Origin of the sequence: Halomonas sp. 25-S5 (genome assembly GCF_029889845.1) — a bacterium.
Lineage (GTDB): Bacteria > Pseudomonadota > Gammaproteobacteria > Pseudomonadales > Halomonadaceae > Halomonas.
In genome coordinates this window covers 1-57,671 of the sequence record NZ_JARANV010000013.1, presented here as the reverse complement: position 1 = coordinate 57,671, position 57,671 = coordinate 1, and the positions used below count along the sequence as shown (strand labels likewise).

Annotated in this window: 42 protein-coding genes (1 of these 42 running past the window's edge); 29 read left to right on the top strand and 13 right to left on the bottom strand. The window is 60.5% G+C overall.

Features of this window, described 5'->3' with window-relative positions; all coding sequences use genetic code 11:
- On the top strand, window positions 1-445 hold the 3' portion of the coding sequence (gene radC / locus OP498_RS10740) for a DNA repair protein RadC (RefSeq protein ID WP_280553484.1). 53 nt of this gene lie to the left of the window's left edge; 445 of the gene's 498 nt are visible here — the last part of the coding sequence; its start codon lies beyond the left edge, outside the window; it ends in the stop codon at window positions 443-445.
- 301 nt (window positions 446-746) lie between these two features.
- Here the strand turns inward: radC and OP498_RS10735 are convergent, their stop codons facing one another.
- From OP498_RS10735 to OP498_RS10710, 6 genes are all read right to left on the bottom strand, one after another.
- Entirely contained in the window at window positions 747-2,063 is a 1,317-nt protein-coding gene (locus OP498_RS10735) for a histidine phosphatase family protein (RefSeq protein WP_280553483.1), read from the bottom strand.
- On the bottom strand, window positions 2,056-3,723 hold the full coding sequence (locus OP498_RS10730; RefSeq protein ID WP_280553482.1) for a methyltransferase: 1,668 nt from the start codon (window positions 3,721-3,723) through the stop codon (window positions 2,056-2,058). Before OP498_RS10730 ends, OP498_RS10735 begins: the two co-directional genes overlap by 8 nt.
- Entirely contained in the window at window positions 3,720-6,071 is a 2,352-nt protein-coding gene (locus tag OP498_RS10725) for a glycosyltransferase (RefSeq protein ID WP_280553481.1), read from the bottom strand. Before OP498_RS10725 ends, OP498_RS10730 begins: the two co-directional genes overlap by 4 nt.
- Window positions 6,068-6,994 (bottom strand): NAD(P)-dependent oxidoreductase, encoded by a 927-nt coding sequence (locus OP498_RS10720; protein ID WP_280553477.1) that lies wholly within the window; start codon window positions 6,992-6,994, stop codon window positions 6,068-6,070. Before OP498_RS10720 ends, OP498_RS10725 begins: the two co-directional genes overlap by 4 nt.
- Before the next feature lie 202 nt (window positions 6,995-7,196).
- A complete protein-coding gene (locus OP498_RS10715; RefSeq protein ID WP_280553476.1) occupies window positions 7,197-8,222 on the bottom strand; it encodes a WYL domain-containing protein in 1,026 nt (341 codons plus the stop codon).
- A gap of 61 nt (window positions 8,223-8,283) precedes the next feature.
- On the bottom strand, window positions 8,284-8,964 hold the full coding sequence (locus OP498_RS10710) for a hypothetical protein (RefSeq protein ID WP_280553475.1): 681 nt from the start codon (window positions 8,962-8,964) through the stop codon (window positions 8,284-8,286).
- 237 nt (window positions 8,965-9,201) lie between these two features.
- On the opposite strand from OP498_RS10710, the gene OP498_RS10705 reads away from it, so the two are divergent.
- The 18 genes from OP498_RS10705 (at window position 9,202) to OP498_RS10620 (ending at window position 39,595) form a co-directional block, all read left to right on the top strand.
- Window positions 9,202-10,854 (top strand): AAA family ATPase, encoded by a 1,653-nt coding sequence (locus tag OP498_RS10705; protein WP_280553473.1) that lies wholly within the window; start codon window positions 9,202-9,204, stop codon window positions 10,852-10,854.
- Between the two features lie 265 nt (window positions 10,855-11,119).
- A complete protein-coding gene (locus OP498_RS10700) occupies window positions 11,120-12,355 on the top strand; it encodes a hypothetical protein (protein WP_280553472.1) in 1,236 nt (411 codons plus the stop codon).
- Between the two features lie 2 nt (window positions 12,356-12,357).
- Entirely contained in the window at window positions 12,358-14,433 is a 2,076-nt protein-coding gene (locus OP498_RS10695; protein ID WP_280553470.1) for a phospholipase D family protein, read from the top strand.
- The gene (locus tag OP498_RS10690; RefSeq protein WP_280553468.1) at window positions 14,420-18,241 is read left to right on the top strand and encodes a helicase-related protein; all 3,822 of its coding nucleotides are present in this window, start codon (window positions 14,420-14,422) and stop codon (window positions 18,239-18,241) included. Before OP498_RS10695 ends, OP498_RS10690 begins: the two co-directional genes overlap by 14 nt.
- Before the next feature lie 856 nt (window positions 18,242-19,097).
- Window positions 19,098-19,373 (top strand): hypothetical protein, encoded by a 276-nt coding sequence (locus OP498_RS10685; protein WP_280553466.1) that lies wholly within the window; start codon window positions 19,098-19,100, stop codon window positions 19,371-19,373.
- A complete protein-coding gene (locus OP498_RS10680; protein WP_280553465.1) occupies window positions 19,370-20,029 on the top strand; it encodes a hypothetical protein in 660 nt (219 codons plus the stop codon). The genes OP498_RS10685 and OP498_RS10680 overlap by 4 nt, the downstream gene beginning before the upstream one ends.
- A 71-nt stretch (window positions 20,030-20,100) precedes the next feature.
- The gene (locus OP498_RS10675; protein WP_348533482.1) at window positions 20,101-21,213 is read left to right on the top strand and encodes an ADP-ribosylglycohydrolase family protein; all 1,113 of its coding nucleotides are present in this window, start codon (window positions 20,101-20,103) and stop codon (window positions 21,211-21,213) included.
- A gap of 84 nt (window positions 21,214-21,297) precedes the next feature.
- Entirely contained in the window at window positions 21,298-21,777 is a 480-nt protein-coding gene (locus tag OP498_RS10670; protein ID WP_280553463.1) for a hypothetical protein, read from the top strand.
- Window positions 21,778-21,928: 151 nt separating this feature from the next.
- A complete protein-coding gene (locus OP498_RS10665) occupies window positions 21,929-22,735 on the top strand; it encodes a metallophosphoesterase (protein ID WP_280553461.1) in 807 nt (268 codons plus the stop codon).
- A gap of 404 nt (window positions 22,736-23,139) precedes the next feature.
- Entirely contained in the window at window positions 23,140-24,372 is a 1,233-nt protein-coding gene (locus tag OP498_RS10660; RefSeq protein ID WP_280553459.1) for a DUF4236 domain-containing protein, read from the top strand.
- A gap of 138 nt (window positions 24,373-24,510) precedes the next feature.
- Window positions 24,511-27,885: a helicase-related protein gene (locus OP498_RS10655; RefSeq protein ID WP_280553457.1), complete on the top strand. Its 3,375-nt coding sequence runs from the start codon at window positions 24,511-24,513 to the stop codon at window positions 27,883-27,885.
- The gene (locus tag OP498_RS10650; RefSeq protein WP_280553456.1) at window positions 27,882-28,550 is read left to right on the top strand and encodes a DUF4391 domain-containing protein; all 669 of its coding nucleotides are present in this window, start codon (window positions 27,882-27,884) and stop codon (window positions 28,548-28,550) included. The genes OP498_RS10655 and OP498_RS10650 overlap by 4 nt, the downstream gene beginning before the upstream one ends.
- Before the next feature lie 34 nt (window positions 28,551-28,584).
- Entirely contained in the window at window positions 28,585-30,522 is a 1,938-nt protein-coding gene (locus OP498_RS10645; RefSeq protein ID WP_280553455.1) for a site-specific DNA-methyltransferase, read from the top strand.
- Window positions 30,523-30,533: 11 nt separating this feature from the next.
- Entirely contained in the window at window positions 30,534-32,192 is a 1,659-nt protein-coding gene (locus OP498_RS10640; RefSeq protein ID WP_280553454.1) for an RNA-binding domain-containing protein, read from the top strand.
- 105 nt (window positions 32,193-32,297) lie between these two features.
- Complete coding sequence (locus tag OP498_RS10635; protein ID WP_280553453.1) at window positions 32,298-35,462, top strand: DEAD/DEAH box helicase family protein; 3,165 nt, start codon at window positions 32,298-32,300, stop codon at window positions 35,460-35,462.
- A gap of 378 nt (window positions 35,463-35,840) precedes the next feature.
- Window positions 35,841-36,800 carry a hypothetical protein gene (locus tag OP498_RS10630; RefSeq protein ID WP_280553452.1) on the top strand — a complete coding sequence of 320 codons (960 nt, stop codon included), beginning with the start codon at window positions 35,841-35,843 and terminating at the stop codon, window positions 36,798-36,800.
- A gap of 66 nt (window positions 36,801-36,866) precedes the next feature.
- The gene (locus OP498_RS10625; RefSeq protein ID WP_280553450.1) at window positions 36,867-39,434 is read left to right on the top strand and encodes a hypothetical protein; all 2,568 of its coding nucleotides are present in this window, start codon (window positions 36,867-36,869) and stop codon (window positions 39,432-39,434) included.
- A complete protein-coding gene (locus OP498_RS10620) occupies window positions 39,431-39,595 on the top strand; it encodes a hypothetical protein (RefSeq protein WP_280553448.1) in 165 nt (54 codons plus the stop codon). The genes OP498_RS10625 and OP498_RS10620 overlap by 4 nt, the downstream gene beginning before the upstream one ends.
- Before the next feature lie 21 nt (window positions 39,596-39,616).
- On the opposite strand, the gene OP498_RS10615 is transcribed toward OP498_RS10620, so the two are convergent.
- Window positions 39,617-40,687 carry a tetratricopeptide repeat protein gene (locus tag OP498_RS10615; RefSeq protein WP_280553446.1) on the bottom strand — a complete coding sequence of 357 codons (1,071 nt, stop codon included), beginning with the start codon at window positions 40,685-40,687 and terminating at the stop codon, window positions 39,617-39,619.
- 291 nt (window positions 40,688-40,978) lie between these two features.
- Between OP498_RS10615 and OP498_RS10610 the strand changes: the two genes are divergently transcribed.
- On the top strand, window positions 40,979-42,448 hold the full coding sequence (locus OP498_RS10610; RefSeq protein WP_280553445.1) for a DUF4041 domain-containing protein: 1,470 nt from the start codon (window positions 40,979-40,981) through the stop codon (window positions 42,446-42,448).
- Window positions 42,449-43,051: 603 nt separating this feature from the next.
- On the opposite strand, the gene OP498_RS10605 is transcribed toward OP498_RS10610, so the two are convergent.
- Window positions 43,052-43,219: a hypothetical protein gene (locus OP498_RS10605; RefSeq protein WP_280553443.1), complete on the bottom strand. Its 168-nt coding sequence runs from the start codon at window positions 43,217-43,219 to the stop codon at window positions 43,052-43,054.
- A gap of 333 nt (window positions 43,220-43,552) precedes the next feature.
- Here OP498_RS10605 and OP498_RS10600 point away from each other — a divergent pair, with 333 nt between their 5' ends.
- The 4 genes from OP498_RS10600 (at window position 43,553) to OP498_RS10585 (ending at window position 46,910) form a co-directional block, all read left to right on the top strand.
- Window positions 43,553-44,386 (top strand): type IV toxin-antitoxin system AbiEi family antitoxin domain-containing protein, encoded by an 834-nt coding sequence (locus OP498_RS10600; protein WP_280553441.1) that lies wholly within the window; start codon window positions 43,553-43,555, stop codon window positions 44,384-44,386.
- Entirely contained in the window at window positions 44,376-45,296 is a 921-nt protein-coding gene (locus tag OP498_RS10595; RefSeq protein WP_280553440.1) for a nucleotidyl transferase AbiEii/AbiGii toxin family protein, read from the top strand. Before OP498_RS10600 ends, OP498_RS10595 begins: the two co-directional genes overlap by 11 nt.
- Before the next feature lie 121 nt (window positions 45,297-45,417).
- A complete protein-coding gene (locus OP498_RS10590; protein WP_280553439.1) occupies window positions 45,418-46,203 on the top strand; it encodes an IS1380 family transposase in 786 nt (261 codons plus the stop codon).
- 380 nt (window positions 46,204-46,583) lie between these two features.
- The gene (locus OP498_RS10585) at window positions 46,584-46,910 is read left to right on the top strand and encodes a rhodanese-like domain-containing protein (protein WP_280553438.1); all 327 of its coding nucleotides are present in this window, start codon (window positions 46,584-46,586) and stop codon (window positions 46,908-46,910) included.
- A gap of 183 nt (window positions 46,911-47,093) precedes the next feature.
- Here OP498_RS10585 and OP498_RS10580 read toward each other — a convergent pair whose 3' ends face one another.
- Complete coding sequence (locus tag OP498_RS10580) at window positions 47,094-47,411, bottom strand: monooxygenase (protein WP_280553436.1); 318 nt, start codon at window positions 47,409-47,411, stop codon at window positions 47,094-47,096.
- A 200-nt stretch (window positions 47,412-47,611) separates the two neighbouring features.
- On the opposite strand from OP498_RS10580, the gene OP498_RS10575 reads away from it, so the two are divergent.
- Together OP498_RS10575 and OP498_RS10570 are read left to right on the top strand one after the other, a co-directional pair.
- Window positions 47,612-48,103: a molybdopterin-dependent oxidoreductase gene (locus OP498_RS10575; RefSeq protein WP_280553434.1), complete on the top strand. Its 492-nt coding sequence runs from the start codon at window positions 47,612-47,614 to the stop codon at window positions 48,101-48,103.
- Complete coding sequence (locus OP498_RS10570; RefSeq protein ID WP_280553432.1) at window positions 48,100-49,326, top strand: GGDEF domain-containing protein; 1,227 nt, start codon at window positions 48,100-48,102, stop codon at window positions 49,324-49,326. The genes OP498_RS10575 and OP498_RS10570 overlap by 4 nt, the downstream gene beginning before the upstream one ends.
- Window positions 49,327-49,402: 76 nt before the next feature.
- Here OP498_RS10570 and OP498_RS10565 read toward each other — a convergent pair whose 3' ends face one another.
- The 4 genes from OP498_RS10565 to OP498_RS10550 form a co-directional block, all read right to left on the bottom strand.
- Window positions 49,403-51,142 carry an isocitrate/isopropylmalate family dehydrogenase gene (locus tag OP498_RS10565; RefSeq protein ID WP_280553430.1) on the bottom strand — a complete coding sequence of 580 codons (1,740 nt, stop codon included), beginning with the start codon at window positions 51,140-51,142 and terminating at the stop codon, window positions 49,403-49,405.
- A 99-nt stretch (window positions 51,143-51,241) separates the two neighbouring features.
- Complete coding sequence (locus OP498_RS10560) at window positions 51,242-52,495, bottom strand: threonine ammonia-lyase (RefSeq protein ID WP_280553429.1); 1,254 nt, start codon at window positions 52,493-52,495, stop codon at window positions 51,242-51,244.
- Window positions 52,496-52,532: 37 nt separating this feature from the next.
- Entirely contained in the window at window positions 52,533-53,111 is a 579-nt protein-coding gene (locus tag OP498_RS10555) for a gamma-glutamylcyclotransferase (protein WP_280547489.1), read from the bottom strand.
- 108 nt (window positions 53,112-53,219) lie between these two features.
- Window positions 53,220-54,140, bottom strand: a complete 921-nt coding sequence (locus OP498_RS10550) for a TauD/TfdA family dioxygenase (RefSeq protein ID WP_280547488.1) — start codon at window positions 54,138-54,140, stop codon at window positions 53,220-53,222.
- Window positions 54,141-54,368: 228 nt separating this feature from the next.
- On the opposite strand from OP498_RS10550, the gene OP498_RS10545 reads away from it, so the two are divergent.
- The 3 genes from OP498_RS10545 to OP498_RS10535 are packed head-to-tail and all read left to right on the top strand — an operon-like array spanning window position 54,369 to window position 57,459.
- Complete coding sequence (locus tag OP498_RS10545) at window positions 54,369-55,379, top strand: ABC transporter substrate-binding protein (RefSeq protein WP_280547487.1); 1,011 nt, start codon at window positions 54,369-54,371, stop codon at window positions 55,377-55,379.
- Window positions 55,379-56,212, top strand: a complete 834-nt coding sequence (locus OP498_RS10540) for an ABC transporter ATP-binding protein (protein ID WP_280547486.1) — start codon at window positions 55,379-55,381, stop codon at window positions 56,210-56,212. The genes OP498_RS10545 and OP498_RS10540 overlap by 1 nt, the downstream gene beginning before the upstream one ends.
- Window positions 56,209-57,459 (top strand): threonine synthase, encoded by a 1,251-nt coding sequence (locus tag OP498_RS10535; RefSeq protein ID WP_280547485.1) that lies wholly within the window; start codon window positions 56,209-56,211, stop codon window positions 57,457-57,459. The genes OP498_RS10540 and OP498_RS10535 overlap by 4 nt, the downstream gene beginning before the upstream one ends.
- Window positions 57,460-57,671 lie beyond the last annotated feature (212 nt).

Sequence of the window (57,671 nt, the reverse complement as noted above, 5' to 3'; positions counted from 1 at the left end):
CGCGCCGATCACCGAGGCGGAGCTGGTCAGCATCGCCCAGGCCTTTGCCAGACGGCGGCTGGCCAGAGGTCGCAAGCTCACCCGGCCGGACCTGGTCTTCGACTACCTGCAGGTGCTCTTCCAGGGTTATGAGCACGAGGTGTTCAGTGCCCTGTTCCTCGACACCCAGCATCGCCTCATCCACTTCGAGACGCTGTTCCGGGGGACCATTGACTCGGCCAGTGTCTATCCTCGCGAAGTGGTCAAGCGTGCCTTGGCGCACAACGCCGCGGCAGTGATCCTGGTGCACAACCACCCCTCGGGCGACCCCGAGCCCAGTGACGCCGACCGGCGCATCACCCAGCGTCTGAAAGAAGCACTGGGGCTAGTGGAGATCCGCGTCATCGATCACATCGTGGTCGGGGCCGAAGGGTGCTCATCCTTTGCTGAGCTGGGGTATCTGTGATTCCATGTCGCAGCATATACCGGTGCTGCCCCAAAGGGGCAGCACCGGCTTCGTTGATACCACTTTCATTTTTTTGCTCACCGCGACTTACCGTGAAGCGCAGGCCTTCAATAGCAAGCAAATCGCTAAACGAACATAAAGACGGAGAGAACATCTGACTGCCCGGCGGGGCGCCATCATTTCATGTGAATTCTTTTTGTACTTCTCAGAGGCTCTGTAAAACCCGTGGCATCATCCATGAAGCCCCCGAAGGAGCGATATTTAATGGAGTTCTACCCCGCTTGCGGATCAATCGCAGCGATCAAGGAAACCGGCATGCAACCTCCTCCATGACGCCATAGCCGCCTGAGCTGGTGCGTCGGAAGCGTTCGACCATCTCCGCGCGGAGGTCACCGGCCTGATCCTCGAAGACGCGCCAGACCTCTGCCTCCTCTTCGGGAGATACTGCAAAGCCTAGTTCGCGAGCATACTGGCGCATCCGCTCTAGGGTGGTGAGTGCGTACTTCGAGTTCGCCAAAGGCTTGAGAAGTCTAACCTCGCGTCGACGAACCGACTCGATCGCAAGTGGGTGCACCAGCGACGACCAGGTGCCGTCTGCTCGATGCTCAACGCCCACAGCTGATAAACCGATGTCGAAGCATGCCAGCAGCTTAGATAACGTATCCGACTCGGTATTGTGTGGAATGTCGATTACCCGGCCGGCGAGCTCGAAGGCGTCCGCGAACGGACCCGAGCATGCTATTCGTGCCCCGCGAGACAGCAACGAGTCGATGACAAGGCTTCGATCGTGCTCTGTCGCTGCCCATACATCGATATCTCGTGGCGGACGACCGGTCAGCAACGACTTGAATGCCCCACCAGCTAGAAAGAAGTGTGCTCCCGTGTCCAACCCAACCGTCCCGGCGATTTCGCGCCGAGCACATTCAATTACGTCACCGTCGGCGAGGCTACATAGCGGACCGGTTAGTACAGCCTCGCGGTCTTGGTAGATGGTGTGAACACCATCTTCCTCTGCCCAGAAGAAAGCACCTTCAAGGAACTCAGGCCATTCTTCTAGACCCAGGGGTTCACCGAGGAGCCGAGCAGCAGTTGCGGTCACAAGCGAGTCGTGTGTCACGAAGATATGTACGCCGGGGCGGTTGGTCGCTGTGCCGAGCATCGTCTGCACCAGGAAACGAGCTGCCTCGTCGGGTCGCGCCATTCCCGAGAGCGCTGTAGCCTCCTTCACGAGGTGGCGCATCACACCCTCATGACCAAGCTCCTCCCAATTCATCCAGGCGCGCGAACCATCGAGGACGTACACGCCCGGGTCACCGAGAAGCCGGTCCGGGGTGATGACCAGCTCGGCACCTGCGCCCCCCGCGATTGCCTCGGCAGTCTGGAGGCAGCGAGGCAAGGGGCTAGAGTGAAGCGACCGCAGTCGGCCAAGCAGGCATGCGCCTAACTCGCGCGCAAGGCCGTGCCCGATATCCGTGATGGGGATGTTGTAGCCCACGTCGCCGGGAGGTATCTGGTCGCGAACCGAGTGCCTGAGGAGCATAGCGACGGGGCGATCGATTGGTATGCGCTCGAGATGGCGCCACATCGAAGGCGGGATCAACGACTGCACTTCAGTCATGACGACACCCCACAATAAGGGTAGGGAGAGCCGCCAGCCTTTGCACTGCGGTGCACTCAAACCCCGCCTGCGCAAGCAGTCGACGGAACTGTGCTGCCGACCGCTCACGACCTCCGGTTGCCATAAGCAGATGTAGGTCGCACAGACTTCCGGCCACCCCCTCCTCAGAGAGCAGCATCTCGACGATATAGAGCCGCCCTCCCGGAGGTAGTACGGCATGTGCGTGCTTCAGAATCTGGATTGCCTCGGCATCGTCCCAGTCGTGGAGCACTCGCGACAAAATAACCGCGTCCGCGTCGAGGCCCCATGGTTCGAACAGGTTCCCACGCCGCCACTCCAAACCAGGGATCAACGTTTGTGCCATTGCCACGACTTCCGGTCGCTCCAGAACCGTTACCTGAGTCAATGGATGTGCAGCGAGAACCAACTGGGCAAGGGTTCCAAAGCCTCCACCCGCATCAACGACGCGCTCGTTTCCCCGTAGCTGAAGAGCACGACTAATCTCGGCATAGTCATGGCGCGCGTAGCTCCGCAACATGCGGTGGTGGCCAACGCAGCGCATCTCATCATGCGCAACCTCGTCGAACACGTCAGGAGCGTTCCAAGTGGAGTTACGACGTAAAGCCTCCGGGAGTTGGCCCCACATCTCGGAGAACGGCCCTGCGTACTCGATCGCTGCATCGGCTAGCGTGAGCGGATGATCGGCCCGAAGAAACTCACCACGTTGAGTAAGCGCCCAATGGTTGGCGTTTCGCGCAACGATTCCCATCTCACCCAGAGCTCGCAGCAGACGTCCTGCACCATCGTTTCGTAGCCGGCACAGGTCGGTGACCTCCGACTCGGTCGCCGGCAACGCCTCGATTACACCGAGTTCAACGGCGGCGCCGATGGTCTGGGTGCGCCAGAAGCCCACCATGTATGCGGAGAGCTCAGCGAACTCCGACCTCCGCGGAGGACGCAGCGTGACCATCGTTGCCCCGCTTTCATCGATGATTTCAAGCGCCCCATCGAAGCACTCAACACGCGCTTGCCCGTTGTAGAACGGCTCGACGGCCTGGAAGCGTCTCATGTAGCCCGGTCGGCCCTGGAGGTCGACGTGCATCCAGCCCTCGTCATCTCGAGCTCGGGCGAACCCCTTGTGGAACACGTCAAGGTCGACGAACCAACGCCCGTGAACCAGCTTTCCGTCAAGATCGATATGCGTCGAGTGCCCATCGCCCGCTTGAACGACCGCCAGCCCGTCACGATAGTCACCGGCATAGCGCCACCGTTCCGGGTAGACGACATTACCCGCGGGGGTAATGTGGTAGTAAGCGCCATCGTCGTCGCGCACGGCGCACCGGCCTTGGAGGAAATTACCGGACCAGGCGTGTCGTCCGGGATAGGCATCCTGGCCATCAGGCGTGATGTGGCACCAGCCATCTGAGGCGATGACCGATGCGAGCCCTTCATAGAACCCGAAAGTTCTGACGAAGCGCCGGTCATAAGCGGGAGAGCCATCGTCTTGTATATGCCAGGCCTGCCCACCACGGTGTACAGGGGCCAGCCCTGGCGGGTGGAATTTATGCACCTCGTCGAAGCATTCTTCGTAGGCGACTTGACCATCTTCGTGGATATGGTGCGTACCACAGGGCGAGACATGGAGAGACCGCCAACTCATACTTCACCCCCGGGGGGCTTACGCATGTTGCAGCCAAGACAGAGTGAGCGGTTTCGATAAGTCGACACGAGTTCGCGGTAGGCGTCACCGTTCCAGATAGCCATTAAATTCTGCTCATGAAGGTTGCCGAATTCTCCGAGGGTTCGGCGCTGTGCATCAGGGGCACAGCAGGGGTCGAAGCGACCCTGCGCACTCACCCACGCCTCCTGCCCGAGAAAGGGGCAAGGGCCGCCGGGTGCGAGATCTTCCGTCGCTGTAGCGTCTAGCAAAAAGATGTTTTCTAGAAGGATGTGCTTCCCGCTCGGGAGGGCTCTCTCGGCAGCTGCCTCGCGCGCGGCGAGGACTGCACGATTCCAGCGCTCGATTGCCTCGGTGCTACGCCGCATCGACTGATCCCGGATCTCGTCGAAGTGCGTCCAGAGGTGATGCCCCTTCACACGATCGACGCCAAGATCGACCGCCAGTCGCACCATGTCGGCGAGTTCTTCGACGTTCGCCTCGAGGAAGGTCAGCTGGAAGGTGACACGACAACGGTTGCCACCGGCCTCAGCGTGCGCATCCCGCACCGCGATGAACTCACGGACGTTTTCGACGACTTTTTCCCAGCGGCTCCCCAGCATGATGGCCTCGTGGGTCGCCTTGGTCGCGCCGTTCCAGGAAATTTTCACGTCCGAAGAGACCGGCACGATCCGCTCTGCCCAAGCCCAGGCGCCGAGTCTGGGAAATGTGCCGTTGGTGGTCAGGTTCAACTTGACGTCAAAGCGATGGCAGAGCTCGAGGATGCCTTCGAAGTGCTGATACAAGAGAGGCTCACCCATGGTCGAGGGGATGATCTCGCGGAGCCCATGCGGGGCCGCCTCGGCGACCACGCGCTCAATCATCTCGAATGGCATCAGCCGTCGAGGCCGACCCTCTTGCTTGCGGCGCTTCTGAAGTGGGCTGTGTGGAGAATGTTCCTCGCACATGATGCACCGCATATTGCAGGTATCAGGGTTGGCGTCGAAGGTGATGCGCCACGGTCCAGGCTGCCGGGGGACGCGCGCGGAAGCATGCCGCTCAAGCTCACGCGCGTAGATCGCCTCGACGTCCCTGACGTGCTGCTCGACCGACGGGATGTCGCCCGAGTTAGAGTAGAGGTAACCGCGCGCTCCGAGTCGCTCGGCGAGCCCGGGTGTATCGACCAGACGCTGCATCTGCTCGGCAAGAGCGGTGGCCGAGCGGTGTTCAAAAAGCAGGCCGTTGACCTCGTGGTGGACATACTCCGCCATCCCGCCAACGTCGGCTGTCACGACAGGTACACGTGCCTGTTGGGCCTCGTGGATGACGAGCGGCGAGTTCTCGACCCATACGGACGGGACAACAATAGCGTCGCAATGATCGAAGACATCCCGAACGATCGCCTGGTTGCGGTACTCGGAGAGCCACTCGACCCGACTTGCCACGTCTGGGGGAAGCGATTCCGCGATGCGCTTGAGCGACTCCGAATCCTGTCCACGGGGCCGCCCCCAGATACGAAGGCGCGCATTGCCCCCTATTGAACCGAAGGCTCGAAGAAGGTCGTGTATGCCCTTCGCCGGTATATGGGTGCCGATGTAGCCGAACGTGAAAGGCTCCCCTTCGACGCGGCGTCGTCCAGCCATCCGCTCTTGCGCAAAACCGTAGTCGAGATAGACCAGCTTGCGCCCGGGCAGCCCGAAGTCGTCTCGGAATCGATCGTGGAGGTATCGGGAGGGTGCAATGAAAGTGTCCACGAGTTCGGTCACCTCACGGACGTGACCCATGCGCCGAGCGACCCAGCCGGTCCAGTAGTCGATGTCGGCGTCCAACTCATCCGGCGCTCCGCTGAAGTAACGGGCGTAGCATCGCTTGGCGCACTTTCGGTCTTCCTGTCCATCGCAAGACGCCCAGAGGTTGTCCGGATCTTCAGGGAACATTTGCATGAACTGACCACGAGGGCACATGAGCCAGTAGTCGTGGAGCGTGAAGACGATGGGAACCTCACGAAGCGCCGCCTCACGCAGGAGCGAGGTGGAGAGGTGGTTCAGGTGACCGACATGCACGATATCGGGATTCACGCGATCCAACACCTCAGCGAAGCGCTGATCGACTCCGGTCGCGCGGTACCGATCCTTGAAGCGGGGATTGTTGACCAAGTGCAAGGTGATGCGATTATCGTCCGCATCTGGCTCCGTACGAAGCCGGAAATCGGGTGCGAAGGCGTCCTCTTCACGCGTAAAGACATGGACCTCGTGACGCTCCGCGAGTCCATGACACAGTGTTTGGCTGTAGACCTCGGAGCCTGCGTTGTACCGCATCGGGTAGCCATGAATGACCTTGAGGATTTTCATAACTCCACCTCTGGCAAGTCGACTCTCTGGGACGCCTCACTAAAAGCGTTGACCAATCTGGCGACTCCATCCTCGAGCCGGACGCGCGGTTGCCAACCAAGTTGTGCCTTCGCCCTAGCTGGATTGCCGAAAAAGCGCGCAACGTCGAAGTCCCGGGGGTCTGCCAGTCGGACCCTGGAGTTGGATTGAGCAAACCGTACCGCGAGACTTGCGAGTTCGCCGAGCGTAGTCGGCCTACCACTGACGAAGTGAATGGGAAGAGGCGCGGGCTCGTCAGCTAAGAGCAACTCAGTCAGGGCGACAATGCCACGGGTGACGTCATCGATGTGCGTGAAGTCGAACGTATGGTTGAGCCCGTCGACGCGCAGATCCTGCCCCATCGCGGCCGCGCGGGCGAAGGCGGGGACGACTCGATCGTTATAATCCTCCGTGGAGCCAAATACGTTTGAAAGGCGAATGGTACAAGCTCGTAATCCGGCGCGCCGTGCCTCCCTGACTTGCGCTTCGCCTTCGAGCTTAGAACGCCCGTAGATGTTGACGGGACGCAGTGGACAATGCTCATTCGCCGGAAGTCTATCCGGCTGCCCGTAGACCTCGCGGCTGCTAGCAAAGATCAGCCACGGTTTGTGGGTGGATTTCTGAGCAGCATCAAGCACGTTCCGTAGCCCACCAACGTTTGTTGCCCAGCAGAGCTCAGGGTCCCGTTCGCCCCAGATAACACGGGATACTGCAGCGAGATGAATAATGCCATCCACGCCCGCGAGAGCATCCTGGATACCATTACGGTCCTGGATATCCCCCCACGCGTCACCGAGAGCGCGGAGGTCAAAGGGGACCACTTCACTCCCTCTGATTGACAGTGCCGAAGTGAGTGCAGTACCGAGAAGCCCGGACGACCCGGTAACCAATATTCTGTGGTTCATATTTGTCCTCTGCTGGTGCCCCACTCTAGAAATGGTCCTTAGCACTGAAGTGCCCCTCCTCTAGAAGCGCGCAGGCTTTGGTGCATCGATGATAAGTAGGGGGGACTTCAGATGATCATTCTGGATGCCTTAAAGGCCTGAATAATCGCATAGACCGGCTCCCATAAATGCTGGGCAAGATCAACCCCCATCGAGCTTCGTGTCACTCCCTGTAGCAAACGTCAGTGTCTCTTGCGACGATCGCCTGAGCTGAATTGAAAATCTCTCGCCGCCAGGCAGGGGGCTCCAGCACATCGACCTTCGCCCCCATGCCCATCAGCCACCACAGGGTCTGCTGATCGTCGGGCACCTCGGCCTCCAGGCGTTGCCAATCGCTGTCGGTGAGTGGCGTGAGCTGTTGCTCTTCGGCCAGTGGCGTTTCGCTGAGTAGCCATGCCACCTGGGGCGCGACATTGGCTATCAGGGTCACGGGTGTCTTGCTCTGCAGGTAGCCGAAGGCACCGGCCGCGATGTAGTCATCCAGATCGAAGTCCACGGCGTCATGCCAATCAGTGTCGCTGGAGCGCGCTTCCTCGATTCGGTGCAGGGCGAACTGGCGCACATCCTCGTAGTCGTTCACCGTGGCCAGCAGGTAGGTCACGCTGTGACGGCTGACTAGACCCTGCGGGTGCAGGGTGAACCGCTTCTCCTCCTTGGCGCTGCGCGACAGATAGGTGACATCGATGGCACGCTGGCTCAGCAGTGCCTCGGAAACCGTCTGCCACGTCTCCGCGCTGAGCGGTGCCGGAATCAACGCCTTGCCGTTGGGAATGGCGCGTACCCGACGGGCCCACTGGCTCAAGCCATTCTGTTCCAGGTCATCCAGCAGTTGGCGGGCATCAAGGAACTGTGGGGCTAGCTGATCGACCACCACCGGTGGCAACAGCCCCTTCAGGTACTCCTCGGCCAGCACGAGGGTGAGAGCGCTAGGGATGTCCAGGGCCGGCAGGCTGCAATGGAAGTCGCGATCGAAATACCAGCGGTAGGGTTTCTGGGTGTCGTCGCACACCAGTGGAAAGTGCAGGGCGATTTTGTCGCGAAGGTCACGCTGTAGGGAGCGGGAGTCGATGTGGAAGCCGCGCTCGCGGAGCTTCTCCTGCAATACCGGGGTGGCAATGCGCCCGGGTTGGCGGGGAATCAGTTGCAGCATCGTCAGGTAGCGGAACAGGGTGTCGCGAAGCTCGGCCATGGGACGTCCTTGTCTAAGGTTCGAGGGTCCGTCAACCATACCTGATAAGTCGGCCTTCAGTTCACTGCCGTGTCACTAGAAAGGCCGCTACGTGACCGGGAAGGGACGGCGTGCCCAGATACTGCATCGCGATCTCCAAGGCCCTCTCTCGCCATCGGCGGAAGAGCGTGTCGTCGGCGGGGTAGGGTGCCCAGGTGGCCGGGACCATGTCCAGGTTCCTCTCCCTCTCCAGCCCGGGGAAATGGTCGAGCCAGTTATACACCGCGTGCAAAGGCCGGCCGATGCAGGCTGGGAAGAGCACGGCGTCTTCGGGCAGCGGAAGACCCAGCAGCAAGAGCAACGCATTGACCTCGTGATCGCAGGCCAGGTGCCAGCGATGCCTCTCCCTCTCGCGAGGCGTGTGCAGATGCCCCGCAACACAGTGCCAGACCAGGTGCGCCTGCAGAAACCGGCGAGTCTGGGTATCGAGCCCAGCACTCCAGGTGGCATTGAACAAGAGGTGGCGTCCATCGGTGGTCGCGGTGGGCAGGTGGGCATCGCAGATCGGTACCAGCGACAAGTGAGAAGCCAGCCAGGCGGTGACGGGCTGTTCGGAGGCCCATGAGACGCGGTCGGCTTCCCAGAGGGCGGTTTGCTCCTCCCTGAGTGTCGCGTGCCTCTCGGCAGCCTGAGCACAGACCTGCCATCCGTTCCCCTGAAAGCTCTCTCGCCCACTGCCCATGCTGACCTCCGGTGTTGCCATGAATGCACGGAGAGTCTGGCATCAGTCAGCGACATCTCGTGTCGCAAATAGCTGGGCATGTCCTCGCTAGCCCTGGCTCGTGATTTTTGGCACCGTGGAAGCTGGCAAACGGATGATGATTCTTCGTGAGTTATTGGTCAGAGTCGCTGTACGGCTTTCTGTAGTGACAACAGGCATTTACTCACGCGTTACCGTGATACGGACATTGCTGGCCATGCCGGCGGACAGGGAGGTTGCTTGGCAGAGATCTATCCACGGCTCAGTGAAGCCGAGCTCGATGCATTGCCTTCGCGTGCCGAAGCCAGGGTGTACTGCCGGCTTCGCGACCTGGATTTCCCCGGTCTCGAGGTGATGCACGGTCTCGCGACCCAGACGCGCAACGACAAGGGCACTTGGGTGGGGGAAGTCGACTTCCTGCTGTTTCATCCACAGTACGGCATCCAGATCTGGGAAGTGAAAGGCGGGGGGGTCTGGCTCGACGGGAAGGGGCAGTGGTGGACGCAAGGCAACCACGGCACCCACAAGCTTTCTACCACCCCTCTGGACCAGCTCAAGAAACAGACCGGCAGTCTGCTGCAGGCCATGGACAAGGTTATCCCCGGTATCAAGCTACCCATCGCCCCTGTCCTGGTGTTTCCCGATACCCGGGAGTGGCAGGGCGAGCTGCCGGCCCTGGCCCTCAATCGCGAGCACATCCTGCTCAAGGGCGACCTGGAAGGTCTGACCGACCATGCCCTGATCCAGCGCTTCGCCAACACAGCGCTGGCCGGCCCCCGAGCCTCCAATGCGCTGCCGCTGAATAAGCAGCAGGTCACCCTGATCCAGCACCACCTTTTGCGCCCTGCCTGCGCGCTGGTTAGCACCGGCGCAGAGCAGGCGAGCGATGTGGAAGAGGCCCTGTTTCGACTCAGCCATGAGCAGCAATGGGTGCTGCGGCTTCTGGAACATATCCCGCGGATGGCGATACATGGCGGCGCCGGGACCGGCAAGAGCATCCTGGCGAGGTTGAGGGCCGAGGCGCTTGCGCGGGAAGGAAAGCGCGTCCTGCTGCTCTGCTTCAACATTGCCCTTGCCGCTGAGCACCGCAATGCCCTGGCGGCAGGAGATTCTACCGCTATCGAGGTGGCCACCTTCCACGAGCTCTGCCAGGACCGTGTCGAGGCCGCAGGGCTTGCCTGGGCAGTACCGGCCGATCCCCGATTCTTGAGCGAGTTCTACAACGAAACCGCCCCTAACCTGCTGGCCGAGGCTCTGCAGCAGCGACCGGAAAGCGTCGACGCCCTGGTGGTGGACGAGGCTCAGGATTACGACCCCTACTGGTGGCTGGTGATCAGCGACTTGCTGGGTGATGACGCTCAGATCACCCTCTTCGCCGATCCGGCTCAGAACCTTTTCGGGCGTGACTACCAGCTGCCAGTGGAGGTGTTCGGAGGCATGGTGCCGTACCCCTTCACCCTGTACCGCAACTACCGCAACGCCTACGAGATCGCCACTTGGCTCAAGGAACGCCATACCGATGCTGCCGAACCCGGCGAGCACCTGCCCAGCAGCCAGGGCGGCGTGGAGATCCGCCGATGGAAGACGGCCGAACAGCAGCAAGAGCTGCTGCAGGAAAGCCTCGACAACCTCGAAGCCGAGGGCTTTACCCCCGATCGGCTATTGCTCCTGACGCCTTTCAAGGTAGAAAACAGCCAGGCACTCCAGGCGATCCGCCACAGTCTCCCTCGCTACAGCGACCGCATGTTCAATGTCGCGGCCGTGAAGGGCTTGCAAGCGAGTGTGGTGCTGTTGGTCGATATCGGCGCCAGTGAATGGGCGGGCAATGCCAAGGTGGAGTACGTGGGGGCGTCCAGGGCCACAACGAGACTCCTTATCTTCGCGAAGTCATGATGCGACATAAATTGTCGCACACCTGAATTAGTCTGTTTTCTGTGATGAGAGACAGATAGCTCCAGAATAGTAGAGAGAATGAGAAATTCGTGTGCCAAGCAATGTGAATCTGCTGATGATATTGCAACCCAGCGGTCTAGCGATGAGGATAGCCCTAATTTAAACTTGTTTGGCGATGGATGTGTACGATCGGACCAATAATATTCATGTTTATGCTAATGGCTGGAAGCTTCTGCATATCTAGCTAACAGGGAATTTGAAGATAGTGTTTTTATCTCTTTTAGATGACCGGGCACGACCCAAGGGCTCCCGTGACCCGCTTGGTTTTGAAATGGTGTGGACACATTTTGGCCGCAGGGTTGTGGGCAACCTGACCACCATCACCTCCTCATGGCGAATCTTCTCGGTTGGCTTGCTCGGCTTTTACTGGTGCAACCAATTGTGCCGTGATGTGAACCCGGTGGACCGGCAGCAGATATTGCAGCAGCACTTTCTGCGCTACGAACAACTGGCTGCCTACCTACGTAGCAGCGCTGATGACCACGAGATCATGGGTATTACTCGTGTGCGCAAGCGCTTGGCAGAAGCAGGAAAGACGATCTCCATCGGAACCGACCAACGAAGCCTAATCCTCAGTGACCAGGTGAGTTATGGCATCTGGGGACTGTACTCCACCGCTCTGCGAGAGACCGGCCTAGTGCATGGCGATTTACGTGAGTTGACCGATACCGGCTTGGCGATTGTGCGACAGATCGAGGACGACCTTAATCGCAATAAGGACGGGCTGGGAATCAGCTGGTACTGGGCCTTTCTGCGCGGAGAGCGCAAGGCAGTTCCCGTCGCTGACCTCGAGCGCGAAGGCAAGAAATTTGTCGGTGCCATCAGCGCATCGAATGTGCAGGATGAGCTAATCGCGGCACTTTTGCGCGGATCTGGCGATCACCATTGCCAGATTGCCCTGTATGAAGCCTTCCGTGCGTTGCCAAAGCCTGTGTTGGAAACAGCCAAATTGGGTGCCTTGGTCGATACCGTCTGCACGCACACTGAATCCCCGGAGCTCAGCCAGGCTCTGTCTGATGTCAGACAGATCGAGCGCCTTCTAGTGACTGCCAACGTGCTGTTCAATTACTTGCGCCGACAGGACGGCGAGCGGCTGGAGGCCATGGCCATTGCTGTCGACCGGATCTACAGCTTCGAGTATCTGCCTCCCGGGCCAGAGCTTTCCCAGGTTCCTTATGGCGCTGACCTGGAAGCACTGCGGACCCGTTTGCGCAGTGGTGACACTTTGGCCGCCTTGCGCTGCCTGCTGGACATGAACAAAAAAATCATGGCCGGGCGTGGGGGTGCTTCCTGGGTAGAGGAGGGCTCAGATGGTAGGTTAAGGGTTCGGGTCAAGGCCGAAACAGCTCATCTACCGCCGGTCGACGAGCTGCAATCCCACTGGGATTACGACTATTTCCTTAGCTCGTACGCTGGTATCGCGGCCATGGAGCGGCGCTGAGTATGGAACTGAGCACCATTTCCGACGGCTTTCGGGCACAGATCGGCGAGGGCGAAAGAGTAGTTGCGGCTGTCTTCACCACCTACCGCTTCGAGCCGGAGTTCTTCGAACAGGAAATCATTCCTCTGATGTTGGATCAGGGGCTAGCTTTTTCCTCGGACCAGAGGATCAAATCCATCCAGGTGCGCGAAGCGCTGTCCGAGGCCGGTCTGCCGGTGGAAGTGTTCTACGACCTTGACCTGTTTCGTCAACAGGGCACTGTGTCGCCGTCGATGGAGTACCTGCATCATGGCATTCGCGGCGAACGCAGTGCCTTTCACGCCAAGCTAGTGTTGCTGCTGTTGGAGAACGTAGACAGCGGCGAACAGTGCCTGTGCGTGGGTGCGTCTTCGGCCAACCTGAGCATTGCCGGCTGGTGGGAAAATATCGAGTGTCAACACTGGGAGCGGGTAGTCAATGGAGAGCCAAGCCTCCGCTTCCTGAATCAGCTGCGCGCCGACGTCGGCTGGCTAGCAGCGAGACGAAAAGCACCGTTGGGCGATCCGGACAATGCATTGCCGCGCATCCAGTCGTTCCTTAAGCGCTGCCGAAGCTCCAAAAGTGCGTCGCCAATTTCCTACTACGGACTGACAAGCCTCGCTCTGGCCCAGCAGCGCCGGCCCGCGTTCATGCGTTTTCTACGCGATGCCCTGGCCGAGCAGTCACCTTATTACAAGAACTGGACCCTGGAGATCATCTCCCCGTATTTTGCAGAGAATACTGGCTTTGATGGTCACGAACACTTTTTCAACGATCTGGGCGTGCAGGAAATTCACATCTTCCTACCGGAGAACGACCAGGGAGAAGCCCTGTGCAACCGCGAATACTACGAACACCTCTCACAAATCGACGGGATACAGTGGGCCAGATGGTCGCCGGAGATGGTTGGGAGACTGGGATTGCAGACCCCGGTGAACCGCACCACCCACGCAAAGATCTACCATCTCTATAACGGCGTCCAATCATGGGTGTTCGTCGGCTCGGTCAACTTCACCCACCGCGCTACCAGCGACAATCAGGAGGCCGGTTTCTTTACCCAACTGCCCACCCAGACTAGCTTTCTGAAGCCGATCAGCACCGTGCCGGACAAGTGGTGCCCGGAAGATAAGCTGCCAGCCGCCGATGAAGGGCAGGATGATGAAACCAGTTTACCCGACCTTTTCTTGACCTACGACTGGAAGCTGCGCCTGCTCACGGCGTCGCTTGGTGACCGTCATGAAGAGCCGGAGCTGGTGTTCGACATCCTCTCATCCGAAGGCACCGTACAGGTGGCGGATATCCAAGTGAGCCACGATACCAATCCGGCTGCCTGTGATGTCGAGTTTATCGAGGCGCTGCTCAAGAACAGTGGATTCGTTCGGGTCTCCGGCCACTGGCTGCCGAGGGGAGAAGCCATTCCTGCCTTCGAGGTGATGGTTCAGCAGGTCAACTGGACCCATAAGCCGCTGGACCTGCCGCACCTGTCGCCGCAGGAGATCATGCAGATCTATGCCGGGTTGAGTTCTATGTGGCGTAACAAGGTGATCGAATTTCTCAAGGAGCGACAGCTGCGGGAGATGGGCTTGCTGAGCGAAGGCGTGGGCAGTCAGCCACACGAGGGAAGCGGACGGGAGTTCTTTGCCGAATACGCTGAGTTGTTCCATGCTTTTCACAACCTGCGCGGCCTCATGGACGATGCCTCGTCCAAGGAGCGCCTTGGGCGTGTCGACTATTACCTTAGTGGTCAGGGCATGGACAGCCTGCCCACTCTGCTGGAAAGCCTGTACGAAGACGGCCGGGAGCTGGATCAGGTGACTATCTACCTGACACTGCTTTGCCTGCTCCAGATTTACCAACGTCCGGAATACCAGGGCCGGGCCCAGGTCGATCATTACCTGCAGGAATGCCTGCAGAAAGTCGCGGCCATTGAGAGCGCCGGTGAACTACGTTTGATCGACAACGATGCCGAGCGCAGCCACCGCTTCTTCGAGTGGTATCGTGCGCAGTTCTTCCGCGTCTACCGTCAAATTTCGGATAGGAATGATCATGCAGCCGATTGATCTGGCCGCAGCCCGGAAGCTGCTAGATTTCAGCGGCGGTGATCCGCCGCTGGAACCGCTGGGAAAATTGCAGCTGGAGGGCGCGGTGGCTCTGCAGAACATGCTCACCGACCCTGAGGTGGGCATGGGCTACCTGGCCGATGAAGTTGGTATGGGCAAGACCTATATCACTCTCGGCGTGGTCGCCATGATGCGCTACTTCAATCCCGGCTACCGCGTGCTCTATATCTGCCCCAGCCGCAACGTGCAGGAAAAATGGTATGCGCGCGAGCTGCCGAACTTCATCAAGACCAATGTTTTGACGCGCAATTTCAGGATTCGCACGCCTCAGGGAGAATCCGGCACGCCGTCGATTTCCTGTGCTAACGTCGATGACCTGATACACGCTGCGACCACCGGATACTATGGTGACATCTTCGTTCGCATGTCCAGCTTTAGCATGGCGATGGGCGAGGATGAAGAAGGCCTTGAAACCCACCTACGTGAGCTGAAGGAACATGTGCCGAGCTCGGTGATCGGCAAGGTTCCTCGGCACAAGGAGAACATCAAGAAGGCCTATGCCAGGGCCCTCAACTACTTGCTGCCGACCTTCGACCTAGTAGTTATCGACGAGGCACACAACCTTAAGCACCCGTTTGAAAGCAGCGCACGCAACCTGGCCTTGTCGCGCATCCTTGGTTTTAATCAGCAAGAGGGCGATAACTACCGAAAGCGGGTGAAGTCGGCCCTGCTGCTTTCGGCCACGCCGTTCGACCTGAACCCGAAGCACCTTTATAACCAGTTAAATCTGGTCGGCAAGGCTCACCTACTTCCGGAAGAATCGCAGTGGGAGAACAAGGCTTGCTTCAAGGAGGCCATGGCACGCTTTATGGTACGGCGCCTGAACCAGTTGCAGATCCAGCAGCAGCCGTATACGCGAAATATGTACCGGCGGGAATGGCGCAAGGGTGAACGCACCGAGATCGACTTTGAGTCAGACGAGCACAAGCTGATCACCGCCCTCGTTCAGAAACATATCGGCGATCTGCTAGACAAAAAGGGTGGTAACCCCTCTTTCCAGATGGGTTTGCTGGCCTCCTTCGAAAGTTACGCCCAGACCACCCGCTCAGGGCCAGTAGAGTTCGATGGGGAGAAAATGCCAGACAGCCTCAGCGATGCCAGGGATCGGCACCTGATCGCTGCCATCCGCGACAGCTACGTGACCGAGGAAGGTTTTGGCCAGTCCCTGCCGCACCCGAAGATGGACCAGGTCTCCCGGCAGGCAGCCGCGCTGGCGTTGGCCCAGGGCCGTAAGCAGCTGATTTTCGTGCGCCGGGTCAAGAGCGTAACCGAGCTCAAGCAGAAGCTCGATGATGAATACGATGCCTGGATGCGTCGGCATATCGACAATGCCCTTGCGGGGTTGACTGATCAGTTGCGTTTTTTCGACCGCGTCTGGAGTGTCTATTATGAGGCCCGCAACCATAGAGACGATGACATCTCGGGCGGCGAGGCCACAGCCACAGAAGGGGAGGAGGAAGAGCAGCTACCACCCAAGAACGACACCATCTTCAATTGGTTCTTTCGCGGTGAGATGGCTATCGAGCTGGATCAGGCGCTTTCTGATGAGTCGATTCACTGGGTCACGCCGGAAGCAATGAAGAAATCACTGATCTCCAGGAGCAGCGCCAATATTCTGCTTTTCGAGTTCAACTGGGCCGCATGGGTAGCGGAGAACCTGTTCACCACGAGTCTACCGGACCTGATCAGGCAAATGGGTGAACAACGAGTGGACGAGGCCCTAGCCTCGGTAGCGCCGGTTCCGAAAGACGATAGCCTGTCACAATACCTCGCCATACAGCAGGCATTCCTGCAGGAAGTAGCTCGGCAGTACCCGAATATGCCCGGCCTGGACGAACTGCCGGACTATCTGAAGCGCCTGATTCGGGCAGGAAATTTTCGTCCCGGCGAACAAAGGGAAATGCGCCAGAAGCTGTTCGTGCGAACCTTTTTCACCCATCTGCAGGAGACCGATCTGGCGCAGTTTTTTTTCAGAAGCACCGAGGCTCTGGCAATGGCCCTGAAGCGTGGTGATCGAAACCTCTACGAGCGCATTCAACGGGTCGAGATTCACCGCCAGTTGGTGGCCCAATGCTTCCGCAGTGGCCACCCCTTCATCGATCTTTATCTCTCCCGTTTGAGCCTAGGCGAAGCTGAACTGAATGAGGAAAGACGCCAGGAGTGGCTGCGGTCGATATGCAGGATGCTGGACAGCCAGCGATTGCAGGGTGGCTTCAGCTCGGCGAAGGAGTTGGCACTGCTCAATGACAATATTGATCTGATAATCAAGAACAACCTGCCCGGGGTCTATGCAAAAACGCAGGACGAATTGCGCTTGTGGCTGAATCATCAGCTGCCTTCTAGCGCGCCGTTCATCGGTGCAAATGGCGAGACTTCGGCCAACCGCTCCGTGCAGGCGCGCAAGTTCCGCATGCCAGGCTATCCCCTGATGCTGGTTTCTACCGATGTTTTCCAGGAAGGTGAGGATCTGCATACCTTCTGCGACAGCGTGATTCATTACGGACTGTCCTCTTCGCCGGTCAGCATCGAGCAAAAAACCGGGCGCGTGGATCGTGTGGGAGCCATGGCTCATCGCAGGCTGCAGGGTCTGAAGGATGAGGACAACGTCGTCGATGATGACTTCCTCCAGGTCAGCTTTCCCTTTGTGAGGCAAAGCATTGAAGCAATCCAGGTGAGGGCCCTATGCGGTAACTTGAATAAGTTCCTGGCTTCGCTACACGAAATTGGTGTGGCGGGCAAGTCAATGGACGAGTTCGTGGATGCGTCGACGGAACTGTTCAATCGAAATGAGATACCGGAGCAATTGCTTGATTTTCTTGTTTCACCCTATGCCCCCATAGTCCCAAGCTTGTCCAACCCTGAGCTTGCAAAACGGATCGATCATGACTCCCAGCAATGTGCCGAGGGCGTCCGGCACGTTGAGGAAATGGTCAGATCGGCGGTTGGCAGCAGTCTGGATAGCCGAGTCTCGGTCTCAGTGAACCTTCCTGGGCTTGAACAACAGCGCTTCAGCATCCGCTTGGATGCAGCACGTTCTAGTGGCGAAATGCTTTTGCGGATCACCGATGATGGCACGATCGAGGAAATTCGCCTGGCCGATCTGACAAAGGCATCAGTACTGGAACGACAGGCCTTGCTCTATCGGGACACCCTGTATCGAACCTATGCGATTTGGGTGAACGGCGGCTTGAAACTGCGGCGGGATGCAGAAATGCTGGTTGGCAGCTCCGAACTGACCTGTGAATCCGACATTGTCGGCCTGCTCCGCCGCTTTGTGTTCCCGGCCAATGATAATGAGCAACAGCTATCACTTGATGATTTCATTCCAGAGGTTGACGAGGCGGAGGTGAACGCCTACTTGAGCGAACGCTTCCAGTGGAACGGTACCTTTGCGATTAAGTGGCGTGCTGCATCCATGGAGATGATCTTCAAGTTCGACGAAGATCAGCGGCGCAAACATCGGATTCGGGTGAGTTATCGAGGAGGTTGCTGTTATTTTGAGGCCATGGTTGCCGATTTGAGCGTGGTCAAAGGTTTCTCGCGCGACAAACTGCTGCGTAGCACCTGGCTGCGGAATCGGAATGTGGATCTGGTTGGGTTTATGGTCCGTCCTGATGGCTGCCTGATCGCACGTGCCATGCACCCGGCGCTTAGCATGGACTTCGAGGAATTTATCTTCACTGCCTTCGTACTGGCGGTGGAAGCAGACAAAATGGAGTATCTCATCAATGAGGATGATGAATTTTGAATAAACATAAGTATATCATAATTATATTAAAGACATATGCCGAATTTCGGATAGAAGTATTCACATCAGTAACGTCGAACTGATATATCAGTGAAGTGCTGGGACTTGATTATTTGGCTGCGGACCTTTCTCCCATTGTTAAGTGGAGCATCAGCGATTGCTGGACTCTGACCCCCTTTGGGTCGAGTTGGGATTCCAATGTAGTGCTTCGACCAGCCCTTCAATTCTGATATGCCCATGACTGGGATCAGCTGCAACATACCCAGATAACGAAACAGCATCTCGCGGTATTCCATTCCAGATCTCCGCCTGGTGCGGCTATCCCAGCATGCAGAACGTAAAACCCGTGGTTTGATTCCAGTTTTCCTTGGCCGGCCAAGGTGAGGTGGCGTTAATGCGACACGCGTTGTCGCAGCACGAGGCCACACTCTTCCCTATCGCCGGCAAATGCCACAGGCAGGAGGGCCAAGGGTGAGAGAACGTTTCACGATCGATCATCTCGTGTATGAAGTACGCGTCAACGAGGCTAACGAAATCATGTCCGCCATCGTAGGTAGGGCGAACTCGGCCTACCAGGCTTCCGCCTATGACCCTTTCTCTTCGTGGACGACTGTGGGGCGAGCCGCAAGTTAGCGAGGACATTGGTGTGACCAGCTACCCGCAGAGGGTCTACCATGCCGTGCTGGAGCGCGTGATGAACTGGGTGGGAATCGCCCTATGCCTTCAGCTTCACTTTCCTGAGTGATCGACGCCGCTGGATCTATGAACGCGTTGCCCGGCGACTGGCCGAGCGATTCGATTACGATCTTGAGATCACCGGCCGGGCATTTCGGTTTTACAAGCTCAAGGAGGGATCATGAACGAGTCTTCCGATCTGATAGCGCGCCTAACACAGATTCTCTTCCAGCATGACCCCATGGGCACTTGCTGCCGCGAGAATGATGCCTTCGACGAGTACGATCGCATCGCCAGAGACCTGGCCGAGCGCCTCGATGACGGAGACACACCCGATGTCGCGCTGCCCGCAGTGTTGCGCAAGGGATTCGGCGACGAGCTCGTTCAGCGAGCCGACCTGACCGGTGTGATTGAGGCCCTGGAGCATATCGGCCGCCGCACAGGAGGTTCCCCATGACCGATATCTCAAAGGAAGTGCAGCAATGCGCCGCCACGGTGTCCGCAGACGTATTGCTTAGACGGATGGACTATCGCGCGATCGGCCCTAACGCACGCCAAAGGCTGTCGCGCGTGCTCGCCGATCCGCAGCTGGGGCTGGCCAAATCAGAATATGACTTCCACTTTGCCAGCCTGGCTTTCAGCGAGGCCCTCTGTCGGGCCATGGCGATGGGGCCAGCCGACTATCTCGCGGCCTTGGACGCCATCGAGAAACCCCTGAAAGAAGCCCGGCATGCCTACAAGCCCTGGCTGTTCGTCGACACCGGCTTCAAGCGCGCAGATCGCCCGGGAACGGCGATCTTCGTCCTGGCCATCATGGAATCGAAACGCCGGATCCGCCTGCCGCCGGACACCTTTCGGCTTCCCTGGGAGCAGCAACTGCAGCGTGCCCAGCAGGCGGTGCGACGGCACATGGCCGAGAGTGGGGGGGAGTTGCCACTCTGGGGACATATCCAACGCTACCTGTTTTGTTACGCTGAAGACCGCAAGCTGGAACTCTCGACGAGCGGTGAGGTGTTGGGAAACGCCTCGGGCATGGGCATCTCACAGGCCAGCATCACGCTGAAGGGCAAGCCGGTGTCCTTCCTGACCGCTGAAGATGATGAGGCGACATGAGGCGTCGCATGGGACCGTCATGCTGAGGGTTCACGTCTTCGTGCTGCCCCCAATCGACAAGGAGCCAGGCCATTCCTGATATCCCAACTCTGCAGGAACGTTTCACCGGTTGTCTGCTCGGGGGCGCCGTGGGGGACGCGCTGGGCGCCCCGGTAGAGTTCATGAGCCGCCAGAAGATCGTCGAGCGCTTCGGAACGGAAGGTATCGGCGAATATGCGCCGGCCTTCGGGGAGCTCGGGCGGATCACCGACGACACTCAGATGACGCTGTTCACGGCCGAGGGGCTGCTGCGCGCCAATGTGCGCGGCAGCTTACGCGGCATGTGCCATCCGCCTTCTGTTATCGCCCATGCCTACCTGCGCTGGCTGGTGACGCAAGGGGGCAAGCCGACCCCGGAGATCCGCGAAGGGGTACTAGATCACAGTCTGGAGGAGGCGCCGGGGTGGCTGATCCAGCATCGCGACCTGCACCATCGTCGTGCCCCGGGGAATACCTGCCTCTCGGCGCTGCAAGCCATGTCGAGCCTGGGGGACAAGGCCATCAACAACAGCAAGGGCTGCGGCGGGGTGATGCGGGTCGCCCCGGTGGGTCTGTACCTCTGGCCCATAAGAGACGTCGGACGCGCCTTCGAACTGGCGTGCGAAGCGGCCGCCATCACCCATGGCCACCCATCGGGAATCCTGCCTGCCGGTGTCCTGGCGGAAGTGATCCTGCAATTGCTCCACGGTAACACTTTGCCCATCGCGCTCGAGCTTGCCAAGGAGGAACTGCAGAACCATGACGACCATCTGGAAACGCTGCAGTTTCTGATCACCGCCATCGAGCTGGCCGATTCGAACCTTTCCCCCGAGCAGTCCATATCCTTTCTTGGCGAAGGCTGGGTGGCTGAGGAAGCACTGGCCATCGCCGTCTACTGTGCCCTTGTCGCCAAGGATTTCCGCCACGGCGTCATGCTGGCCGTCAATCACGATGGCGACTCGGATTCGACCGGGGCGATCGCCGGCAACCTCCTCGGCGTGATGCACGGGGTCGATGCCATCCCGGCCTCCTGGCTGGAGCCGCTGGAACTGCGCAAAGTGATCACCGAGGTCGCCCTGGATCTGTTGGCCGTGAACGAATGGGACGTGGACGAGATGGGGGGCAAGGACAACGACTGGGTGTGGGATAAATACCCGGGATTCTGAGCGTAGCAGCCCGTTGGCAGCAACACGTCAGTTGTTGCGCTCGGTCATTGAGACCGTCGACCACTATTCAAGGGAGAACTTTCATTGAAACAACCCAAGCGTCTTCAGGACGTATTCACCTGGCTTCCTCCTCAGCAAAGGGTAGGGCGTTTCGGATTTCCTCTCGCTCACGGACCCAGCGAGGAAAAAAGACCGGTCTTCTGGCTCGAATTGTCGGGGGGAAGAAAAGAAGGTGAACTCTATTTCATCAATGACTCGCAGGACACTCTTGACTATGTCAAGGTCGAGGCTGCTGGATTCATGACGGCTGACGATGACACGATTACGCTCGAAGCTGACGGGATTACCTATCACGATGTTCTTCCCCATGAAGCCGTGAAGATAGAAGAATTTGATGGTGTTTACGATCTTGACATAGTCTTCCAGGTTGGCCTGGAAGTGAAGGGGGAGACATATGGAAAGATGCGTATCCGTACACCACCAGGGAAAGGCTTCATCCCTCGGCAAGAGCTGCTCTGGGATAACGGCCAATCCGGGAAAAATGTCGTGGTGGATCGTAATTAATGTTTCACCTTAAAGTTTCATCCGCAGGCTCTATATGCTAATGCAGGAAGTTTATCTATTACGAGATTAATAGAGGAGAATGAAGCGGCGCTGATTTTAGTTGCTTCGTCACCCGAAAAGTAAGTCCCCATATTCGGCATAGGAGGCCTGCATGTATGATCTCATCGGCGATATTCACGGCTACGCCACACCGCTAAAGCGATTGCTTGAAACTCTCGGCTATAAGGAATCGCAAGGGCTGTGGTCGCATCCCGAGCGCCAGGTGATCTTTCTCGGGGACTTCGTCGATCGTGGCCCCGAGCAGGTCGAGACCGTGCGTATCGCCCGGAAAATGGTCGAGGCCGGTACAGCACTGGCGGTGATGGGCAACCACGAGTTCAATGCCGTGGCCTGGGCCAGTGAGAACCCCGAGCGTCCCGGGGAACCCTTGCGCCCCCACAGCGATAAGAATCGCAATCAGCACCAGGCCTATCTGGATCAGGTGGGGGAGGGCAGCGAGCTCCACCGCGAGCATATCGCCTGGTTCAAGACCCTACCGCTCTATCTCGACATGGAGGGACTACGTGTCGTGCACGCCTGCTGGGATCCCAAGTCTCTCGATGTGGTGAGTACTTTTGTCGATGACCACCAGTGCATCCTGCCGGATGCCTGGCCGGAACTGACCCGCAAGAGCTCTGATGCTTACGATGCCCTGGAAACTCTGATCAAGGGCCTGGAGATCCCCCTGCCCGCCGGCAATGAGTTTCTCGACAAGGATGGTATTCCAAGGCACAACATCCGGGCTCAGTGGTGGGAGCTGGAAGGTATCAGCTACCATGGCCTGGCCATGGTGCCAGCTGACGTCATCCACCAGATTCCCCACGACCCGATCCCCGAGGATCTGAGGCCCCCGGGCTATGAGGCCGACAAGCTTCTCTTCGTCGGCCACTACTGGCTCGAGGGCAGGCCAAGCCCCTGACCCCGCACATCGCCTGCCTCGACTACAGCATCGCCGGCCGGGAGTTCGAACCCGGGGAAACACCCAAACTCTGTGCCTACCGCTGGGATGGAGAGAGCGAGCTGGATATCGACAGGTTCGTGTGGGTGGAGGGCCATGAGTAGGCAGCGTCAAGCATAACGGAACTGGACTCATGGTAGCGGATGCCCTTGTAAATCTTCCCGCGTCATTTCTAGTTGGCGAGAGGCGCCGCCCCCTGCGTTTGATCGATCAGCGGCCAATGTTTTCAGCCGACTGGATCAGACGCCTCGCATTTTCCTGCAGAGATGGCAATTCATGTCCCTGGCGCACATGGATACCTGCCTCCCCCCTTTTGAAGCCGCTACACTGCTGTACTGTCTGCATCTACCGACAAGGAGGTCGCCGTGAGCTTTCGCTTCCAGCGCCGTATAACGCTTGCCCCGGGAATTCGGCTCAATCTGAGCAAGCGGGGCCTGGGTCTCTCGGTCGGCCCGCGGGGTGCCAGCCTCAGCATGGGGCCGAGTGGCGTGCACGGCCATGCGGGGATTCCCGGCACCGGCTTGGCCTATCGGCAGAAGCTGAATACCAAGGCACGTCCTGCCAGCGCGCGCTCAGGTACTGTCAGCGGTCGCTCCAGACCTGCCGCCGCTCTTGAGGCGCTATTGGCACAAGGTGAATCGCTCTCTGTGCGACTCAAGATTGATGCAGAGGGTGGCATTCACTACATCCATGGCGACAACACGCCGATGAGCGATGACGAGGCTCGCGTGCTACGACGCCATGCCAGGGAGTCGCTGCGTGAGCAGCTGGAGCGTCACTGTGAACGTCTCAACGCGGATCTTGATCGTCTGGGTCAGTTGCACGAGGAAACCCCGCATCCGCGCAAGAACGGATATACCACGCAGGAATTCACCCAAGCTCCGCCCCCACATCCGCAACAACAGCAGCCTGATTGGTGGCACTTTCTGTGGCCGCCGGCCAAGCGCCACCTGGAGGAGGAGAACCGTCGAAGCCTGGCGGCGTTCAATGAAGCCTACCGCGGATGGGAATCGCGCAAGTCCGAGCATGATGCCATGGAATTTACTCGCCACCAGCGTGAGAGCGAGGAGGTTTGGCATGACCTCGACGCCATGGAGCAGACCCTGCGTGAGCGTCTGGAGGAGATCGACTGGCCCCGCGAAACCGTCATCGACTTCGACCTCGGCAGCGATATCAGCACCATTGCCGTCGACATTGACTTGCCCGGCGAGGAGGAAATGCCTGACCGCTACTGGACCATGCCGGCCAAGCAGGTAAAGCTCACCCTGCGCGAGCTCAGCGACACCCGGCAGCGCAAACTCTACCGCGATCATGTTCACGGCATCGCCTTCCGCGTACTGGGGGCAATCTTCGCCCGCCTGCCCGCCGTGCAGGAGGCGCGCGTCTCCGGCTATCGACAGGTCAATGACCCTGCCACCGGTGGCGAGCGCGATCAGTACCTATACAGCGTGAAAGTCACCCGCGAGCAGTGGGGAAAGATCCACTTCGACCAGCTGGATCAGGTTGACCCCGTGGCTGCCATGGAGGCCTTCACGCTGCGCCGCCACATGACCAAGACCGGCATCTTCCGCGACATCGAGCCGTTCAAGCTGGTGTGAAGGGTGGTAAGCGTTGCGTCGATGACCAAGCCGCTGCGCTTCATGATGCTAACCCCGTGATATAAGCTTGAGGTCATTGCTTAACCAGGACGACGAGACCGCCACAGAGGCGGCCAGGGAACTGCAGGGAGCCGCATAATGGAGATCATCGACAACGTCAGCCGGCTGCTCGGCGACGATTTGAAGGACACCCTGCGCTCCGGTGCTCGGCTCAAGATTGCCGCCTCCTGCTTCTCGATCTACGCCTACGAGGCGCTCAAGGAACAGCTGGAGGCGCTGGACTCGGTCGAGTTCATCTTCACTTCGCCAACCTTCGTGCCGGACCAGGCCAGCGACAAGTTCCGCAAGGAGCACCGGGAGTTCCACATCCCCAAGGCGGAGCGCGAGCGCAGCGTTCACGGTAGCGAGTTCGAGATCCAGCTCAAGAACAAGCTGACCCAGCGGGCCATCGCCCGCGAGTGCGCCGACTGGATGCGCCGCAAGGCCCGCTTCCGCTCCAACCGTGGCCAGGCCGCCATGCAGCCTTTCGCTGGCGTTGCAGCCTCAGGTGGCGACACCGTCTACATGCCCCTGCAGGGCTTCACGGCGGTGGATCTGGGCTACCAGCAGGGTAACGCGGTCTCCAACTTCGTCACCCGCTTCAGCGAGCCCGGCCACACCTCTCAGTTCATGGCCCTCTTCGACCAGCTGTGGCAGGACGAGGAGAAGCTCGAGGACGTCACCGAACGGTTGCGCGAGCATATCGCCTCGGTCTACCGCGAGAACCCGCCGGAGCGGATCTACTTCCTGATGCTCTACCACATCTTCCACGAGTTCCTGGAAGACATCAGCGAGGACGTGCTGCCCAACGACCGCACCGGCTACCAGGACAGCGTTATCTGGCAGAAGCTGTTCAACTTCCAGCGCGACGCGGCCACCGGCGTCATCAACAAGCTGGAGACCTACAACGGCTGCATCCTGGCCGACAGCGTGGGGCTCGGGAAGACCTTCACCGCCTTGGCGGTCATCAAGTACTACGAGTTGCGAAACCGCTCCGTTTTGGTGTTGTGCCCGAAGAAGCTCGCCGACAACTGGCTGACCTACAACCGCAACCTGACCACCAACGTCCTGGCCCAGGACCGCCTGAACTACGACGTGCTGTGCCATACCGACCTGCAGCGTACCCGAGGGGAGTCCTTCGGCATGCCGCTGGATCGCGTCAACTGGGGCAATTACGACCTGGTAGTGATCGACGAATCCCACAACTTCCGCAACAACGACGTCTACAAGGATCGCGAGACCCGTTACCAAAGGCTGATGAACCAGGTCATCCGTGCCGGGGTGAAGACCAAGGTGCTGATGCTCTCGGCCACGCCGGTCAACAACCGCTTCAACGACCTCAAGAACCAGCTGGCCTTGGCCTATGAAGGCGAAGCCGAGAACTTGACTCGCCACCTCAGCGGCGCCCAGGACATCGAGGGCACCTTCCGACGTGCCCAGGCCACCTTCAACGAGTGGTCGGCCCTCCCGCCGGAGAAGCGCACCACGGGGGCCATCCTGCAGGCGCTGGACTTCGACTTCTTCGAGCTGCTGGATAGCGTCACCATCGCCCGCTCACGCCGGCATATCGAAACCTTCTACGACACCAGCGATATCGGCAGCTTCCCGGAGCGCCGCAAGCCGCTCTCGTTTCACTGCCCGCTTACTCACCGAACCGATGTCATCGGCTTCAACGAGATCTTCCAGCAACTCTCCCAGCTCAAGCTCTCGGTCTACGCCCCGATCAGCTACATCCTGCCCAGCCGCCTCAAGAAGTACGAGGAGATGTACGACACCGAGGTGTCCAGCGGGGGCGGTAGCTTCAAGCAGGTGGACCGGGAGAAGAGCCTGCAGGCGCTGATGACGACCAACCTGCTCAAGCGCCTGGAGAGCTCTGTTGCCTCGTTTCGGCTGACCCTGGAGGGTCTGAGAAACAGCCATACCGTCATCCTGGAGAAGATCGAGGCCTTCAAGAAGTCCGGCCGTTCGGAGAACTTCGCGGATATCACCGCGTCCTTCGAAGACGCCGACCCCGACGACGACAGCATTCCCATGCCGGGCGATACCACGGTGGGCAAGAAGGTCCAGATCAGCCTGGAGGACATGGACCTGCCGTCCTGGGAGCATGACCTGAGCACCGACCTGGTGTGGATTGAACTGCTGCTGGAGGAAATGGCCAAGGTTACCCCGGCCGACGATGCCAAGCTGCAGCACCTCAAGACGCAGATCGCCAGCAAGCTGGCCTCGCCGATCAATCCGGGCAACCGCAAGGTGATGATCTTCACCGCCTTCGCAGACACCGCCAAGTACCTCTACGACAACCTGGCGCCTGGCCTGCTGGAGAGCCATGGCGTGCACACCGGCCTGGTGACCGGCAGTGCTGCCCCGAAATCGACCATTGGCGCCATGCCGGGCAGCCGCCAGCACTACGACTTCCAGGGCCTGCTGACGCTGTTCGCCCCACAGGCCAAGAGCAAGGACATGGTGTACCCTGGAGAGGCCCGCGAGCTGGACATCCTGATCGGCACCGACTGCATCTCGGAAGGCCAGAACCTGCAGGACTGCGACACCCTGATCAACTACGACATCCACTGGAACCCGGTGCGCATCATCCAGCGCTTCGGGCGCATCGACCGCATCGGCTCGCCCAACACCAGCATCCAGCTGGTCAACTACTGGCCGGACATCAGCCTGGACGAGTACATCAATCTCAAGGAGCGCGTCGAGAACCGCATGGTGATCGCCGATGTCACCGCTACCGGCGACGATAACGTGCTCAACGCCCAGTCCAACGACGTCGCCTACCGCCGCGAGCAGCTGCGGCGGATGCAGGACGAAGTGGTGGAGATGGAAGACCTCAAGTCCGGCGTGTCGATCACCGATCTGGGCCTGAATGAATTCCGCATGGACCTGCTGGGCTACATGAAGGAGAACGGCGACCTGAGCCGCATCCCGAACGGCCTGCATACCGTCGTGCCGGCCCGCCCCGAGAAGGGCCTGCAGCCCGGGGTCATCTTCACACTGCGCAACCTCAATCAGCGGGTAGGCCACCAAGGCAGAGGCTTGCAGCAGCAGAACCGTTTGCACCCCTTCTATCTGGTCTACATCAGCCACACCGGCGAGGTGATCAGCGACTACACCGAGGTCAAGCGCCTGCTCGACCTGGCCCGCACCGCCTGCAAGGGGCTGAGCGCCCCCGTCGAAGCCGTCTATCGTGCCTTCAACGAGGAAACTCAAGACGGCCGGGAAATGCACGACTATTCGGCGTTACTGGATCAGGCCATCCGCTCGATGATCGAGGTGAAGGAGGACAAGGACATCGATAGCCTGTTCAGCGGTGGCGAGACCACGGCGCTGGTCGATACCATTGAAGGGCTCGACGACTTCGAGCTGATCACCTTCATCGTCATTCGTGAGGCGGGCTCGGCCATAGACACAGGCACGGGTACGGAGCGCCATGCGGCCAGCAGGGAAAGCGAGAATAAAGCACCATGACGGCACCGCTCTACCAGTACCCCGCCAAGACGCTGCTCGGCCGTGTGGTGGCCAAGCAGCGCATACTGGCGCATGTGCGGGCCACCGCCAAGCTCAGGGAGCGCCTGCGGGACGACGTCGCCCAGATCACCTGGCATGCCAAGCTAGCTCATAGCACGCTCAACCTGCCAGGCACCGACGAGGTGCCGGAGCTGCAGGTCTTCGTGATCACCCTCAAGGGCGAGGACTTGCACCGAGACGTGCTGCGGGCCATCGACCGCGCCATTCCCTTTCCGACCCTGTTCGAGCTACACGGCACCCACAGCATCCGTGTCACCGCCGCCTACAAGCGGCCCAGCCAGGCCGACCCCAGCAAATGGGTGCTGGATGACCACTACGCCAGCAGCGACTGGCTGCCAGCCGAGTCGCCCCGGCAACCGCTGCCAACGGCCATCGACCTGAAACAGCTCTACCAGCAGCTGCTGCGCAGCCTGCTTCCAGCGCCGGCTCGACAGGGCGAAGCCTTACCGGATCAGCTGGAGCGCTTGAGGGCCTTGGAAGCTCTCAAGAAGGACGCTGCCACCCTCGAAAAGCGCCTGCGCAACACGAAACAGTTCAACCGCAAGGTCGAGATCAACGCCGAGCTGCGCTCGATCCGCGAGAAAATTGCCGACTATGACACCTGATCACGACCGCAGAGGTCCGGAGATAAATAAGGCCATGGAAAAACTGAAAATGCACAGCCCTGATCTGAGCCAAAACAATATCGCTAAGATTCGAGAGCTTTTTCCCGGTTGTGTGACAGAGGTTCGAGATGAAGCCACGGGAAAAGTACGCTTGGCGGTGGATTTTGATCAGCTGCGGCAGGAACTGAGCGATTCAATTGTTGAGGGGCCGAAGGAGCGGTATCGGTTGGATTGGCCGGGTAAGAGAGCAGCACTAGCTCTGGCAAATGCCCCGGTCGCAATGACACTAAGGCCCTCAATACAACAAAGTGTTGCGTTCGAATCAACACGAAACTTGCTTCTCGAGGGTGACAATCTTGAGTCATTAAAATTGCTTCAAGAGACTTACCTTGGGTCAATAGATTTTATCTATATTGATCCTCCTTATAATACCGGAAACGATTTTGTTTATGAGGACGATTTTGGCGAGAGTCCCGATAGCTATCTTGTCAAGTCGAACCAAGTGGCGGGTTCAGGAGAGCGACTTGTTGCCAATTTGAATAGTAATGGTCGCTTCCACTCGGACTGGCTGGATATGATTTATTCTCGTGCTAGAGTTGCTCGTAATCTTTTGGTAGATGATGGGGTTATTGTTACGTCAATTGATGAGAATGAAATATCAAATCTCCGTAAGGTGTTTGATGAAGTCTTCGGAGAAAATAATTTTCTTTTTCAGATCACCGTCCTCTGTAACCCGAAAGGGCGATCTCAGGACAAGTATGTTGCCAACTGCCATGAGTATCTGGTCGGATACTCTAAGCAACAGCTACCAAAAGGTGCGGTAAATGCCCCAAAATCTGATGAAGAAGTTGCAGCAAACTACAAGCTGAAAGACGAGCGGGGACGGTATCGTGAACTTGAGCTTCGAAATACTCATAGAGAGTTTGGTAAGCACAACCGTCGAAACCTATACTACCCATTTCACGTAAGTGACAATGGCCTGGCTTCACTTGATCCTGGACAAGACCGTCAGCCGGTGTATCCAGACTGGGATGATGGGTTTGAGGGGTGTTGGACTTGGGGGGCGGATAAAGCGAGAGCTCAGTTAGACGAAGTGGTCGCAAGAAAAGTAAAAGGCGCATGGAAGATTTTTCGTAAGAATTATGCCGAAGGTGAAAACGGAGAAGCGACTAAGCAGGTTAAATCCATTTGGTTAGACAAGATTTTCCATACTGAGAAAGGACAATCAGCATTCAACGATTTATTTGAAACCCGTGAAAAGATTTTTCAGTCTCCTAAGTCTGTTGATACACTAAGAGAGTTGATCCGAATGGCAACTCGCAGGGACTCGCTCGTTCTTGATTTCTTTTCCGGGTCGGGCACAACTGGGCATGCAGTATTAGCTCAAAATGCTGAAGATGGTGGTAACCGTAAGTTCATTCTATCTCAAATTGCCGAACCTACGCCGGCTGTCTCCGAAGCTCATAAGGCTGGTTTCTCAACAATTGTCGAAATCACAAAAGAGCGTATCCGCCGCGCCGGGCAAAAGATTCTCAATGGTAACTGCCATCCCGATTGGAACCGCGATGTCGGCTTCCGTGTGCTCAAGGTCGATACCTCGAATATGAAGGAAATCTATTATCGACCCGATGAGCTATCCCAGGGTGATCTGCTTGAAGCGATAGATAACGTTAAGCCCGACCGCACCTCCGAGGATCTTTTGTTCCAGGTGCTGGTTGATTGGGGAGTCGATCTCACACTGCCTATTCACAGCGAAATCCTACAGGGTAAGACGGTGTTCTTCGTCGACGACAATGCACTGATGGCTTGCTTTGATACGGATATCAGCGAGGAACTGGTCAAGGAGCTGGCCAGGCATGAGCCGCTGCGTGTGGTGTTCCGCGATAATGGGTTTGTTTCGGACGCCGTGAAGATCAATGTCGAGCAGATCTTCCGTCAGCTGTCCCCCAGCACCGAAGTCAGAAGCCTCTGAGGAGTCGTGGCATGGACCAGCCAGCCCTGAATGCGTTGCTTGAGGCCCTGATCAGCACCTGGGAAAACGAGATAGTGGAGTTCAAGCAGGCCGGCAACGATTACGACACCAACAAGATTGGTGAGTACTTTTCGGCCCTCAGCAACGAAGCCAATCTGCGCGGGCAGGAGCGTGCCTGGCTGGTCTTTGGTGTTAGCAACAAAACCCGTGGCGTGGTGGGCACCAACTACCGGGAAGAGCCGGAGCGTATGCATGGTCTGAAGCAGCAGGTGGCGCAAGGCACCGAGCCCAGCGTCACCTTCCGCGACATCCATGAATTGCAGCATGCAGACGGACGGGTGTTGCTGTTTGAGATTCCCGCAGCGCCGCGGGGCATCCCCATTGCTTGGAAGGGGCACTATCACGCCCGTGCCGGTGAAAGCCTGGGCTCCCTGGGCCTGGACAAGCTGGACGAGATTCGTCAGCAGACCCTGGCGCAGGACTGGAGCGCGCAGCTGGTGCCGGCTGCCAGCCTGGCCGACCTAGACGAGGCGGCGCTGGCTAGGGCACGGGAAGCCTTTGCCCAGAAGTATGCCAACCGCTTCAGTGCCGATGAAGTCATGGGCTGGCCATTGACGACCTTCCTGGACCGGGCACGACTCACCCAGAGCGGCCGGATCACCCGCACTGCGTTGTTGCTGCTAGGTAAGCCCGAGTCGGTCTGGCACCTGTCACCCCACCCGGCACAGTTGACCTGGAAGCTGGAGGGAGCCGAACGGGCCTACCAGCACTTTGCACCGCCGTTTCTGTTGACCACAACTCAGCTGTATCAGCGCATTCGCAACATCCAGCTGCGCTTATTACCTCAGGATGAGCTGCTGCCCATTGAGGTCTCCAAGTACGATCAGAAGATTGTGTTGGAGGCCCTGCATAACTGCATTGCCCACCAAGACTACACTCGCAATGGCCGCGTAGTGGTGATAGAGCAGCCCGACCGCCTGGTATTTGAAAACGAGGGCAATTTTTTCGATGGTGCACCAAGTGACTATCTGGAAGGCAATCGCATACCACGCCGCTACCGAAACCCCTTCCTGGCCCAGGCCATGGCCGAGCTGAACATGATCGACACCATGGGTTACGGCATTCACGATATGTACGCCCGCCAGGCGAAGCGGTACTTCCCCATGCCGGACTACGACCTGGCAGAGTCCGGGGCGGTTAGGCTGACCATCTACGGCAGCGTGGTTGACCCGGCCTATAGCCGGCTGTTGATCCAGAAAACCGACCTGCCGCTGGCGGATGTGCTGGCCCTGGACCGGGTGCAGAAAAAGCTGCCGATTCCAGATGAGGCGGTGAGCCGCTTGAAGCGCGCGGGGCTGATTGAGGGACGTAAGCCTCGGTTCCATGTGTCAGCCAGTGTGGCCAAGGCAACCGGAAACATGGCGGACTACATCCGTACCCGCGCCCAAGACGATGAGTTTTACGCCAAGCTGATCACCGACTATCTGCAACAGTCAGGTCAGGCCAGCCGTGCCGACATCGACAAATTGCTGGTCGACAAGCTTAGCGATGCACTGACCCCGGATCAGAAGCAGCGCAAGATCGGCAACCTGTTGACCAAACTGAGGCGACGCGGACGCATTCTTAATGCGGGCTCTCGAGGCAAGCCTGAATGGAAGCTTGCAGAATGAATAGAGTGCCACAAGCAGTCAGGTCCTATAAGAATCAAACACATACTACTTTCTGCAAGCAGGTCATTCCGTGCATATGCAGAAAGAATGCAGAAAGAGATTGCCATGAAGCTGAAGTTTAAAACTCAAGCCTACCAGACCCATGCCGTAGAGTCCGTGGTGGACTGCTTTGCCGGTCAACCTCTGCTCGATGGCCTGACCTACAGGATCGATCCTGGCCAGCGTTCACAGGCCAGAGCCTTTGACGAAGAGGGCTTCAAGAACGCTGACCTGGCACTCAGCGAAGCCCAGGTGCTGGAGAACATCCAGGCCGTCCAGCGCCGCCAGAACCTGCCGGTTGCAACGTCGCTAACCGAGTTCACTACCTACGACAACAAGGGTAACCGGGTGCCTGTCAAGGCGGCCTACAAGAAGGACGCTCTGGCGGCTACGCGCATCCACCTGGACGTGGAGATGGAGACCGGCACCGGCAAGACCTACTGCTACATCAAGACTATCTTCGAGATGAACAAGCGCTATGGCTGGAGCAAGTTCATCATCATGGTGCCCTCCATCGCCATCCGTGAAGGGGTGTTTAAGTCCCTGCAGATTACGGCGGAGCACTTTACCGAAAGCTACGGCAAGAAGGCGCGATTTTTTATCTACAACTCCAAGCGGCTGCATGAGCTGGAGAGCTTTTCGTCCGATGCTGGCATCAACGTGATGGTGATGAATATCCAGGCGTTCAATGCCCGTGGAGCGGATAACCGGCGTATCTATGACGAGCTGGATGACTTCCAGTCGCGCAAGCCGATTGATGTGATTGCCGCCAACCGGCCGATTCTGATTCTCGATGAACCGCAGAAGATGGAGGGCAAAGCCACTATGGAGGCCTTGCCGCGGTTCAAACCGCTGATGATTCTGCGCTACTCGGCCACCCACCGTACCCAGCACAACCGGATTCACCGCCTGGATGCACTGGATGCATACAACCAAAAGCTGGTCAAAAAGATCTCCGTGCGCGGAATCCAGACGCGTGGCCTGGCTGGCACCAATGCCTACCTGTATCTGGAAGGTATCGATATTTCCAAGAAGGCTCCGGTCGCCCGCATCGAGCTGGAAGTAAGACTAAAGACTGGTGAGATAAAACGCCAACTGCGCCGCTTGCAGTTTCGGAATGATTTGTTTTCCGAGTCAGGTGAGCTGGACCAGTATCGTGACGGCTTCACCATCAGCCAGATCGACGCCACCTCCGACACCGTAGAGTTTACCAACGGGTTGGTACTGAAAGCTGGTGAAGCCAACGGTAACGTGTCCGAGCGTGATGTTCGCCGCATCCAGATCCGCGAGACCATCAAAGCCCACCTAGACCGCGAGAAGCAGTTGTTTGGTCAGGGTATCAAGGTGCTGTCGCTTTTCTTTATCGACGAGGTGGCAAAGTATCGCGATTACGATCAGCCTGATGAGAAAGGTGAGTATGCGCGTATTTTTGAGCAGGAATATCAGCTACTGAAAGACGAATACTTGTCCGAGTTGGCCATCGATAATGAGGCCTACAGGAAGTATCTGGATAGTATTGACTCGGCAACCACGCACAGCGGTTACTTCTCCATCGACAAAAAGACCGGGCGGGACATTGATGGTAATATCAGACAGGAAAAGGATGCCGAGACTGGGCACCGTGTTCCTGTGTCTCAAGACGTTGATGCTTACGATCTGATTTTGAAGGACAAAGAGAGCCTGTTGGCGCTTCACAGGGCTTCAGATGATGCAGAAACCAGTGCGAAACGGAAGGTGAGGTTCATCTTCTCCCACTCGGCCCTGCGTGAGGGCTGGGATAATCCAAATGTCTTCGTCATGTGCATGCTCAAGCACAGTGACAACACCATCTCACGCCGCCAGGAGGTGGGGCGCGGGTTACGCTTGTCGGTGGACCAGCACGGCGACCGCATGGATAACCCTGCCGTGGTGCACAACATCAACGTACTCACTGTGATTGCGAGTGAGAGCTACAAGAATTTTGTTGCCGGCTTGCAGCAGGAGATCAGTGAAGCACTGAGCGCACGACCACGACAGGCGACCGAAGCCTACTTCACCGGCAAGCAGCTGACGACCGAGCAAGGCCCGGTAGACGTGACCGCTGCCATGGCCAAGCAGATATACCGCTACTTGGTGAAGAACGACTATACCGACGATGCGGATCATATCGCTGACCTTTATCATCAGGCCAAAAAAGAAGGCAGTCTGGCCGCACTGCCGACCGAGCTGCAACCCTATGCTGATCAAGTTTTCGATTTGATAGACAGCGTATATAGTGAGGCTCAGATGCCAAAGCCGGAAGATGGCCGCAAGCCGAAAACTAACCCCCTAAACGCCAATTTCGATAAGAAGGAGTTTCAGGCGCTGTGGCAACGAATCAATCGTAAATCGGTATACCGCGTCGAGTTTGACTCCGACGAGCTGGTAAGTAAATGCATTGCAGAACTCGACGATAGCCTGCGAGTAACCCCGTTGCAGTACACCGTCCAGAAAGGCATTCAGCAGGATGGCCTGACCGATGAACAACTGCGTAAAGGGGATGGCTTCAAGGTAGAAGAGACCAAAACCGAGTGGGGTGACTCTATTCACTCGCTAGTCCGGTATGACCTATTGGGCAAGGTGGCCGAGAGTGTCAAGCTGACCCGCCAGACTACCGCCAGGATTCTGCAGGGGATACAGCCGGCTGTGTTCAATCAGTTCCGGCAGAACCCGGAGCACTTCATTGCCGAGGCATCACGGCTGATCACTGAGCAGAAAGCCGCCATGGTTATCGAGCGCCTGGCCTACGATGAAGTAGACGAGCGTTACGACGTAGATGTCTTCACTGCCAACCAGGCCGGTCAGGACTTTTCTCGCGCTACGCAGAAGCTGCAAAATCACGTCTACGACTATGCCATTACCGATTCCGATGTCGAGCGACGCTTTGTCCAGGAGCTGGATGTCAGCAGTGAAGTGGTAGTCTATGCTAAACTGCCGCGAGGCTTCCTGATTCCTACCCCAGTGGGCGATTACAACCCGGACTGGGCAATTTCCTTCCGGGCTGGTAGCGTGAGGCACATCTACTTCGTCGCCGAAACCAAAGGTACCATGTCGTCCATGAAACTGCGCGAGATCGAGAAAACCAAGATCGAGTGTGCGCGCAAGTTTTTCGATAAGATCAGTCGGCAGGTCATAGAGGACAAGGTAAAGTATGACGTAGTGACGGACTACGCCAAGCTGCTGGATGTGGTCGGGAAAAGTGTATATTCCTGAATCATCAGGCTTGTGGGTAACTTCGGATAACATAAAAATATATAACTGGTTTTGAAAAATTGGCTTGATTTTTCCCTGGCAGTCGGTTAACCCGCCTGCTAGGTTTTATTAGCTACTCAAGGCGGCCTGAAAGTCGTTGCTGAAGCCGAAAAAGAATTATCAGCGGTAACCCACTTATACTTCGTGCCACCCTCGCCGCGGACACGTGCTATCTGGCTATAGAGCGACAATTACTCTGGCCGACCGGTCAACGTAGTTGACGTCGCATAATCTGGCGCCGCTCCCAACCCGCCCCCGGCTTCGCCGGCGTCTGCGTCATTGCCCAGGCCTGGTGGTGGTGTACCCTGACGCCATCGTTCACGCCTCGATGAGACGCCAATGTATCCGACCACCTACCGCCACTACCCCAGCTTCACCCGCCGCTACGTGCGCTCGGTGATGAAGATGATGGGCCTGCCGAAGAAGCCCAAGGTCGAGGCCGAGATCTTCGACGAGATGTTGCACGACGAGCAGGTGGTGCATTCCATAAACGGCGAGATCCTGATGCTCGAGTGGCACCACGGCCGCGAGGGCAGGGTGGTGGTGCCGGAGCCGTCGCTGTCGGAGTGGCTGCAGACGGTGCAGCTCAGCAAGGTTCAGGGCGACGCCTGGTCGTGGCCCTGGGAGTTCAGCACGCTGTCGTTCCCGGCCAGGCAGACGTTCCATGGCCATCAGGTCGACGGTGCCCTGGTCGCCTGGGTGGATTCGACCGAGTTGCCCGGCCGCTACGAAACCTTCCTGAAGGCACACGGCAATCCGCATGGCGTGGACATGAAAGGCATCGGCGATCCCTGGCTGATCGTCGCCATCCACAACCCACTTGACGACAAGCCGAGCCTCAATCCCACCATGCTGCGCGGCGCCTTCAAGCCCAGCCAGATCACCGACTTCATCAATCGCGAGGCCATCGAGCATGCCGGCGGTCGGTCGACAAGGCTGGCGGACGAGGAGGGCATGATCCTGCGCGAGGTGGTGCGGTATGTGCTGTCGCTTGGCATGTACCTGTCTGCCTATCCTGAGGCGCTGTCGAGCGGCGTGCCGGACTGGATGAAGAACAAGCATCCGGACGGCAGGAAGGACGTGCCCTTCGCCCACATCGGTATCGACCGCGAGGACCGGGAGTTACGGGTGGCCATGACCGCGCCGCACTCGGTGTCGCCCTACTGGCGGCAGCTACGTGACGCCCGCTTCTACCGCGGCAAGTGGGCCAACCACCGCCCCGGCAGCCGTTACGTGCTGGTCAGCGGCTACGAGGTGGGGACGGAGAAGACGGTGGGTGTGGAGCAGATAAAAGGCTGAACAGTCTGCATCAAAGCACTTCCTTCGCCATACTCAAGGTCATCACTGTCTCAGCCCGGAGGGCGCATGAAGGATCGTCAGCCCACTCATCATGAGGTTTCCCTGTCGCCGACTGACCTTCTGGCTGGACTCGGCGGTGCCAATCGCGAGCTGATTGCCACCTGCCTGGCGCTCTTCGACGACAGTCGGTGGAAGCGTCGTCTCGAAACGCTCCACGAGCAGGCGATCGAGCGCATGGAGGGGCTAGCCAAGCGTTTGGGCCATCAGGTCGAGCAATGGCTAGAGGGCTCCGACCGTCACGACTTGCCTCGACTGCCGGCACCCGAGGTCGAGGAGGCTGGCCGGGAGCTTGGCGAGAGGCAACACTACTGGCTGGACTCAAATTACAGCGATGACTTGCTGCGCCTGCTGCTGTGGGCACGCCTCAGAGTTGCTCTGGGCCTTTCTCCAAGGCTGACCACCTCGTTCCGGGGCTGCGGCTTTCTGGCTGACGACATGGCCGCTCGGCTGATCCATGTGCTGGATCCTCCCGGGCTGGTCAACTCTGGGCGCCGCTGGCTCCATCAGCGCGGCTGGTTTGCCAAGGGCCAACACGCCACTACCCTGGATGATGTGGTGATGCCGATCCTGGACGAACTGCTTGAGCAGGCGCTGATGGAGGAGGCGTCGCCGCCGACTCAAGATCAGCGGCACGAGATACTGAGACAGGCGATCGCATCGCTCAATGAGCTGAGTGGCGAGAACCATGACCGTCTTCTCGATGATACCCAGGCCAATCGCCGCAACGACGCGGCATTTCGAAATGCTCTGCTTCTAGTCGGATCTCTGAGTGGTTTCGGTATCAGCGTCAGTGCAGCGGGTTTCTCTGCCTACATCCTGGCCGCCCAGGCCTCGGCCTTCATTCCCTTGGTCAGCGGTCCTGGCCTTGTCTCCTTTGTCTCGGTCATGTCCAACCCTATCACCGTTCTCGGGGTGGCGGGAGGCGGCAGCTGGTGGTTCTTTCGTTCGGCGAACGAGAAGGTTAGGGTCGCGGTGGCCGCCAGGGTCATGGCCATGCTGACCCTGCAGGGCAAGCTCTGCGGCGGCTCAGGCATGGAGAGCGCCAGGCGCTGTTTCTCTCAGGCAGCTGGCCTGCCGGTCGGCGAAGGTGTCAGTGCCAAGGAACTGAAGCGATATCGCGATGAGTGGCAATGGCTCTCCAGGCTTCCCACTCGCTCCGCGGATGTACCGCCTGACGACGTGCTCGATGCCATGGCCCAGCCCATCCGGCAGCATGCCGAGGAGGCCTCACCGCTCGGCTCCCGCCTGTCTGGCGAGACTCAGCAGAGTGGCGAGAAGCAGGCCGCGGCTGCCATGGCGACCCTGACTGCCGGCGATGTGCTCTACTCGGTTGCTGCCGTCGATCCGACCGTCATTGCTGCTGCCGATTTTTCCCGGGCCGCCGATATCGGTGTCGGCCTTAGCATTGCAGAGATGGCAGAGCAGATCCTCGATGGTAGCGACAGGGCGATACTCGGTGGCGTCAGCCAGCTCAAGGGGTATGTGGCCGAGAAGGCCGTCGCGGCTCAGTTGTCCGCGGCGGGCCATACTGTCAGCTTCCCTGATGCGGCCAATGAGCCAGGTTGGGATCTGCTGGTGGATGGCCAGGAGTTCCAGGTCAAGTTCCATACCACCCTTGGCGGTCTGCGGGAGCACTTCCAGCGTTACGACTACCCGGTCATTGCCAATACCGAACTGGTCGACCAGATCCCTCCAGAGTGGGCCGACAAGGTTTTCTTCGTCGATGGGCTGAGCAATGAGCTGGTGGAGCAGGTAACCCGAGACTCTTTGAGCACGGGCGTCGAGATTCTCAACCCCAGCGTCATCAGCTTTGCTGGTTCGATCAGTGCGGTCAGGGGCCTGGTTGCCTACCGTCGTGGGCAACTGACCGGAAAACAGGCCATCGAGCAGATCATGCTGGATGGGATGGTGCGCATGGGGCTGGCGGGCAGCGGTTCCGTGGTGGGGGCCGGCGTCGGCATGATGATGTTCGGCCCCGCGGGTGCCTGGGTGTTCGGGGCTGGTGCACCGGTAATGTCCCAGATGCTGACGACCAGAGTGAGCGAGCTGCTGCGCCAGAAGGTCAAGAGCCAGGCACATCGGGAATGGGAGTCACAGGCGCATCAAGAGCTTTCTGCCCTGCAGGCCAAGCTGCTGGAATCGCTGACTCGCAAGCAGCGCCAGCTGGATGAGAAGCTCGAAGCAGTGCCCAATAACTTGGCCGGAGACTACCTCCGCTGGCGGCTCCAGGATGACCGCGACTTTGCCCAGGAGTGTCAGGGGCGCTTGCAAGCGTTAGACCTGGCAGATCGCCCGCTGCCGGAACAGCGACTGACCGACACACTACGAGAGATGGCCATGTGCGGCGTGCATCCTGCAATTTACCAGCCTGAGCTGCACGCCGTGGTCGCCCGTATCAAGCATCGCCCAGAGCTTGCCAACCTGCTCGATGGCCAACATAGGGAATATGCCGCTGGCAAGGCGCGAGACATGGCCGGCAATCTCTGGGGGCAGGCCTCCGAGCGGGTCAAGGAGTCTGGGGCGAAAGAGAAGATGAGCGGGCTGATAAAGGGATTGACCGACAGGATGCGATGATCATACTTAGATCGCATATCAACTGGGGGTGTATAGGAGTGGACATCATCGACGACGACTTCATGGTCTGTACCGATTGTCTGATGATCATCGTTAACGATGACGCCACCGGTCTGGACTACTCCATGGACGAGGAGGAGGCCGCCGAGCGGGAGCACTGATCGCCCGGCCATCCTGCGGGATCATTTGCCGGCCATCTTCCTGGCCGCGTCGTACTCGGCATCCAGGCCGGACTGTGAGTCCATGGAGGGATCGATGAATTTCAGGCCCACGTGCATCATCGACAGGAGCTGTAGACCCGAGAAATCGCCGTCGAGGGATTCCAGCGAGTAGCGCTTATCCGGGCCGTTGATGGAGAGGCCGCTTTCACCGAGCTTGGCGATCTCGAACACGGTCTTGGCGACCTCTTGCCGATCCATCTTGGCGAACGTCTCGAAGGCACCCGTCATGTACATCACGGCGTCCATGCGCAGTCCGCCATCGGCCTTGGACTTCATTGTCTCCTGCGAGAGACGGCTCCGAGCCTTCTTGACCTCAGTGGCGATGGGCGAGGACGGCTCCAGCTCGATGATGCGCTTGTAGATGCCGTCGGCCTGTTCCGCGTTCTGGGGTCCCATCTCCTCGAGACTCAGCGCCAGGCCATACAGGGTGGCGACATCCTGGGGATTGGCCGCCAGGGCGCGCTCGAAGAAGGGCTTGGCCTCTTCGTGCTTGCCGCGCTTGGCAAGCAGGCCCGCCAGATTGCGGTTGATCCACAGGTCGTCGGGGAGCTGTTTCGCCGCATCACGCAGCACGACCTCGGCCTTGTCCAGCTGCCCGAGCTTGATGAAGGAGAAGCCCAGCGCCGCATGCGCATGAGCATAGTCCGGAGCTTGCTCGACGCACGCCTGCAGGGGCGCGACCGACTCCTCGACCCGGTCCATCTCGGACAGGCAGACGCCGTAGTTGTAGAGGATCTCGGGATCGTCGGTCATCTCCGCCATGACCTCGAGTGCCGGCAGCGCATCCTCGAGAAAGCGGTGCTCGAGAAGGCCCAGGATGTACTGCTTGGGCTCGACGCCTTCCTGCGGCACGGCGACCCCAAGGACATGCCCATCCTGGATGACGATCGCGGCCGAGTAGCCCTTTGCTGCGTACTGGGTGGTGAGGGTGAGCAGCACAGCATCCTCGAACCCCGGGTCATCCCGTGGCGGCAGCCCGTCCAGCTTGATGTCGTCGAGGCTGTGTTTGAAGATCTCAGGGGCTTGCGGCATTGCTTCACCTTCGGGGCGCTGGAGGTCAAAGCGCCAATGGTACCAAGTATTGATCCGGTTGTTGGAGGTAGCCGGGGCTTTTCCTTCGCCGTTCGCGGTGTTGCCCGCAAATTCTCTGACATCGGTCTGATGTCGGTGATCTCCTGCAAGCTTCTGACGACCCCTGTGGCAGACTGACCCGACACATAAATAACAAGCGGTTGTGCAGGGGGTAATATGTCTGAAGGAGCTATCGTTCTACTGGTGTTCGCGGGTCTGACGCTGTCCGGATGGGTGACAGCGGTGGTCTTCATGCGGAAGGCCAAGCGCCATCAGCAGGAAGCGGAACGAATTCGCAGGTCGGTGGAGCACCTCTGGCAGTACGAATCCGTGCATGATGCTTCCGAACACGCCAAGGCACTGGTTCACCGGGCTGAGGAAGCAGCCCTGAAGACGTCCCGCGACACTGAGCGCACCCTCTCGTTAGCAAAGCAGGCAGCCGAGGACATGGTGGCTGAAGCCGAACAGGAGAAGCTGGGAATCCTGGGCGAGGGGCGCGCCAAGGGTAGAGAAGCCCGCGAGAAGGCTGAGGCTGTGGTTGCACGCGCAGATGAACAGGCTCGCCAGATCGTCGATGATGCCCGCCGGCAGGCGGAGGAGACGGCCGGCAATGCGCTCAAGGCCGTGGAGGATGCCAAGCTCTACGAGCAGACGGCCAAGGCCATGCAGAACATCATCGAGGGCTACCACGACGATTACATCGTGCCCAACACCAGTCTGCTCGATGATCTGGCCGAGGACTTCTCCCACAAGGATGCCGGCGAAAAGCTCAAGCAGGCACGGAAGCACAGCCGCGACATGGCCAAGAACGGACGAGCCGGCGATTGCGACTATGTCGAGCGGGTTCGGCGAGAGCACGCCGTTCACTTCGCCGTCGATGCCTTCAACGGCAAGGTCGACTCCATCCTCTCAAAGGTCAAACATGACAACTACGGCAAGCTGCGCCAGGCGATTCTCGATGCGTTCGCTGTGGTCAACCACAACGGCAAACCGTTCAAGTATGCTCGCATCACTGATCTTTACCTGCAGGCCCGGCTGGATGAGTTGAAATGGGCGGTGGCCGCCATGGAGCTGCGACGGATCGAGCAGGAGGAGCAGCGCGAGATTCGCGAGCAAATGCGAGAGGAAGAGAAGGCCCGTCGCGACATCGAGAAGGCTCTCAAGCAGGCCGAGAAGGAAGAGCGCCTGCTGGCCAAGGCCATGGAGGAGGCTCGCAAGCAGTTGGAAGGAGCCAACGACGAGGAACGGGCCCAGTTCCAGGCGCGCCTGGCCGAGCTTGAACAGCAGTTGGAAGAAGCCGAGTCGCGTGGCGAGCGAGCACTTTCCATGGCGCAGCAGACCAAGCGAGGCCATGTCTACATTATCTCCAACATCGGCTCGTTCGGTGAGAACGTCTTCAAGATCGGCATGACTCGCCGCCTGGAACCGCTCGACCGCGTGAAGGAGCTGGGGGATGCCAGCGTACCCTTCTCCTTCGATGTCCACGCCATGATCTATTCCGAGGATGCACCTGCTCTTGAGCGTGAGCTGCATCGCCAGTTCATCGAGCATCAGGTTAACCGCATCAACCCCAGGAAGGAGTTCTTCCAGGTGCCTCTGGCCGAAGTTCGGGAGGCCATCGAGGAGGAGGGCCTCGAGGTCCACTGGACCATGGCTGCAGAAGCATGGGAGTACCGGGAGTCCAAGGCGGTGGCTGAACGCCTACTTCAGGCAGTGTCATGACTGGTGATGAATAGATGGTGCCCCCGCCGTCTCGTTCCTCGCCCGCGGGCCGGGCTGCTCCGGGCTTCGGCCCTTCGGGCTGGCTTCGCCACCCTGCGCATCTCTGGCGCTCTTGCGCTCCGCGCGCTGGTGGCACCGCCTGTTCGTTCCTCACACGCTCCGCCTCTGCGGGGCGGGCGAGGCACGAGCCGGCCCCTCGCCCCTCCGGCGTGCCGGCTGACGCCCGCACGGCCATGAGCCCTTCACCTACCGGAAAGACGTGCTGGACGGCTCCTGTTTCACAAGGACAGCCATTTCCACGAACCCTTGCCGCAGTACTGGCAAAAACGCTTAACCACGCGCCGGGGGTGTTCGACGGAGGCTTACGTTGGTTGCTGGTTGGTTGCTGATTGCGAGGAATTGGTGTGGTTAGTGTAAGTAGTGGAAATTCTCAAATGTATGATTTTAAAAGATAACCGCATGGCAGGCGCGGTCCTCAATATTAGCAAAATTGCACTCATAATCCCTTGGTCGCTGGTTCGAGTCCAGCTGGGCCCACCAATATCAGTCATTTACACAACTGTCTTACTGTTCCGGTGTACCTTGCGGGAATTTTGCGTGAGGTCAGGACACGCTCAGTCTGCGCAATACCACCAGTTCCGGCTTGTTACCTTCTCGTTCGCAGACACTGTCCGCCGCTTCGATCAGGCGGGTCAGTTCCGCCGCTGAATAGTGCGTGGTGATCCGCCCGGAGCGGTGCCCGAGCAGATGCTGCCGGTCTTCAAAGCTCACGCCGGCCGCCCGGAGAAGGCGGCCGAACGTAAGCTTTAGATCGTGCACTCGCACTTGCGGCAGGCCTGCATCACACCGTGCCCGCTACCAGCCGCTATTGAGCATCCTTGCAACCGGTTTGTCGCGATACGCATGTAGTGCTGATCACATCCGCCACCAGCGTGCCGGCCGGTCATCGGCCCGGCAGCTTTTAAGCATCGAACCGGCGGGGCGTGGAGCTTCGCCGGTTTTGTGCTTTGGTTTATGTATAATTTAATATGTATAGCAAAGCTATTCTTTTTGCCATAAATTTAAACTGGCCTTTAGGTTTTAAAAAATGCTATTTTGTATAGCATGAGTGAACTGAAAGGTGGAAAGCTAAACCAGCTGGTGCGCCTGTTGCCCGAGGGGCTGCTGGTCGATGCGGCGTGGCTCGAGGCGCATGGCTATTCGCGGGCGCTGCGGAGCCAGTATGTCTCCAGTGGCTGGCTGGACAGTCCCGTGCGCGGTGTCTATTGGCGGCCGCGCGGCGTTTTTCGCTGGGAGCAGGTTGTCATCTCCTTGCAGGTGTTGCTCGGCTATCCCGTCTCGGTCGGCGGGCGGACTGCCCTGGAGATGCGGGGCTATTCCCACTATCTCTATCAGGCGCAGCAGGCTGTCCATCTCTATACCGACCGCAAGTTGCCCTCCTGGCTTGCGAAGCTGCGGGATATGCCGGTCTTTGTCGTGCATAACCGGTCCCGCTTCCTGCCGGCGCTGCCCGGTTACAGCGACAAGCTCTCTCTGGAAACGGCTGAGTCTGGCGCGTCGCCCCGTCTGCCGGGGGCGCTGGATATCGATGCTTGGGGGCCGTGGGGCTGGCCGCTGGTGCGCTCTGCCCCCGAGCGGTCGATTCTCGAGCTGATCGATGAGCTGCCGAATGGTACTTCCTTCGACATGGTGGACAAGTTCATGGAAGGGCTTGTGACGCTCCGGCCGCGTAAGATGCAGGCCTTGCTCGAGGAGGCGCAGAGCGTCAAGGTGAAGCGGCTGTTCTTCTTCTTTGCCGATCGGCACCGGCCTCAGTGGCTGGACATGATCGAGCGCAACAAGATCGATCTCGGCAAGGGAAAGCGGATGATCGCCAGGGGCGGCAAGCTGGACAAGACCTATCAAATCACCGTCCCGGAGGACATGGATGCCCTTTGATCCGACATTCAGGCAGCAGGTGCAGCTGCTCGTCTCGGTCCTCCCCCTGGTCGCCGAAGAAAGCTGCTTTGCCCTGAAGGGCGGGACGGCCATCAATCTCTTTGTTCGTGATCTGCCGCGCCTATCCGTGGATATCGATCTGACCTACCTGCGGGTGGCGGAAAGGGCGCAATCGCTGGAAGCGATCGACAGCGCCCTGAAGCGGATCGGTGAACGCATCACCGGCACGTTCCCGGACATGACCGTGCAGGGATCGGCCCCCGGCGGGAAGGGCGCGATCAACAAGCTCGTGGCGCGCACCAAGCATCGGCTGCAAATCAAGGTCGAGGTGACGCCGGTCCTGCGGGGCTGCGTCTATGAGCCGGCCGTGATGCCCGTATCGGAAACGACCGAGGACGAGTTCGGCTTTGCGAAGATACAGGTCCTGTCCTTTGCCGATCTGTATGCCGGCAAGATCCTGGCGGCGCTGGACCGGCAGCATCCCCGCGACCTGTTCGACGTTTATCTGCTCCTGGAGGAAGAGGGCTTGAGCGATGCGCTGCGCACGGCGCTTATCGTTTATCTGATCAGCCACGATCATTCGCCCCATTCCCTGTTAGCGCCGCCTGCAAAGGATATCCGCACCATATACGAAACCGACTTTGCCGGCATGACGGAGCGGCCCGTAGCGCTTGAAACGCTGCTGGATGCCAGGGACCGGCTGGTCAGCACGGTCCTGTCCGGCATGCCGGAAGAGCACAAATCGTTCCTGATCTCTTACTATGAAGGCAATCCCGCATGGGAAGTGCTGGGTATAGAAGGTCTCGAGCGGATGCCGGCCGTGCGGTGGCGTGAGCTTAACCTGGACAGGGCAGGGCCCGGCACACGGGAGTCTATTATCAAGGCGCTGGAGGAGGTCTTGTCCGCTTGAGGCTGGGCAGGGTGTTGGTGCTGCGCATCCCCTGACGGGGACCGGGCTCTCGTGAACCGAACCCCGGCGGGGCGGGTTTCAGCCGTGCGGCGTCGATCCCTTGCGCATGACAGGGGTAGCTATGAGCAAATACGACAAGCTGGGTGCTTATCTGGAGTCGTTGAACGGCTCTGAGTGGCATGCCAGCTTCAGGCAGCTGGAATTCATCCTCGCCTTGCTGGTCCGGAGGCTGCGCCAGGCGTGGCCTGAGGTAAAGATCGTATTCCGCGGTGACAGCGGCTTCTGCCGCCCGCGGATCCTCAACTGGTGCGACCGCCACGGCGTCGATTACATCATCGGCCTCGCCGGCAACAAGCGCCTGGCCAAGCTGGCCCTGGACATCGACTACGCGTCGGCCATCCGCTTCGAGAGGACCTGGGAGAAGCAGCGCGTCTTCGGCTTCATCGAGTACGCCGCCGAGAGCAGGAGGAAGCGCCGACGAAAGGTGATCGTCGAATCCGAGACCAGCGTGCGTGGCGTCAACACCCGCTACGTGGTCACCAATCTGCGCGGCTGCAGCGCCGAGTGGCTCTACGACCACCGCTACTGCGCCCGGGGCGAGATGGAGAATCGCATCAAGGAGCAGCAGTACCTGTTCTCCGACCGCACCAGCTGCCACGAATGGTGGCCCAATCAATACCGCCTGCTGCTGTCGGGGCTGGCCTACCTGCTGCTGGAGCGACTGCGCCGGGTCTACCTCAAGCGCACCACCTACGCCCAAGCCCAGTTCAACACCATCCGCCTGAAGCTGCTGAAGATCGGTGCCGTCATCACCCGCAACACGCGCACGATCCGGCTGATGCTGAGCAGCCAGTACCCGGAGCAGGACCTCTTCCTGACGCTGGCCAGCAAGCTGGTTCCAGGATAGCGACGTGGTGTGCTGTCCCCGGCACAGAAAACACATGGGGGTAGGGGGAGCTGCGTCCTGAGCCCAGAATATGGATCAATATGTAGCCAATTTCAGGCCCTGAGAGCCATCATGTCCACCGAGCCCGACATATGGGTGCTTCTGACCAGCCAGGTGCAATATCCGGGCTAGATGGAGTCGCAGGAGTACCCAAGGGATGCCGAGCACCCGAAGACATCCCGCCCGCATGGCAGCTGGTCCCGCTCCCTGGGTGCGATATCTTGGCCTGAATCGACGTCTCCTTGTTGTGGAAAACCCTTGTAAAATAGTGGGTTGGCTTCTATGTTGAGGGGTGAAAGGCAGACGCGAACGCCGAATCCGCTACCGCAGAGGAGGTGGATATGAAAGCGATCACGCGCGACGAGCTCAAGATCATGAACGAGATCGAGCATGAGGATTTCGTGCTCCTCAATGTGCTGCCACGGGACGCCTTCAACAAGCAGCACATTCGTACCTCGATCAACATGCCCGTGAAGGATGAGAACTTCGTCGACAAGGTGGCTGATGTCGTCGGCAGCAAGGAGCGCAAGGTCGTGGTCTACTGCGCCAATTTTGATTGCGACGCGTCTCCCAAGGCGGCCAGGAAACTGGAGGAAGCCGGCTTCACGCAGGTGTACGACTATGAAGGCGGCACTCAGGACTGGTTCGCACAGCGCGGCGCGGCCTGATCGACCGGGATGACGACACCCGCCACGGGCGGCCCGCGAGAGCCGCCCGTTTCGTCTGGCAGCAACGTTGCCGGGAACCCTTTCCCTGCTGTGCCTCCTGCTGAGCGGCTATGCGGTATATGGCGCACCATGACGCCTACGGCTCGGCGGTGCCCGGCTGATGCGCGGCTGAGCCTTCCCGAATCAGCCCTCGGCGCGCGACAGCGGCCCGCCGTTGATCCTCGAGAGCGCGGCGTTGGTCTCGAGAATCTGCGCCTCGGTGCCGGTCACCCCCATGCCCTCCAGCCGGGCGGTGTGCATCCGGCGGTAGGCCTCGGCGTCCTGCCGGGTGGCGAACAGGTAGACGCCGCCGGCCAGCTGGCGCTCGGCGTCCTCGGTCCAGATCTTCCACAGCAGGCCGGGTTCCTCGTTGATGGATTCGGCCAGCGGGGCGAGGGCCTCGGTCATCTCGTCGCCGAAGGGGCCGGGGAAGGGGAAGTGCACCTGCAGTATCACGGCCATGGGGCCTCTTTATCGGGTTGATAGTCACCCCGGCCCCGCCGAGGCCTGGTGACGGCAACGTTGGTGGGTTAGTGTCGCAAAATATGGACACCGGGCGGGGCATTGGCGATAGTCGCGCCAACCCGGATCGCGTTTCTGACCAGGCGAGCCGCCGGAGACTGCTGCCATCCTACATCGTCCATCCCGTCAAGTGAGCTCTCATGCGTGTTCCTTCCTCTTTTCGCGCCTGCCTCCTGGCAGGTTTTTGTTGCCTGCTGGCGATGATTGCCGGTTATGCCATGGCCGACGATACCCCATCGGTGCTGACCTTGACCGAGGGCAGCGAGTCCCGCGAGTTGACCCTCGAACAGATCGAGACGCCGGGCCTTCATGCCGTGGAGATGCGCCACCCGGAAGGGCCCGAAGGCCGTTTTTCAGGGGTCTGGCTGGATGACTTCCTCGCCGCCCAGGGTCTCGATGAGGCGCGCCGCGTCAGGTTCATCGCCCTCGATGGCTACACGACCTTCCTCACCCCGGCGCAGCGACGGGAGAAGCGCTACCTGCTGGTCACGCGCCTCGACGGCGAGCCCGTCGACGAGGCGGCGCTGGGGCCCTTGATGCTGGTGGTGCCCGAGGACGCCAAGGCCGCGCGGGAGGGCAGCGTACCGATGACGCGCTGGATCTGGGCGATCCGCGAGATCAGCGCGAGATGAGGGCGGCATCCTCCCGCGGCCTGGGGTTGCGCCTGGTGCTGGTGTTCAGCCTGATCGCCACGCTCTGTGCCCTGGCGATCGCCTACTACGTCTCCCAGGCGCGCCAGCAGGTGGGGGCCGACTACACGGCGCTGGTCACCGACGTGGTCAGGGCCCAACAGGATCCCGCCGCCCTGCGCATGACCCTGGACAGCCTGATCGACCGCCAAGACCGTATCCACCTGGAGCAGATTCAGGCGCTGCTGTGGCGCATTCCCCGCCGTATCGAGGGCATCCGGTTGCAGCTGCGGCGCAGCGAGCTGGCGCCCGCCAGCTACGGGGAGCTGGTCGATGAGCTGGACCATGTGGCGTCACGGCTGCCCGCTCTGGAGGCCGCCGTTGACGTTGCCGCCGAGGAGGGGATCGACGCGCGGGGCGGCGAGGCCATCCTGGTCCTGGGCATGGAAATCGAGGAGGGGCTGGCCTGGGCCTACAGCGAGCTGAACGAGCTGCTCCACCGGGCCTCGGCCGAACAGCGCCTGCTGATGGAGCGCCTGGCGCTGGCCGTGGCGGTACTGCTGCTCCTGCTGCTTCTGGCGATCGCCGCGGTGATGCGCATGCTGTTCCAGCTGCATCGTCAGCGCGAGACCATGCGCCTGCAGAGCCGGACCGACGAGCTGACCGCCCTCGGCAACCGCCGCTGGCTGCGTGAGGCGGCCGGGGAGGCGTTCGACCGGCGCCGCCGCCACGGGGCGCCGCTGAGCCTGATGCTGCTGGACCTGGACCACTTCAAGCAGATCAACGATGCCTTCGGCCACCCGGCCGGCGATGCGGTGCTGGTTGCCTTTGCCCGTACCCTCGAGCGGCAGGTGCGACGTGTCGACAGGGTGGCGCGGATGGGGGGCGAGGAGTTCGCGATCCTGATGCCCGATAGCGACCTCGCGGGCGCCGAGGCCCTGGCCGAGCGGATCCTGTGCGCGACCCGGGCGATGGCGTTGCCCGGGCCGGCCGCCGAGCACCGGCTGACGGTGAGCATCGGGGTAGTCGAGGCCGAGGAGGAAAAGAGCTTCGACCGGCTCTACAGCCGGGCCGACCCGCTGCTCTACCGGGCCAAGGCGGACGGCCGCGACCGGGCCGTGTCCGGCCATGGACACGCGGCGCCCCCTTCCGCTGGCGGTGGGGTGCCTGGCCATCATGACGCGGGCGCCGTACAGGCAGCCTGCGAGGGCGGCCCCCGACGCTGACCCGCCCACTGCCCACCGCGCCGGCCCCGCCTCTGGTGCGGGGCCGGCGCGGTCGCGTCAGGCCGCCGTCGTCGTGTCAGGCGGCCAGTCGGCTTGCCACGGCGTCGAGGAAACCCTGCATGTCGACGAGGGTCTCGGCGGCCGGATCGGTGGTCTTGCCCTTGAGGTCGCCGGTGATGATGCCGTCGGCGACGGTATCGATCAGCGCGGCCTTGAGGCGGGTGGCGTAGTCGACCAGGGGCGCGTTGTCCTCGCGCTCGCCGAGGGTCTCCAGGGCATTGGCCACGGCGAAGATCAGCGCCGAGGCGTTGAAGTGCGCCTCCTGGCCGTTGCTCTCCAGGTACCTCAGGTAGAGGTCATGGGCGGTGCCGTGGGGCGCCTCGAAGAGCATGGTGCCGCTCTTGCTCTCGATGATCGAACTGGCGGTGGCCAGGCTGCCGCCCAGCGCCGCGGAGATGTCCGAGAAGATGTCGCCGTCGAGGTTCTGCGCTGGGTAGAGGGCATTGCGCGGCGGATCGGTGATCATCTTGATGAGCTGGCTGGAGGGCCGCATGATCATGAACGACGGCGGCGGGGTGTCGGCCTGGGCCAGCTCGCGGCGTACATCCGTGATCACGGTGCTGAATACCTCGTCGTAGTCCATGTACTCGCGCTTTAGGCCGAAGTAGACCTCCTTCTGCTTGCGCGAGGCGTCGCGGAACACCTGGGTGACCCAGTCCTTGATGGCCTCGTGGTCGTTGGACATCAGCAGGATGGGGTCGCCTTGCTTGACGTGGCGGGCGTGCTTCTCGTCGCCGTCGACGATCACCTTGAGGATGCCGTCCTCCGTGGCGGGGGCGTTGTAGCTGCCGTACTGGTCGCCGCCGCCGGCGCTCATCCGCGACAGCGAGACGTGTGCCTTGCGGGTGGGGATGCCGTGCACCTTGAGCTGCTCGACCAGCTTGTAGAGCTTGCGACCGGTGGTGTTGTCCGGCACGCCCCACAGCGCGCGCTCGGGCGGGTTGGCGACAATGCGCGCGGCCTGGGCGTCGATCAGCTCGTAGTGGTAGGCAAGCCCCAGTGCCTCGACCTGCGCCCGGTAGTGCTGATCAAAGATGCCCTCGATGGCGGCGCGCATCACGCCGTCGTAGCCGGCGATCACGGTGTCCTTCAGGCCCAGGTAGATGTCGCGCTTCTCGTCGATGGCGCGCTGGAAGAAGCGGTGCGCCCAGGTCTTGATCTCGTCGATGTCGTTGGTGGCGAGCAGCCAGGGGTCACCCTTCTTGACCTCGCGGCGGTGCAGCTCCACCGGGTCACCGCTGGCACCCACGAACATCAGCTTGACGATGCCGGTGGCGCGGGAGAGTTGGTTGTAGCTGTCCTTGCTGCCGCCGGTCGCCATGGTGTCGACCTCGATGTCGCGGCCGATCCACTCTGGCTTGTTGAACTGCAGGTTGCGGAACTGGATGTCCTCGCGGGTGATGTTGCCGCCGATGCCCTTGCGGATGGCGCCGTTGGGCGACTTGGTGGCCAGCGGGTGGAGCGTGGTGCCGTCGAGCTCGGGGTGGGCGGCCAGCAGCTCGCCCAGCTGGGCGCGGTTGACCGTCATCCCCGCGTTCTTGACGCCCACGCCATAGCGCTTGAGCGCCTCGATGGCATCGATCACCGCCTGGCCGTTGGTGACCAGGCGGTTCTCCGCGGTCAGGTCGACCTCCACCAGCTCGATGTCCAGCCGGGAGGTCACGAAGGTGTCGAGGATCCGCTCGAAGGCCACCTGCGCCATCTCGTCGCCATGCAGGATGACCAGGGGGGCTGTCACGTTGATCTTGCTGCTCATCACTTTTCCCTTGTTGAGACGATGTAAACCGCTGCGATGATCGAATGCGCATAGGGTACGCCTGCCGCCGGCCCTGCGCCATGCGCTCAAGGGCGCTGATCAGTGCCCCTCGGGGTCGGTGGCCCAGCGCTCGTCCGGGTGGACCTCGTTGGCGGGCAGCACCGGGTCGTAGCCCTCGGCGCGCAGCGCGGCGATCACCTCGCGGGTGTGGTCGCTGCCCAGGGTCTCGAGGGTGGCCTCGACCTCGGTGGCGCGCAGCGAGAGGTCGGTGAAGGTACGCTGGTGGGCGATCTGGATGACGTTGGCCCGCTGCTCGGCGAGCAGGCGGGTAAGTTCGGCCAGCGAGCCGGGCACGTCGGAGATGCCGACGCGCACCCGCACGATGCGCCCGGTGCGCACCAGGCCGCGCTGGATCACGGAAGAGAGGGCCAGCATGTCGATGTTGCCGCCGCACAGCACCAGCCCCACCTTGCGGCCGCGGTAGCGCGCCGGATCGGTAAGCAGGGCGGCGAGCCCCGCGGCGCCGGCGCCCTCGGCGACGCTCTTCTCGATCTCCAGCAGCAGCAGGATGGCGCGCTCGATCTCGGGCTCGTCCACCAGCACGATGTCGTTGACCAGTTCGCGCACGATCTCCCGGGTCAGGGTGCCGGGCTGCTTCACGGCGATGCCTTCGGCCAGGCTGGCCAGGCCGCAGTGGATCTCCTCACCGGCCAGTGCCTGCTTCATGGCGGGAAAGCGCTGGGTCTGCACGCCGATCACCTCGATATCGGGCTTCAGCGCCTTGGCCGCCACGGCGTTGCCGCTGATCAGCCCGCCGCCGCCGATGGGGATCACCAGGCAGTCGAGGTCGGGGACCTCCTCGAGCATCTCCGGGGCGATGGTGCCCTGCCCGGCGATGATCCGCTCGTCGTCGTAGGGATGCACGAAGACCAGGTGGCGCTCCTCGGCCAGGCGCCGGGCATAGGCCCCGGCCTCGTCGACCCCGTTGCCCTCCAGGTGCACCTCGGCCCCGAAGTGGCGGGTGTTGCGCACCTTGAGGTTGGGGGTGTGGCGGGGCATGACGATGGTGGCGTGGATGCCCAGTCGCTTGGCGTGATAGGCCACCGCCTGGGCGTGGTTGCCCGCCGACATGGCGATCACACCCCGGGCGCGCTCCTCGGTGTTGAGTGAGAGCAGGTGGTTCAGGGCGCCGCGCTCCTTGAAGGAGGCGGTGAACTGGTGGTTCTCGAACTTGATGTAGAGCTCGCAGCCGGTGAGCCGCGAGAGAGTGGTGGAGGGCAGGCAGGGGGTGCGCTCCACGCTGCCCTGGAGGCGGGCGGCGGCCTGTCGGACGTCGTCGAGGGTCACGCTCATGGGAGGGTCGTCTCCATTGTCGAGGGGGTGTCGGGCATCAGGCGCCTGCCGGGTGGGGCAGGCGCGCTGCCAGGGCGAACACGTGGGGATCCTCCACGCCGAGTTCGCGCAGGGCCTGGGCCAGATTGACCAGGTAGTCGCGGTTGGGGCCGCTGGGGCCGTGGGCCATGGCGATCTGCTCAGCGATGGCGGTGAGCGGGGCGTCGCCGAGAAAGGCGGCGTTGTCCTCGGTGGCGAGATACACCAGTCCCTCGGCGCTCGAGGGCGGTGCGGCGTCCTCGAAGTGCAGTCGGGTGATCTCGCGCAGGTAGCCGTTCTTCTCGCGCACGTCGAGCGGGCCGAGCACCTCGGGCGTGATGCGGTAGGCCATGCCGTGGCAGGTCGCACCGGGCTCGCGCACCAGGGTGACCACGCGGCCCGGCGCCTCGGGGGTGCCGCGGTGGTCGTGGGAGCCCTGCCAGAAGCGGCGCACCCAGCCGTGGATAGATGCCGGACGGCGCTCGAGGAAAGGGAAGTCGGCCTTCCAGATCAGCGAGCCGTAGCCGAACAGCCAGATCTCGTCGTGGCCGTCGAAGTGGGTCATCTGCCGGTTGCGGTGGGTCGTGTCGAGAGTCATCCCCGAATGATGCGTCGGCCGGCGGCGAATGTCGAAGGCTTGTGTGTGGGGGGCAGGTCGCGGTTCACCTGGCGCTGTGGCGCCGGCGCCAGGTGAACCGATAAGCCCTCAGCCGACGAGTTGCCAGGCTGAGGTGTCGTCACTGCGCTGCAGGAAGGGATGGTCTCCCTTGATGGTCACGCGCTCGCCGCGCCGCACCTGGCCGGCATAGTCGAAGATGGCGCGATGTTGAGTGCAGCGGTTATCCCATAGGACCACTGTGTTGGGTGCCCAGTGTACGCGCACCTGGAACTCTGGTGTCTCCTGGTGGCGATAGAGAAACTCCAGCATCGCCTGGCTTTCGGCATGTCCCAGCTCGACGATCTCACGGGTGAATCCACGGTTGACGAATAGGCTCTTGCGGCCCGTTTCCGGATGCGTGCGAACCACCGGATGCACCGCCTCCGGATAGGGCTTGTCACTTGGTACGCCGAATCGGCTGCGATCCTGGGCGGGCTGATTTCGGTAATATAGCCGGTAGGTGGCTTCTCCCGAATGCATCGCTGTCAGCCCCTCCAGGAAAACCTGCATGGCGGACGACAGCGCTTCGTAAGCGGCATAGCCACTGGCAAAGAGGGTATCGCCGCCCACATCGGGTACCTCATGAAGGTAGAGGATGCTGCCCAGTGGCGGCTGTGCGTCGCAGGAGACATCGGAGTGCCAGTGCCCGCCGTTGACGGCCTGTTTGCCCGAGCGAATGGCCTTGGGATCGTTGGAAGAATTCTGCCCAGCCTCGACAGGGAAGATCTCCGGGTAGCCCTCGGGTCCCTTGGCCATCGGGTGAATATGCAAGTCGCCGAAACGCCGGCCGAGGGCAATATGCTGATCGCGGTTGAGTTGCTGGTCGCGCAGTACCAGTACCTGATGTTCGCGAAAGAGTACGTGCAGTGTTTCGACGTCATGGTCATCGAGGTGTGCCAGGTCGAGTCCGCTGATCTCGGCGCCGATATGGCCGCTCAGCTTCGTCACGCTGATGCCTTGTGTCGTCATGGAGCGTCTCCTGAGTAGACGGTGAATGTCGGCCTATCCAAGCAGCCAAAACGACATCCAGGCCAATCACGATTCCTGCTATGGGTTTTACGAAATACATATCCGCACTGCAGTGAAAAATACTTCACTGGCTGAGTGATTTGCTCAGTAAAACAACTCATTGGCGGGCTCTTCAGGCGAGGGGCAAGGTGAGTGTTCCGACACTCACGGACACAGATGGAGAGCCCCATGTCGCTGACAAAATTCCGATACGCCGGCCTGACTCTGCTAGCCTTAGCCGCCACCGGCGGCACCCAGGCCGCAGAGGCGAGCGAACGTATTCGCATCGCCGAACAGTTCGGCATTGCCTACCTGCCGCTGCAGGTCATTCAAGACCAAGAGCTGATCCAGAAGTATGCCGAAGAAGCCGGTCTCGACGTAGACGTCGAGTGGCGGCGCCTTTCCGGCGGTGCCGCCGTCAATGATGCGCTGCTCTCCGGCAGCATCGATATCGCCAGTGCTGGCGTGGGCCCGCTGCTCATCGCCTGGGACCGCACCCGAGGCAACCTCGATGTCAAGGCCATCGCCGCCTTGGGTCATGCCCCCAACTTCCTGCTGACCCGTGACCCGGAAGTGCAATCGATCGAAGACTTCGGTCCTGAGGATCGCATCGCCCTGCCGGCGGTGGGCGTCTCAGTGCAGGCGCGTTTCCTTCAGTATGCCGCCGCCAACACCTTTGGCGCGGATGAATACGACGTACTGGATCGTCAAACGCTGTCGCTCCCCCATCCCGATGCGACGGCGGCGCTGATCTCCGGTGGCACCGAGATCACCGGCTACTTCTCCAGCATTCCCTATCAGTATCAGGCGCTGGAGTACGAGGGTATCTCCAAGGTGACCGACTCCTACGAGATCCTCGGTGGTCCCATCACGCCGGTGCTGGTGTATGCCACCGATAGCTTCCGCACGGACAACCCTGAACTCTATGAAGTGTTTCGTGCCGCCCTGGCAGAGGCCAGCGAGATCATCGAGGCGGATCGTGACGCCGCCGTGGATATCTTCCTGCGCGTCACCGGCTCTCGGTTGGAACGCGACTTCCTCTCTGGGCTGGTTAATGACCCGCAGATCGATTTCACGTTGGTACCCGATAACACCTATTCGCTGGCGGAGTTCCTGTACCAGGTGGGGGCCATCGAGCATCGCCCCGAGAGCTGGCAGGACTACTTCTTCGATGAGGCACACGCCTGGGAGGGAAGCTGATGACGGCGGCCACGGCAGCTCCCCTGGCAAGGTCGCAAGGCAGTGCCGCCCCGCGCCCAAGACCTGCCACGCCGCGACTGGCGGTGGATGGTGTCACCCTGGAGTACCGCACGCCCCGCCAGGTGGTGAAGGCCACCCAGCGGGTCAGCTTCGACGTTCAGGAAGATGACCGTTTCGTGCTGCTGGGCCCCTCAGGGTGCGGCAAGTCGACCCTGCTCAAGGCGGTGGCGGGTTTCCTCTCCCCGGCAGAGGGAGAGATCCGGCTCGATGGTCAGCAGGTGGTCGGTCCAGGCCCCGACCGCCTGGTGGTCTTCCAGGAGTTCGATCAGCTACCGCCCTGGAAGACGGTCAAGCAGAACGTCATGTTCCCGCTTTTGGCCTCGCGCACCCTGGGGCGCCGAGAAGCGGAGCATCGTGCCCTGGTGACGCTGGAGAAAGTGGGTCTCGACGCCTTCGCCGATGCCTATCCCCATACCCTTTCCGGGGGCATGAAGCAGCGGGTGGCCATCGCACGGGCACTGGCCATGCAGCCACGCATTCTGCTGATGGACGAGCCCTTCGCGGCGCTGGATGCCCTGACACGTCGCAAGATGCAGGAGGAGTTGCTGATCCTCTGGAAGGAGGTTGGCTTCACCCTGCTGTTCGTTACCCACTCCATCGAGGAGGCGCAGATCGTTGGCAACCGGGTGCTGCTGCTCTCGCCCCACCCCGGCCGTGTACGCGCCGAGCTGGGCTGCGAGGCGGACAGCCTGTCGAACCTCGGGAGTGCGTCCACCAAGTCCCGTACCCAGCAGATCCATCAGTTGCTGTTCGAGCACGAGGGACGACCATGAGTGAATCTCGGCCCTATCGCTACGCCACCCACCTGGCCTGCCCGCGCTGCGAGGCGACCCATGAGCTGTACAGCCTGCAGCAGCTCTGCCCCTGTGGCTCGCCGCTGCTGGTGGGTTACGACCTGGCGGGCCTGGCTACAAACTGGCGACCAGAGGATCTGGCCGGGCGTCCCTGGAACCTGTGGCGCTATCACGAGCTGCTGCCACTGGCACGACCCGAGGCGATCGTCAGCCTGGGCGAGGTGATAACCCCGCTGATCGAGCTGCCGCGCCTGGGTGACGACATGCGGCTGCCGAGGCTTGTCATGAAGGACGAGGGATTGCTGCCCACCGGCTCCTTCAAGGCCCGCGGCGCCGCGGTCGGCATCTCCCGCGCCCGGGAACTGGGCGTGACCCACCTGGCCATGCCCACCAATGGCAATGCCGGGGCGGCCTGGTCGCTCTACGCCGCACGCGCGGGCATCGGGGCCACCATCGCCATGCCCGAGGACGCGCCGCGCATCACCCGGCAAGAGTGCGCCCTCGCCGGTGCCCACCTGGCGCTGGTCGACGGCCTGATCAGCGATGCCGGTCGTCAGGTGGCCCGCTTCGTCGAGGCGACCGACGCCTTCGACGCCTCGACCCTCAAGGAGCCCTATCGCATCGAGGGCAAGAAGACCATGGGGCTGGAGCTGGCCGAGCAGCTCGGCTGGCAGTTACCCGACGTGATTCTCTACCCCACCGGGGGCGGCGTGGGCCTGATCGGCATCTACAAGGCGCTGCAGGAGCTCCAGGCCATCGGCTGGGTCTCGGGCCCCTTGCCAAGGCTGGTGGCCGTGCAGGCCAAGGGCTGCGCGCCCATCGTGCGCGCCTGGCAGGAGAGAGCACATGAATCGCGCTTCTGGGAGCACAGCAAGACACGGGCCTTCGGAATCAACGTGCCCAAGGCGCTGGGAGACTTCCTGGTGCTGGAGGCCCTCTATGCCACCGATGGCCGGGCCATCGCCGTCAGTGAGTCAGCCATCGACTGGGAGCAGCGCCGCGCGGCCCAGCTCGAGGGCACCTTCGTCTGCCCCGAGGGCGCGGCGGTGCTGGCCGCGGCCCGGGAGCTGCGCACCCTGGGCGAGATTCCCGCCGAGGCGCGGGTCATCGCCCTCAACACCGGCGCCGGCATCAAGTACCCCGACAACCGCGACCTCGGGCTGCCCCTGTTGGCCCCCGAAGAGGACCTGGCGAAACATCACGCACCGCACGGGAGAGCCTTATGACTCTGCATACTCTGAGCGTCGACCGCTTCCAACGGGCCGACCGAATACACGAACTACCGCCCGTCGAGGCCAGCGAACGGGCGGTGTCGCATCCGCTCTGGCGTAAGCGCTCCACAAACCCCATCTTATGCAGCTGAATAACGTCCGTCAGACTGGTGTCACCCAATCCTAAGGAGGACACCATGAACGAGCTGACTTCGACGCAGGCCTAC

Coding starts and splice junctions, on each gene's coding strand:
- OP498_RS10735 (WP_280553483.1), bottom strand. CDS start 2,063: ATGACTGAAGTGCAGTCGTTGATCCCGCCTTCGATGTGGCGCCATCTC.
- OP498_RS10730 (WP_280553482.1), bottom strand. CDS start 3,723: ATGAGTTGGCGGTCTCTCCATGTCTCGCCCTGTGGTACGCACCATATC.
- OP498_RS10725 (WP_280553481.1), bottom strand. CDS start 6,071: ATGAAAATCCTCAAGGTCATTCATGGCTACCCGATGCGGTACAACGCA.
- OP498_RS10720 (WP_280553477.1), bottom strand. CDS start 6,994: ATGAACCACAGAATATTGGTTACCGGGTCGTCCGGGCTTCTCGGTACT.
- OP498_RS10715 (WP_280553476.1), bottom strand. CDS start 8,222: ATGGCCGAGCTTCGCGACACCCTGTTCCGCTACCTGACGATGCTGCAA.
- OP498_RS10710 (WP_280553475.1), bottom strand. CDS start 8,964: ATGGCAACACCGGAGGTCAGCATGGGCAGTGGGCGAGAGAGCTTTCAG.
- OP498_RS10695 (WP_280553470.1), top strand. CDS start 12,358: ATGGAACTGAGCACCATTTCCGACGGCTTTCGGGCACAGATCGGCGAG.
- OP498_RS10690 (WP_280553468.1), top strand. CDS start 14,420: ATGCAGCCGATTGATCTGGCCGCAGCCCGGAAGCTGCTAGATTTCAGC.
- OP498_RS10685 (WP_280553466.1), top strand. CDS start 19,098: ATGAACGAGTCTTCCGATCTGATAGCGCGCCTAACACAGATTCTCTTC.
- OP498_RS10680 (WP_280553465.1), top strand. CDS start 19,370: ATGACCGATATCTCAAAGGAAGTGCAGCAATGCGCCGCCACGGTGTCC.
- OP498_RS10665 (WP_280553461.1), top strand. CDS start 21,929: ATGTATGATCTCATCGGCGATATTCACGGCTACGCCACACCGCTAAAG.
- OP498_RS10655 (WP_280553457.1), top strand. CDS start 24,511: ATGGAGATCATCGACAACGTCAGCCGGCTGCTCGGCGACGATTTGAAG.
- OP498_RS10650 (WP_280553456.1), top strand. CDS start 27,882: ATGACGGCACCGCTCTACCAGTACCCCGCCAAGACGCTGCTCGGCCGT.
- OP498_RS10645 (WP_280553455.1), top strand. CDS start 28,585: ATGGAAAAACTGAAAATGCACAGCCCTGATCTGAGCCAAAACAATATC.
- OP498_RS10640 (WP_280553454.1), top strand. CDS start 30,534: ATGGACCAGCCAGCCCTGAATGCGTTGCTTGAGGCCCTGATCAGCACC.
- OP498_RS10635 (WP_280553453.1), top strand. CDS start 32,298: ATGAAGCTGAAGTTTAAAACTCAAGCCTACCAGACCCATGCCGTAGAG.
- OP498_RS10630 (WP_280553452.1), top strand. CDS start 35,841: ATGTATCCGACCACCTACCGCCACTACCCCAGCTTCACCCGCCGCTAC.
- OP498_RS10625 (WP_280553450.1), top strand. CDS start 36,867: ATGAAGGATCGTCAGCCCACTCATCATGAGGTTTCCCTGTCGCCGACT.
- OP498_RS10620 (WP_280553448.1), top strand. CDS start 39,431: ATGATCATACTTAGATCGCATATCAACTGGGGGTGTATAGGAGTGGAC.
- OP498_RS10615 (WP_280553446.1), bottom strand. CDS start 40,687: ATGCCGCAAGCCCCTGAGATCTTCAAACACAGCCTCGACGACATCAAG.
- OP498_RS10610 (WP_280553445.1), top strand. CDS start 40,979: ATGCGGAAGGCCAAGCGCCATCAGCAGGAAGCGGAACGAATTCGCAGG.
- OP498_RS10600 (WP_280553441.1), top strand. CDS start 43,553: ATGAGTGAACTGAAAGGTGGAAAGCTAAACCAGCTGGTGCGCCTGTTG.
- OP498_RS10595 (WP_280553440.1), top strand. CDS start 44,376: ATGCCCTTTGATCCGACATTCAGGCAGCAGGTGCAGCTGCTCGTCTCG.
- OP498_RS10590 (WP_280553439.1), top strand. CDS start 45,418: ATGAGCAAATACGACAAGCTGGGTGCTTATCTGGAGTCGTTGAACGGC.
- OP498_RS10585 (WP_280553438.1), top strand. CDS start 46,584: ATGAAAGCGATCACGCGCGACGAGCTCAAGATCATGAACGAGATCGAG.
- OP498_RS10580 (WP_280553436.1), bottom strand. CDS start 47,411: ATGGCCGTGATACTGCAGGTGCACTTCCCCTTCCCCGGCCCCTTCGGC.
- OP498_RS10575 (WP_280553434.1), top strand. CDS start 47,612: ATGCGTGTTCCTTCCTCTTTTCGCGCCTGCCTCCTGGCAGGTTTTTGT.
- OP498_RS10570 (WP_280553432.1), top strand. CDS start 48,100: ATGAGGGCGGCATCCTCCCGCGGCCTGGGGTTGCGCCTGGTGCTGGTG.
- OP498_RS10565 (WP_280553430.1), bottom strand. CDS start 51,142: ATGAGCAGCAAGATCAACGTGACAGCCCCCCTGGTCATCCTGCATGGC.
- OP498_RS10560 (WP_280553429.1), bottom strand. CDS start 52,495: ATGAGCGTGACCCTCGACGACGTCCGACAGGCCGCCGCCCGCCTCCAG.
- OP498_RS10555 (WP_280547489.1), bottom strand. CDS start 53,111: ATGACTCTCGACACGACCCACCGCAACCGGCAGATGACCCACTTCGAC.
- OP498_RS10550 (WP_280547488.1), bottom strand. CDS start 54,140: ATGACGACACAAGGCATCAGCGTGACGAAGCTGAGCGGCCATATCGGC.
- OP498_RS10545 (WP_280547487.1), top strand. CDS start 54,369: ATGTCGCTGACAAAATTCCGATACGCCGGCCTGACTCTGCTAGCCTTA.
- OP498_RS10540 (WP_280547486.1), top strand. CDS start 55,379: ATGACGGCGGCCACGGCAGCTCCCCTGGCAAGGTCGCAAGGCAGTGCC.
- OP498_RS10535 (WP_280547485.1), top strand. CDS start 56,209: ATGAGTGAATCTCGGCCCTATCGCTACGCCACCCACCTGGCCTGCCCG.